This window comes from Dyadobacter subterraneus (genome assembly GCF_015221875.1).
In the GTDB taxonomy this organism is placed as follows: Bacteria; Bacteroidota; Bacteroidia; order Cytophagales; family Spirosomataceae; genus Dyadobacter; species Dyadobacter subterraneus.
The window spans coordinates 5,581,413-5,639,083 of sequence record NZ_JACYGY010000001.1 but is presented as its reverse complement, the minus strand read 5'-3'; the positions used below and the strand labels follow the sequence as shown (position 1 = coordinate 5,639,083).

Genomic DNA, 57,671 nt, shown 5'->3' with positions numbered 1-57,671 from the left:
ACGCTGAATGAGCATGAAAACTTTCAGGTGAGAATCACGACGGACGAAGGCGTTATTGAAACGGAAGCATTAGTTGTAATTATTGCCAATGCAAAAAAATATGGCACTGGAATTAGTATCAATCCTTTTGGTGATATGTCGGATGGAAAGTTTGAACTGGTCATCGCCAAGAAAATCGACTTCATTGAAACTGCCAAATTCCTGACGGGAAATACTGAATTTAATCATGACGTGATGGAATTTCTTTCCGTTGAAAAAGCAAAAATTGAATGTATCGACCGGGAAGTTTATTTTCAGGTTGACGGGGAATATAAAGGTGAAGTGCGCGAATTAATTGCTGAAATTTTGAAAGGATTTGTCAGAATCGCGGTTCCGTGACAGCTGTCGGCAATCAGCTTTTGGCTTTCAATTGTAAATAAAAAAACCTGTTTATCACGTTTATATTTTTTATCGAGGAGTTCTTCCTTAAAAAATCTGATAGCCGATTGCCGAAAGCTCAAAATTCATTTCTGACTTTTATAAGTAGTCCAAACTGGTTGTTTTCTTTTCTGGTAATTACATAACTGGTAATTCCTGAAAATGAAAACCTTAACATCGATCTTATTTTCTACGGCAATTTCTTTGTCGATAAATTCCTTTGCACAAAAAGCAGAACTATGCCAGGGAGCATATTTTACAGAAGCAGAGGGTAAAGCGTTTCTGGATAGTCATGTTCCCGCTTCAAAACTGGCATGGGAAACCCGGGCGCAAAAAATTAAGGCACAAATACGTGCAGGAATGGAGCTGGAAACAATTCCTGCCAAGCCAAAATCTATCCCGATTATCCACAGCAAACGTACTATGGATGGATATACCATCGAAAATGTTGCTTTTGAAAGTCTGCCTGGTGTTTATGTGACTGGGAATTTATATCGACCCATAAAAAAACAAAAATCATATGCCGGAATTCTTTGTCCGCATGGGCATGGAGAAAATCCGCACGGACGTTTCCGTGAACAAACCCAAAAACGCTGTGCAACTTTGGCGCGCATGGGTGCTGTTGTTTTTGTGGTGGATATGGTTGGACAAGGTGATGCGAAACAAACGGAGCATAAATTTTCAAAAGCTTTAAAACTTAATACAATCGACAACATTCGCGCGCTGGATTTTCTTATATCTCAGCCAGGCGTTGATGCTGAACGTATCGGGGTAACCGGCGAGTCGGGTGGGGGTACGCAGACTTTTTTACTCGCTGCACTTGATCAGCGCGTAAAAGTTTCCGCACCGACGGTGATGGTTTCAGCCCATTTCTTCGGCGGATGCGTTTGTGAAAGCGGAATGTCTATTCATAAAAAAGGAGATTTTCAGACAAATAATGTAGAAATCGCAGCTTTAACGGCACCAAGACCAATGTTGCTAACTTCTGATGGTGGCGACTGGACAAAAAATACTCCGGAAGTTGAATTTCCCTTTATTCAAAATATTTATTCGCTTTACGGGAAAAAAAGTGAAGTTGAAAATGTTCATTTGGCTGATGAAAAACATGATTACGGTCCAAGCAAGCGTAAGGCAATGTATGTTTTTATGGCCAAACATTTGAATCTTGATCTTAAATCTGTTTTGGACGCGCAAGGAAATATTGATGAAAATCCATCAAAAGTATTAGATCAGAAAGATCTGGAAGTTTTCAATACCGCACATCCACGACCAGCCAGTGCGATAATGGGCGATGAAGCTGTGTTAAAACTTTTATAATAATCGGAAATTTCCGAAATCTGCCGAACCGAAAGTATGATCATAATTATCGTTTTGCTTGCCATTGTTTTTATAGTTTTAAGTTCGACGGTTTTAAAAATGCATCCACTGGCAGGATTACTCCTGGCGGCATTAGGCGTGGGGATTTTTGCAGGATTACCGATTGACAAACTTGCCGAAACTATTGGAAAAGGTTTTGGAGAACTGATGTCAAAAATCGGTTTGATGGTAATTCTTGGTTGCGTGATTGGTGCAATTCTGGATCAATCCGGGGCGGCAATTAAAGTGGCAGATGTAATTTTAAAATTATTTGGGGAGAAACGTCCGGCATTTGCCATGTCAGTAATCGGAGCTATTGTGGGAATTCCGGTTTTTTGTGATTCGGGTTATATCATTTTACATAAACTAAATCAGATCGTAGCCAAAAGAACGAATAAGCCATTAGCCGTAATTTCATTGTCTCTTTCCGGTGGACTTTTCGCAACGCATACCTTAGTCCCGCCAACGCCAGGACCACTTTCGGCAGCCGGAAATCTGGGAATTGCCGATTCGGTAGGGTTGGTTATTCTGATTGGTTTGATCGTTTCTATTCCCAGTCTTTTCCTGTCAACCTGGTTTGCCGCGAAGTATGCTAAGGATGTAAAAATCATTGAAGAAATAAACCCAAAAATAACTGAAATGGAAGACAGGAAATTACCGGCAGCCTGGAAAGCTTTCATGCCGATTTTGCTTCCCATTCTTTTGATTACACTGGCTTCTTTTGCCAAAATTTTACACTTTCCGGAAAATGTAATGCGCTGGACGAGCTTTTTTGGAAGTCCCTTGGTTTCTTTTCTATTGGCAATATTTTTCAGTTATTCTCTTTTTCCGGAAAAAGCAGCCGAGAAAATGATTTCCTGTTTTAAAAGTGGTATCGAACATTGCGGAACGACACTTGTTTTGGTAGGAGCGGGCGGTGCTTTTGGTGCAGTTTTAAAAGAAACGCCGTTGAAAGAAATGGTTAGTGAGTGGTTGACAAGGAATGAAATGTCGGGTGTTTTCCTGTTAATCATCAGCTTTTTTATCGCAGCCTTTTTCAAAACTGCACAAGGTTCAACTACCTCTGCCATGGTTTTGACAACGAGTATTATTGCACCGCTATTAGCCACACTTGGCTTCGTAACTCCGCTTCAAATTACCTTGCTTGTGATGGCAATAGGAAGCGGGGCGATGATCGTGTCACATACTAATGACGCCTGGTTCTGGGTTGTATCTCAATTTACAGGGATTTCGGCAAAAGATACTTACCGGACTCATACCATTTTGACGGGATTGCAGGGTGTCGTCAGTTTTTTAATGACGGTTGTTTTGTATTTGGTATTGGTTTGATGAATAGATTGGGGAAGAAATATTGCGGTGCTCTGCACCTTTGGCCTTTGGGATTTTTAGCTTGGATTCTACAAATATTTCAGTGCTTTGCACCTTTATCTTTGGAATTTTCAAGCTTTGTTTCGACAAATATTGCGGTGCTCTGCACCTTTGGTCTTTGGGATTTTCTAACTTCGTTTCTACAAGTATTGCGGTGCTCTGCACCTTTGGCCTTTGGGATTTTCTAGCTTCGTTTCTACAAGTAATGCGGTGCTCTGCACCTTTAACCTTTGGGATATTCTAGCTTCTTTTTCTACAAATATTGCGGTGCTCTGCACCTTTGGTCTGTGGAATGTCCTAGTTCATTTCAACAAGTATTTTCGGTCCTCTGCACCTTTGACCTTTGGGATTTTCTAACTTGGTTTCGACAAATATTGCGGTGCTCTGCACCTTTGGCCTTTGGAATGTCCTGGTTCATTTCTATAAGTATTTTGGGTGCTCTGCACCTTTAGCCTTGGGATATTCTAGCTTCTTTTTCTACAAATATTGCGGTGCTCTGCACCTTCAAACTTTAGAATTTTCAAGCTTTGTTTCTACAAATATTCAGTGCTCTGCACCTTTAAACTTTGGGGTTCCTAGCTTCTTTTTTACAAAGATTGCGGTGGTCTGCACCTTTGGTCTTTGGAATGTCCTGGTTCATTTTTACAAGTATTCGGGTGCTCTGCACCTTCAATTTTTGGGATTTTCCAGCCTCGTTTTCTACAAATATTGAGATGCTCTGCACCTTTAAACACATACACTTCAATCGGAAAGGTGCGGAGCACCAAAATATTTGTAGAAGCCACGTTGACTAAATATCCGCAAGGTGCAGCGCACCGAAATAATATATGACATTTAATAAGACCTGAAACAAAAAAGGACGACCTCGCGATCGCCCTTTTTCATCAATACTATTCGAAAGAATTACACTCCTAAACTTGCAAGTGTTTCTGAAACTTTCGCAGCAGCTTCTTTAAATTCAATCGCGGACTGAACTTTCAAACCTGATTCGTTAATGATACGTGCTCCTTCTTCAGCATTTGTTCCTTGCAGACGAACGATAATTGGAACAGGAATTTCGCCAATCGCTTTGTAAGCTTCAACAACACCTGCCGCAACGCGGTCGCAACGAACAATACCACCAAAGATATTGATAAGGATAGCCTTAACATTAGGATCTTTAAGAATAATACGGAAACCTGCTTCTACGGTCCGTGCGTTCGCTCCACCCCCAACATCGAGGAAGTTAGCCGGCTCGCCGCCTGAAAGCTTGATAAGGTCCATAGTAGCCATCGCAAGTCCGGCTCCATTTACCATACAACCTACGTTTCCGTCCAGTTTCACATAGTTCAGGTTGTTTGCACCTGCTTCTACTTCCAATGGATCTTCTTCGTTGGTATCACGCATTTCAGCAAGTTCCGGGTGACGGTACAAAGCGTTGTCGTCCAGATCCACTTTTGCATCAACTGCAAGAATTTTATTATCAGATGTTTTTAAAACCGGGTTGATTTCAAACATCGCTGAATCACTCTCAATATACGCTTTGTAAAGAGAAGTGATAAATTTAACCATTTCTTTGAAAGCATCGCCTTCCAAACCAAGAGCAAAAGCAACTTTACGCGCCTGGAAAGGTTGTAATCCAACTTTTGGATCAATCCATTCTTTCATGATTTTTTCAGGAGAATGCTCTGCAACCTCCTCAATATCCATACCACCTTCTGTACTTGCCATGATGACATTACAGTTTCTGCCTCTGTCAAGCAGAATGGACAGATAGTACTCTTTCGGTTCACTGATACCCGGATAGTAAACATCCTCAGCAATCAAAACCTTGTTCACTCGCTTACCTTCAGGGCCGGTCTGGTGCGTAACAAGTACTTTTCCCAGAATGTTATTAGCTATTGTACGCACATCTTCAACAGATTTTGCCAAAGCAACACCGCGTTGTTCGCTGCCAACAATTCTGCCTTTACCACGCCCACCCGCGTGAATCTGTGATTTAACCACATACCATTTGGTACCTGTCTGCTGGCTAATCTCACGGGCGACTTCCACCGCCTTGTCGGGGGTGTCGGCAACAAGTCCTTCCTGAATACGTACGCCGTATTTTTTAAGGACACTTTTGCCTTGATATTCGTGAATATTCATGAGTATAAAAGTAAATTGGTATTTTCACGGCAAATTAAGGAATTAATCAAAACGGGGGTAGCTTTTTACCTAATTATCTTTTCATAATATGAATTTACTTCGGGCAAAAGGAATAAAGCGCACATATGGCGCCTTGCAGGTTCTAAAAGGAATAGATATTGAGGTCAATAGTGGTGAAGTTGTTGCGATCGTTGGCGCATCAGGTGCCGGCAAGAGTACACTGCTCCATATACTGGGAACGCTTGACAGACCGGACGAAGGACAGGTATTTATCGGCGATACCAATGTTTCAACTTTGGTAGAAAAAGATCTGGCCAGATTCAGAAATGAAAAGATCGGTTTTATTTTTCAGTTTCATAATCTTCTGGCGGAATTCACGGCGCTGGAAAATGCATGTATGCCGGGGTATATCAATGCGGGATTGAGTGAAAAAGAGATAAAGAAAAGAGGAGAGGAGTTATTGGGATTATTAGGTTTATCCGACCGGATCAATCATTTACCATCTCAACTTTCAGGTGGAGAACAGCAAAGAGTAGCCGTTGCCCGTGCTTTATTGAACAAACCTGCCATTGTTTTGGCAGATGAACCAAGCGGGAATCTGGATTCACAAAATGCTTTAGAGCTTCATCAGTTATTTTTTAAGTTAAGAGACGAACTGGGCCATACATTCATCATAGTCACTCATAATGAGGATTTAGCAGAGATGGCAGACCGGCGAATTGTGATGCAGGATGGAAAAATGTTGCAATAAAATACAGATAAGTAAACAAATTGTTAAATTTTTTTGTTTTAACTGTGACTTCCCCGATATGACCACGTCATAATGGAGAAGTTTTTCATAACGTTGAGTAAAGTAAATAGCCGTTCGGATTTTCCGGACGGCCATTTTTTTTGTATCGAAAAAATAATTTGAAATATTTTTAAATCCTGTGTGACCTGTCGATTTTCCGTCCGTCTTAATATCAAATTTCCTAAGGGTTGGAGATTTTCATAACGTTGAGTAAAGCAAACAGCCGTCCGGAATTTCCGGACGGCTGTTTTTTTGCCTAATTTATATGACTTGGGGATGATTACATCATTCCACCCATTCCACCGCCGTGACCGCCACCCATTGGTGCAGCAGCTTCTTCCGGATCGTCAGCAATTACACATTCTGTTGTTAACAACAAACCTGCGATTGACGCTGCGTTTTCCAAAGCAAGACGTGAAACTTTCTTAGGATCGATGATACCAGCTTCTAACAAGTCTGTGTAAACATTGTCCTTAGCATTGTAACCATAAGCACCAGCTCCTTCTTTCACTTTTGCAACAACAACAGATGGTTCCTGACCTGAGTTAGAAACGATTGTTCTCAATGGAGCTTCAAGCGCGATACGGATAATGTTGATACCTGTATTTTCGTCGTCGTTGTTTCCAACAAGTCCTTCAAGAGCAGAAGTTGCACGGATATAAGCAACACCACCACCTGCTACGATACCTTCTTCAACAGCAGCACGAGTTGCGTGCAATGCATCGTCAACACGGTCTTTTTTCTCTTTCATTTCAACTTCTGTCACTGCACCAATGTACAAGATGGCAACACCACCTGACAATTTAGCAAGACGTTCCTGAAGTTTTTCACGATCGTAATCAGAAGTTGTGTTTTCGATCTGCGCTTTGATTTGGTTAACACGGCTCTGGATGTCTTCAGAGTTACCTGAACCATTAACCAAAGTTGTGTTGTCCTTGTCGATAATCGCTTTTTCGCAAGTACCAAGGTAATCCAAAGTAACGCTTTCCAATTTGAAACCACGTTCTTCTGAAATTACAGTACCGCCAGTGATAATCGCGATGTCTTCAAGCATAGCTTTACGACGGTCACCAAAACCAGGAGCTTTAACAGCAGCTACTTTCAAAGCACCACGGATTTTGTTCACTACCAATGTAGCCAAAGCTTCTCCATCTACATCTTCTGCCAAAATAAGCAAAGGACGGCCAGTTTGAGCAACTGCTTCAAGAACCGGAAGAAGTTCTTTCATTGAAGAAACTTTCTTCTCAGAGATTAAGATAAATGGACGCTCAAGATCAGCTTCCATTTTCTCAGTGTTTGTAACGAAATATGGAGAAAGGTATCCACGGTCAAACTGCATACCTTCAACAGTTTTAACTTCTGTTTCAGTACCACGCGCTTCTTCAACAGTAATAACACCTTCTTTACCTACTTTTTCCATCGCTTCGGCAATCATATTACCGATTTCTTCGTCATGGTTAGCTGAAATAGTAGCAACCTGAGCGATTTCTTTTGAAGTAGAAATATCTTTTTTCTGTGTTTCAAGATTTTTAACAACAGCAGCAACGGCTTTTTCGATACCGCGTTTCAAATCCATTGGGTTAGCACCAGCAGCTACGTTTTTTACTCCGATAGAGTAGATAGCCTGAGCCAAAACTGTTGCAGTTGTAGTACCATCACCAGCTGAATCAGCAGTTTTAGAAGCTACTTCTTTAACCAATTGAGCACCCATGTTTTCGAAAGGATCTTTCAAATCGATTTCTTTCGCAACCGATACACCATCTTTTGTAATGCTAGGTGAACCGAATTTTTTATCAATAACTACATTACGACCACGAGGTCCCAAAGTTACCTTTACGGCGTCAGCCAAAGTGTCAACACCCTTTTTTATTTTATCGCGGGCTTCAATGTCAAAAAATATTTTCTTAGCCATTTCAATTTTTGATTTTAATTTTTTAAGATTTTAATTACCGAGGTTGTCAGATGACTAGCCAATGATAGCGTAGATATCTGATTCACGCATAATAAGGATATCTTTCCCTTCGTATGCCAGTTCAGTACCTGAATATTTTCCGTATAATACGGTGTCTCCTACTTTAACCGTCAAAGGCTCATCTTTTTTGCCTGGGCCAACTGCTACTACTGTACCGCGTTGTGGTTTTTCTTTTGCAGTATCAGGAATAATGATACCAAATGCTGTTTTTTCTTCGGCTGGGGCTGGTTCTACAAGAACACGATCAGCCAGAGGTTGTACGCTCACTTGTATTTCTGCTAAAGTTGACATAGATATTAAACGTTTATTTTTAAGTTGTCAGTATTGATATGACTTGCAAACATAAAGCACAATCTATGCCAGCACTTTTCGTCTGACATTTTTTCAGGAGCTGTCTGACAATTTTGTATGTAAACCTGCTTCGATATGAATTTTATAATAATGTATATGTCAGAGAAGTACATTCGTTTGGTATATCGTCAGAAATGACTAAATTTTAGCAGGCATCAAAACGGGCGAATACAATGACGAAGCTTAATAATGATTGGTTGACGGAAGGTATTTTTGATTTTGAATACAAAAAGTATGTGCTGATGGCATATCTTCAGCATATCGACGGTGAATTTAATTCAAATCGTCTTTATCCTTATTTACAGGAACTTAAACTGCACCTGGATTCCTGCCAGAATTTGCAGGCAAATAAAAATGCGATTCAGGGTTCTTTTCCTAAAAAGTTGAAAGGAATGGATCTGTCCGCCGCAAAACTTGTTTATGAAGATACGCTTCACGATGACGCTTATCTTTCTCAATTAAACTATATCCTTGATTTTGCTATTCCCAGATTCTCAAAATCCGTAGAAGAGGGCTCCGAAAAGTTTTCTGAGGTCGGAGAAAATATTAAAATTTCTCCTGTTGGTATTGTTCCGCTTCGCGTTGAGGAAGGTTATCTTTTTTTTCTGAATAATTACGAAAGAATGATTACCATTTTCAGATATGAGCTGGCACTTTATAACCAAATGCGGGAAAGAAGTTTGAAGACGGTTTTTGTGGATTCTGTGCGGATAAGTATCGGAACTACACTGGAACAAATAAAAATTGACCTGACACGAAGATTTCAGGCCTGGCCGAATCCAGCGACCTATATGATCCAGTCGAAATACGATTATCCGTTGAAAGAAACTTTGCTTCCGGTAGTTCAAAGGCTTATGGTGAAGCAAATGAATGTGGCATAAAAAAGATCGCCGTCGGCTTTCGGCTGGCGGCAATCAAACTTTATCTTCGAAAATATTATTATCAGGAAGTTGTTTTACTAATCCATTTACCAACTTCCGGTGCTACATATTCACTCATTTTGTTCAACAGTTCCTCAATATTATCACTTACCAAAAGCATTTCCTGATTTACAGGTTTAAGAAAACCTTTGTCGACCATTACCTGCGTTAAAGCTTTCAGCGAATCGTAAAAACCGTCAATATTTAATATAGCAATCGGTTTTTTATGAAGACCAAGCTGCGCCCAGGTCAGCATTTCGAAAAATTCTTCCATTGTTCCGAAACCACCCGGAAGTGCAATAACGCCGTCGCACAATTCATTCATTTTGGTTTTTCTTTCATGCATGGTCTCTACCAAAATTAATTCTGTTAAACCTGCATGCGCAATTTCTTTGGATTGAAGAAAATGCGGCAAAACGCCGATCACTTTTCCGCCTTCATTTAATACACCGTCAGCTACGGCGCCCATTAATCCGACATTGGCTCCGCCGTAAACCAGTTCTATATTTCTTTGTGCCAAAGCATGACCAAGTGACGTTGCCTGTTCCTGGTAAATGGAATCATTTCCAAAACTTGATCCGCAGAATACTGTAATCCTTTTCATGACTTATTTTTCTAACTGATAGTATTAAAAAAAATGCAGCTAATAAAGACAAATCGATCTGTCGATATTAGCTGCACGTAAAAACGTTACGTTTTTATTATTTTGTTGTATCAGCAGGAGCCGCTGGCGTGGTTGCTGCCGGGGCCGTTGAAGCAGGAGCTGATGGCAATTTCGCGCCAGGAACTACTGTGTTTTGTGCTTTTTCAATGTTTACACTGTTGATTCCACCAGCATCCGTAGCGCCACCGCTCGCAACGATGTAGGAAACAAGTGAAATTACGATAATACCCGTTGCCAATCCCCAGGTGATTTGTTCAAGCAAATCAGTGGTTTTTTTAACACCGAACATTTGTGCAGTACCCGCGCCACTAAATTCGCTGGAAAGACCTCCTCCTTTTGAATTTTGAACCAATACCACCAGAATCAATAATACTGCGACGATCGCAACCAGAATAATCAAACCCAAATACATGCCTTGTATATAATATAGAATGAATGAATACGCAATTAAAAAGTAAGTAGTAATTAAGATCGGCTGTGAATCAGTTCACTTAATTTTTTCGCAAAGTAATCCTTTTTTTCTGGTTTTTTCAAAATCAATTTTTGATAGATGTCAATTGCCTTGTCTGTTTTGCCCTGACGAACCAGAATTTTGGCAAATGCTTCTGTCTCAATTCCTCCCCCGAAAGAATCCGAAGAATTGGATTGTGCAACTCTTCCGGTAAGATCCAAAGCTAAAGGTTCTGCATTCATATCCTGTTTTATCGCGCCCATACGTGGGTTGTTTTTGATAAAACCTTCAATAATCTGCTGTTGTTTTTTCTGTAATTCTGAAATGCTGGATACAGGATTTACCTTTATTTCCCTGGATTCCAGTACTTCAAGAATATCTTCGCTTACCGTTGCAGGTAGTTCTTCCGTCAACACATCAACATTATTTGATGAAATTCCGGAATCATTTGCTTTGAATTTTCCTTCAACCAGCTGTTGAAGCGCAATCCTGCTCAGTGCATAAGCAGCCGCACGTGGGGTTGCATCATTTAAGTGGTCTGTATCCGTTTGAACTGATGCCTTGGCAAGCAAAGAATAAGAGATCTGACAATACGGAAAAGCCTTGATCGTCGCTTCAAGCTTTGGAATTACCGACACGTCGAGGTCGTTAGGGTATTTTACCAGACGACTAAACGTTTCCTTATCAACGATGGCCATTAAACCGTAATGTTTTGATTTTGAAAAAATAATAAGTGAATTTAAAACAAACAGGTTTCTCTTACCAGTCCGCAGCAGATTTGTTGAAGATTTGCTGAACAAGGTTTTCCTGAATTATGGGTAACAATCTCGATTCGTTCTGGTTAAGTGTTTGATCCTGAGGGAAGTCAGCGTAATATGTAAATGACTGATCAAAGTTTTTTGTTTCGTCTTTTGCATTCGTAAACCTTACCTGAACAGTTACATTCAAACGGTTAAGTCCTGCCTGGTCATTCGCTGTCGGAGCCGCCGCCAAAACATCATATCCGGTAATTGTTCCTTCCAAAAGAAGATCTCCTCCATTTTGCTGCAAAGTCAAATTGGTGTTTTTCTGGAAATATTCTTTAACCTGTTCTGTTAATTTTTGTGGCAGATCTGACGGTCCACCGGCAGTTGCCATATTAAAGTTAATAATCGTAAAAGTCTTGATATCAGGAGATAGACTCGTTCCCGTAAAAGAATAAACACCACAGCTCGAAATCAGAAAAGAAAGATTTACAATGAAAAACAACGTCAATATCCTTTTGGCAGCCAAAGAGGGCAGGTTTATTTTTCTCAATATTTTTCCTGAAAAATTCATTTTTGACATTTCAATTTTCATAACAAACTTTTACTCCTCGATATCGTATTGCTTGATTTTCCGATATAACGTACGTTCCGAAATTCCCAATGCACTGGCTGCGTATTTTCGTTTGTTATTATTTTTGCGCAGCGCCTTAATAATCATTTCCTTTTCCTTGTCTTCCAAAGAAAGGGATTCTTCCTCTGCCGCTACGTGCAGAACATCCTCAATTTCTCCACGCTCATCAGAATATCTGTCAAGATCAACGACTCTGGATTGCTGCGGCGGTGTAAGTAATCTTGTTGGCTCACTGGTTGGCGTTGAAATAACAGGTTCCGGATTATTAATAGAACTGAACAATTCCTGATGATCTTTCAAAATATCACCGCCATATTTTTCATTTTCCAATACGTTACGCACCAGCTTTTTAAGCTCGGTCATATCGCGGCGCATATCAAATAAAACTTTGTATAACAATTCTCTTTCAGAAAATGAGGTTGACGAATCTTCCCCCTGTCTAAGCGGAACAAGTGCTTTCCGGCTCGAAGGCTGCAACGGGTTCAGGTAATTATTTAACGTTGTTGCGTTGATCGGCAAATCCTTATCAGTTTCAAGAATCGTAATCTGTTCAGCAATGTTTTTAAGCTGGCGAATATTTCCCGGAAACTCATAACGCATCAACAATTCACGTGCGTCAGCATCCAGTCTGACTGCTTTTGTACGATATCTTTCAGAAAAATCATTGGTAAATTTTCTGAAAAGCAAAAGTACATCCTCACCACGTTCGCGCAAAGGCGGCACGTAAATCGGGACAGTATTTAAGCGGTAATATAAATCTTCACGAAATCTTCCATTGTTCACTGCTTCCAAAAGATTCACATTGGTGGCAGCCACTACGCGCACATTTGTTTTCAAAACTTTGGAGGAACCAACGCGGATATATTCACCGTTTTCCAGCACCCGAAGTAATCTGGACTGCGTACCCAAAGGCATTTCTCCAACTTCATCGAGAAAAATTGTTCCTCCGTTTGTTGTTTCAAAATAACCTTTTCTTGAATCAAGAGCACCGGTAAAAGCACCTTTTTCATGACCGAAAAGTTCGGAATCGATCGTTCCTTCCGGAATTGCGCCACAGTTGATGGCTATAAAAGGACCATGTTTCCTGGCACTGATACTATGTATAATTTTCGAAAACGACTCCTTTCCGCTTCCGCTTTCTCCTGTTATCAAAACGGTCAGATCTGTTGCCGCCACCTGAACCGCCACATTAATAGCATGATTCAACGCCGGCGACGTCCCTATAATCCCGAACCGGTTTTTTATTGCTTGTATCTCTGTTGGATTCATTAATAGCGATTGGCTGTTAGCTTATAGCAATTAGCCTTTTGTTGGTTAATGCAACGGACTATTCTTAATTATGCTAACTGTATTATTTCTTCCTCAACTACTGCTTTTCCTCGCAACGTGGCAGAGGTAGTATCTGTAATTAACACATTAACATAATCACCTTTTTTGAAATTTTCCCTTGGGAAAATAACCACTTTATTTTGATCACTTCTGCCCGAAAAATCCTGATCTGAGCGTTTTGAAGTGCCTTCAACCAAAACTTTTTGTATCGTTCCGATCAATTTCTGATTGCGTTCAGTAGAAATCCGCTGCTGTACTTCGATAATTTCTGCAAGACGTCTTTGTTTTACATCCGCAGGAATATCATCCTTGAATTTCTTCGCGGCAGGCGTTCCCGGACGTTCAGAATAAGAGAACATATAGCCAAAATCGAAACGTACGTATTCCAGTAACGAAAGCGAGTCCTGGTGTTCTTCTTCGGTTTCAGTACAGAATCCAGCGATCATGTCGTGTGAAATTCCACATTCATCACCAAGAATTCTCCGGATACTGTCGATTCTTTCCAGATACCATTCGCGGGTATAAGTACGGTTCATGATTTCCAGCACACGGCTATTTCCGCTTTGTGCCGGTAAGTGAATATACTTGCAAATGTTATCGTATTTTTTGATCGTATAAAGCACTTCATCCGTAATATCTTTTGGATGCGAAGTACTGAAACGAACACGAAGTTCAGGACTGATCAGCGCTACGCTTTCCAATAATCTGGCGAAAGAAACGATCTCGTTTTTGTTATTAGGATTTGCATATTTGTAGCTATCCACATTTTGTCCAAGTAAGGTTACTTCTTTATAACCATTGTCAAACAAATCCTGCGCTTCTTTTAAAATCGATTCCGGATCACGGCTGCGTTCGCGTCCTCTTGTGTAAGGTACCACGCAAAAACTGCACATATTATCACAGCCACGCATGATTGAAATTAACGCCGTGATTCCATTTGAATTCAATCTTACCGGAGAAATATCTGCGTAAGTTTCTTCTCTGGAAAGAAAAACGTTGACACCTTTTTGTCCTGTTTCGGCTTCTTCAACCAATCTTGGAAGATCGCGGTAAGCATCGGGACCAGTAACGATATCCACCATTTTCTCTTCTTCGAGAAGTTTGGCTTTCAATCTTTCTGCCATACAACCCAATACGCCGATGAGCATACCCGGTCTTTTTTTCTTATATACATTAAGCTGTTTCAGACGGGTTCTCACACGCTGTTCAGCATTATCTCTGATTGCACAGGTATTCAGGAATACAAGATCTGCGTTTTCTGCATCAGATGTTGTTGCAAAACCTGCTTCCCGCATTACAGAGGCCACAATTTCGCTGTCTGCGAAATTCATCTGACAGCCGTAACTTTCTATGAATAAACGTTTTTTACTGGTTATAGGCTCATTTTCCGAAACACGCACGGTCTCACATGCTTCTTTGTCCGTTTCGGTTAATATTTTTAATGTCTGCGCAATTCTGTTCTCCATTTGTCCGTGAAATTGAACGATGTGTATCTCTATGTTCGGAAGTCTTCTTATAATGATTTGTAATCACGATTTGTTCCGGGGACGAACTGCAAAGCTACAAATAAAACGGCATAAACTGACAAACTGGCAGAGAAGTTGGGTGTTAAGATTCGTTAAATTAGTTGAAAGCGGAGAATTGAAAGTTGAAAGTGTGGGGTAGGGAGGGTGGACGCTGTAATATAATTTGTATGATTAAAAGGGGTAGCCAACGCCCAGGTTTACGTTCAGGAAGTTTTCTTGTCTTCTGTTGAAAAGTTTGCTGAATTCAAGTTTGTCGAGGACGAATTTGCTTGTATACGGATCGTAAACTTTTGTTCCGAAATCGAATCTTAATATAAAAAACGAAAGGTCATAACGGATACCAAAACCGGTTCCGACTGCGATTTCTTTTACAAAGGTATCTGCTTTCAGTTTCTGGGCCTCGGGAGCAGATTTATTCAGGCTCCAGACGTTTCCGGCATCAATGAAAAGGGCATAATTGATATCTCCGAAAAATTTCGCGAGATGCCCGCGCCATTCCAGATTTCCTTCCAGCAGGAAATCTCCTGGTGCTTCAATGGATAAATTATTAGAGGTAATACGCGGAGCGGCCGAACCCGGACCAAGTCTGCGTGGCAGCCATGCTCTCAAACTATTGGATCCACCCGCAAAAAAGTATTTTTCGTAAGGCGGTACTTTGCTGTTTCCATAACTGTAAATGGCACCGGTATTTACCCTGGCAATAAACGAAGATCGTCTTCCGGTTGGCCAGTAACGGCGATAATCAATCGTTGCTCTCAGATATTTGTAAAATTGCAAAGTGTCTCCAAAAACATTTCTGATCCATTTTTCCTGGCCAGGTAAAACATTCAGACTTGTTCCACCAGATTCCATCGACGCCCGAAAGTAATGCGCATTTTTTTGGGGACCTATAATGGAATTTGTATTGTGAACGAAAGTCAGGTTAACGTCCGAAACAAAAGATTTGTTAAAACTGTATTTGAGGTTATTTCCCTGTTCGAACAATTCATTAAGCAGGTTCTGAAAAGCTGGCTGTATTTTCGTTGTGTTCAAAATGTTAAGATCAATAAAGGACAATGTCCATAAAGTCTTAACAGTTGGCTGCCAGGAATAGCTCATGGCAACTTTTACGTTTGTACGGGTATATTCCGGCCGTTCAACATAATTGTATCCCAAACCGATTTGCGTTCGTGGATTGTATTTAGCTGAGGTATTACGAAAAGAACGGAATGGAATTAATAGACGAGGAAAAGTCAACGAGGTATTCAATCCAATTTCCTGACTTTTATAAATTCCGCCATTTTCTACAAAACCGGGTACCAGCTCAATACCGGCACGTAAATTTGCTTCAAAGTTTTCCAAACCGTGAAATACATTCCGGATTTTATAAGAAAGGTTTGCAAAAGGTCCGGGAGCGCCCTGGAGCTGAATAACGTTCAGACCAACATCCGCCGAAACCTGATATTTTTCCAAAGGAATGGCCTGATAATGCACTTTCAGATTGTGTCCTGTTGAATCAAAACTATAATTTACAAACCGGAACTGATCGGTCAAGGAAAGCTGACGCTGCGTATCTCTTTCGTTTTTCTGACTGTAAAGCTGGCCGGGACGAACGACTATTTTGGTATCCAGAATCCTGGGCGCAAACTTTTTGTCGGCAAAAATATACTGGATTCCTTGTGAATAAACAGTGTCTTTTCTAAAAAGAGAATCCGGTAATCCAGCCGGAGGCAATACCTCAAAACGGACAGATTCAATGGAATAGGGAACCGGATTTTTTTCTTTTGCCGGCAAACTTACTTTTACATTTACATCAACTGTCCTGAAAAGACTATCGGTTTTTGGTTTGGTAATGGTATCATTAATCAGGAAAGTAACATTCTGACGGGAAAAACCGAAATAGCCCTGGTTGCGGAGCAAAGTTTCAATTCTTACTCTTTCTTCTTCAAAAGCATCACCATCGTATCTTTTTTTGCTGATCAGCATCGCATCTTTGGATGAGGATTTTAACAAACTGTCAATCATCTGGTTTCTTACCTGATAATTAATGTTGTCCAGAATCGTAGGACGGTTTTCATTAATCAGATATTTTACCTGAATCCGTTTAAAAGTGGTGTCGTTTTTATATGTGACCGTATTTTGAAAAAATCCATTATTATAAAGATACTTTTGCATCTTTTCAGCATTTTTTACTACTTCGCTCTGGATATAATAAACTGGTGCTTCTCCCAAAACACGCATCCAGAAATTGCCTTCATCGACCCTTTTTTGAGCACGGGCCAGTTTTTTGGCATATCTTCTCTGAATCTTTTCTAATTGTCTGATATTATTTTCGTGTAAACGCGATTCTTTCTGATAATTTTGCGTCACTTCGATAACCTTGCGCTGCTTTTCTTCTTTTTTGTAAAACAGCTCTCCAAACTGGTAAATTCCAACTTTTGGAAAAATGGGCAAACTGAGGAAACGGCTGTTGGGTCTCTGCGGAATAAGCGCATCAAGATCAGAATCACTGATGACTTTGTTACCTTTAAAAGTAGAAGTACCCAGAAAGTACTGGCCTGTCGAAGTGCTTGTTTTCCGGGCGCAACCTGTCACTCCCAGGAAGAAAAGGAAGAGATATCCGAAATATGTAACCCTACAACTAATATTCAATGTTGTCTAAAAATCGTGTAAAATATATTAATTCTCTGAAAATCAAGAAGTACCGCCAGCTTCACGAGGCTTTCATCGTTGAAGGTGCTAAAAGTGTGCTTGAATTGTTGGCTTCAGAGTTTGAAGTTGAATTTGTATTATCTACTCCGGATTTTCAACAAAAATACTCAAGTATTTTATCTGACCATAAAACTCTTGTGGAAACTGTCACGCCAAAAGAACTTGAAGGTCTGGGATTATTTCAAACCAATGATTCTTGTCTGGCTGTGGCAAAGACGAAAGATAACGTTTTTTTAAGCGCAGATATGCAGGAATATGCATTGATTTTAGATGATATTCGTGATCCGGGAAATTTGGGAACGATCATCCGCATTGCAGACTGGTATGGTGTGAAGAAAATAATCTGCTCGCCGGACACAACTGATTTTTACAATCCGAAGGTAATTGCTGCCAGCAAAGGATCTTTTACCAGAGTTAAAACTTACTATACTTATCTTCCTGAATTTCTTTCTGAAAACGGAAAAGATCGTACTATTATTGGCGCATTTTTGGATGGAGATTCAATTTATGATCACAAATTTTCTGCGGAAGGCGGTTATGTGGTGATGGGAAATGAATCCAATGGCGTAGGCCCGGAAGTTGAATCTTTTATTACGCATAGAATTACAATTCCGAGAGTAGGAGAGGCGGAATCTTTGAATGTCGGGATTGCTACGGCGGTGATGCTGGATAATATGAGGCGGATTGTTGGGTGAAGATTGTACTTTATAAGTAAGAAACTTATTTTCTTATTCGGAGTTTCCATACCTGTCGACGGCGGAAAAAGCCGTCCGAGGCGTATGGAAACTTCCCAATTTCCCAAAAAATAAATATCAAACAGGGAAAATAATTTTTTAAACCTACAAAACCTCCCCATCATGCGCAGCATGATGCGCGAGCTCCTCCGCATATTCCTTTCCCAAATACCCGTCAATAAAATAATGAGCGATGTACAGGATTGGCGTCAGCAAAATCGCAACAGAACCTTTGTATAAATAATTGATACTACCCACCGAAAGAATCTGTTTCATATCCCAGTTTCCAAAAACATAAAATGCAATTGTTAAAACCACGAAACTGTCGACAAGCTGGGAAAACATCGTAGAACCAGTTGCACGAAGCCAGATATGTTTGCTGCCTGTTCTTTTTCTCAACCAGGAAAAAACAAAAACATCCAGAATCTGACCCAAAAGAAATGCCACGATGGAACCGATCATAATCCCTAGTCCCTGATTGAAAATTTTGTTAAAGGCGTCGTTAATATTGAAATGATTGCCATGGCTGTCCGTGCTGTTCACATCCAGCCAGAATTGTGCAGGAGGTAATTGCGTGGCGAAATATATAGTTATGAAAGTATAAACAATGAAAATAGCTGTCAGATAGGAAATTCTTCTGACGCCTTTCGTGCCAAAATATTCATTAATAATATCAGAAGTAATAAAAACGACTGGCCAGTTTACAACCCCGGCTGTCATATTGAAATCCAGTTTGGTGCCTCCAATGGGTATTTGGGCAGGATTTACACCTAAGAGTGATTCAACTGAAAATATTTTTGTGCCGATGATTTCAGCGATAAGCGCGTTGGTCAGGAAAATTCCGCAAAGCACCAGAAAAAGACGTTGTCTTTTCTGCTCTGCTACTGATTGTTGAATCATGGAATGAGGAAGTGGGTTAGGTAGAAGGTTATGAAAAAAGCCAGGCGGAAATAAAAAAGCTTTCGGCAGTCAGCTATCGGCATTCAGATTTAAGCGACTAAATATTTTTCGCCCAAATCTGACGGCCGGTAGCCGACTGCCGAAAGCCTAATTCCCTATTACTTCTTCAACTGTACGGGTTGATAATACCCGTCTTGTTTCAAGAAAATATTCCAGTTTGTCCATCGCCTGGTTTAATTCGTCCAGTGTTGGAAGAAAAACAATCCGGAAATGGTCATCAGAAATATAATTGAAACCGGTACCAGCAACAACAAGTACTCTTTGTTCACTTAGTAAATCGTAAACAAATTTTTCATCATTTTCCAGACCAAATTTCTTCAAATCAATTTTTGGAAAAACATATAATGAACCTTTTGGTTTTACGCAGGTAATGCCCGGAATGGAAACCAACCTATCGTAGATCAGATTCATTTGTTTGTGTAATCTTCCGGTTGGAACTACGAGTTCCTTTATACTTTGATATCCGCCCAGGGCAGTTTGAATCGCATATTGAGTAGGAACATTGGCGCAGAGACGCATGCTGGCCAAAAGCAACAAACCTTCAACATAAGATTTTGCTTTCTGTTTAGCGCCGCTCAAAATCATCCAGCCGCCACGAAAACCTGCCGAACGGTAGTTTTTGGAAAGTCCGCCGTAAGACACACAAAGCGTATCGTGAACCATGGTACCCATTGGGTAATGAACCGCTCCGTCATATAATATTTTGTCATAGATCTCATCAGAAAAAATAATGAGCTTATGTTCTTCTGCCATTTTAGCGATGCGCATCAGCACATCTTTTTCATATACGGCGCCGGTAGGATTATTGGGATTGATCATTACAATTCCTTTTGTACGGGAAGTGATTTTACTTTCCATATCTTCCAGATCCGGATTCCAGTCGGCTTCTTCATCACATACATAATGTACGGGCGTGCCTCCGCTCAAAGCAATGGCGGCAGTCCATAAGGGATAATCCGGAGAAGGCACAAGAATTTCATCGCCAGGATTTATCAATGCCTGCATGGATAGCAGAATTAATTCACTGACACCGTTTCCAATAAAAATATCATTGATTTCAACATCCTGGATTCCGATGGTTTGGGTATAATGCATGACCGCCTTCCGGGCAGAAAACAATCCGCGTGAATCAGAATAACCTTGTGCATTACGGATATTCATGATGATATCATGCACAATTTCATCAGGAGAATCGAAACCGAATGGCGCGGGATTCCCAATGTTCAGATTATGAATTTTGAAGCCAAGGCTTTCCAGCTCTAATGCTTTTTCATAAGTAGCCCCGCGAATTTCATATTTGAGATTGTTAAGGCGCTGACTTTTTAAGAATTCCATGCGTTTTATTAGTAATGTACAGGGTTCAAATATATAAAAAAACGGGCAAAATTAAATTTTGCCCGTTTCAATTATTGTAAGAATAACTTTCGATTAGAACTTATCCCACCACAATTTAGTAGAAGCTAAATCTCCACCGATGGCAGTTGCCGCCGCTTTCAGGTTAGCACCGTTCAACGTTTGTTCGTTGATTGGATAAATGATACGAACCGGGATCTGAAGACCTGCCGGAGCACTTCCGCCTGTTGGAGGAAGCAACTTAGGGTAATCCAGTCTTCTCCATTCCACCCACGATTCCCATCCTCTGTTGTATAGCGCAAGCCATTTCTGGAAACCGATTTTTTGTTTGTAATCACCTGTGGCAGTAGCATAAGCAACTTTTGGCTGTGCAAGGTAAGTAGATGCATCAGCAGCTGTACCTCCCCAATATGTGATAGAAGCTGTTATTGCTTTGTTGTAATGATCTGCTGCATCACCTGTGATGAAACCTCTTTCAATGGCTTCGGCTAATCCAAATTCAACTTCTGAATAGTCCATGAATAGTCCTTCAAGCGTAGGGTCTACGATTTTGGTACCCACTTTCGAGAAATCTGCGTAAGTATTGGCAAAACCGTAGTTTCCTCCTTTATATACGCCTCCAACTGTTGTGAAGTAACTTGATCTTCTTGGGTCATTCAGTTCATTCATCGGATCAACAAAAACACTTGTAACAACATAATCCTGACGTGTTGTGTACAAAGAGTTAAGGTTTGCTGCTACTGGATTGTAATTAGGGGGCGTGCCAACATATGGAAAAGCCGCTTTATCAGTATTCGCTTTGAATACATTTGGTGCTGCTGCTGCGATAAGTGTTTTTGCTTTTGCAGCATCGCTGTCAGCAATGACAAGTGCAAGTCTTAGTTTCAAAGAATTACCAAATGCTCTCCATTTTGAAATGTCTCCTTTGTAAATCAAGTCTCCTGCGGCAAAAGCTGTTCCTGTTGTGTTAAGCTGGGCCAATGCAGCATCAAGACGATCTAAAAGAGAATAATAAACAGTTTTAGCGTCGTCAAATTTAGGTAGCGGATTCAATGGGTTCATTGCCTCAGTATAAGGAATGTCTCCAAAAGTATTCACGAGAATTGACCATGAAAGTACTTCAATAATCTCAATCTGAGCTAACTGGTTTGCTTTCGATTCAGCAGTAATTAATGGATCAGCATTGATCAGTCTTCTTGACTCAGTCAAATCAGAAATAACATCACGGTAAATGCTCTGCCATAGTGCCTGAGGAATTGCACGAGCAGTAAGGTTGTAACGCTGTTCATCAAGATACGTCGTTTCTGCCCATTGCTGAACGTACAAACGAAAGTTGTTATTACTTACGTTTGGTGTTGTAATCGCATCAATTAAACCTTTAAGTGAATTTGAAAACAATGTAACCGCAGGAACAACCGTAGCCTTCTTGGTGTCGACATTGTAATCGTCCAGACTGTCTACGCAACTGGTGAGCAGTATGAAGGAGAATAAAATGACTAGTGACTTTTTCATATTATTATTTCTAGAAACGGAATTTAACATTGAAACCATAACTTCTTACTGTTGGGTATGATCCACTTTGGTAACCACCTGCGCCGTTTGATGTACCTGAGCTCAAACCATCTTCGGGATCTGAATACTTCATGTTTTTGTGAATGATCCAAAGGTTACGGCCGATCACGGAAACACTGATTTCTTTGAAGGCTTTAAGTTTACCAACTACGGACTGAGGAAGATTGTATGAGATAGAAGCTTCTCTCAATTTTACATAACTCGCATCATAAACATACATGGCACGAGGAGCATTGGAGGTATAACCATACGCTGACAAGCTGTTACCATCAATGTTTTCAGCTCTTACAGTATTAGGTTGCCCGTCTGCCTGAACACCTGGGAATAAAACTCCGCCTGGGTTTGCAGCCTGAATTTTCTTGCCAGCAGCATCTAAAAGATATTTACCGGCAGCGTCTCTTTGATACACGTCGTCTCTTTTTGGATTTCCCAATTCGTTATTTCCGGCAGTGATCGGATAAAGACCTGAACCTTCACCATACCATTGGTCAAGTGAGAAAATGCTGCCGCCATGACGAACGTCAACAAGGAAGCTCAAAGCAAGTGATTTGTATTTAACTGTGTTGGTAACACCACCCAACCAATCCGGGTTTGGATTGCCAATGATTTCGCCTGAGCTTGCAGTTGGTTTGTAAATACCGTTTGTTCCGACAACTTTTTCTCCGTTCAAGTAAGTGAAGTTTGTTCCTCTGATTACACCGAAAGGTAGGCCGCCGATTACTTTTCCTGTTACCGGATCAAGTTTCAAACCTGCGTTCAATGTTACACCACCTTGCAAAGAAGCAATTTGAACGTTCGTTACATCACCATAAAGGCTTACAACTTTATTTCTGTTACGGGTAAAATTCACGTTCATCGTCCATGAAAAATCTTCCGTTTTGATTGGGGTTACATAAGCAGAAATCTCGATACCCTTGTTCTGCATTTCCCCTGAGTTTACATAACGAGCTGTGTACCCCGTTGCAGAAGTCACTGTTACTGGCAAAATCTGATCTTGTGTACTTGTTTTGTAAGCAGTAAAGTCAAAACCTACGCGATCATTAAGGAATGCGGCTTCAATACCAGCTTCATAACTTTTTGTTCTTTCAGATTTAAGCTGACCGTTGTTTTTTGTATTTGGCAAAGAGAAATAAGGAATTGTACCAATACCAGTTGGTTTATCATATGTGTCATAAACAGCTCCCCAAGGTGCATCATTACCTACTTCTGCATAGTTAGCTCTTAATTTACCATGTGTTAACCATGTTTGGCTTTTTAAAGCGGCCAGTTCAGAGAAGTTAAAGTTAGCTCCAACTGATGGATAGAAATACGTGTTTGAGCCAGTTGGTAATGTCGTAGATTTATCTTGTCTTGCAGCAAGTTCAAGGTTGATAAGACCTTTGTAGTCAAAAGAAGCATTTGCAAAAACTCCGTCAACACCAATTTGTCTAACAATTTCCGTAGGTGCTTCAATCGCACTAACCGAGTTTGATAAAGAATAAAGATTAGGTACTACCAAACCTCCGTTTGTTGTAGCTCTGATTGATGATTCTTTGGATCTGCGCATGTTGCTTCCCAACAAACCAGTGAAACTAAGATCTTTCGTAATGCTTTTACGGAAATTGATCAAAAGGTCAAGGTTTGTTTCGTGGAAATTACGGTCAAATCTTGCATAAGAAGGAACAGCGGCACTACCAACAGAGATACGCTCTTCCTGTGTATCATTAGTTCCGTCGTAAGAGAATCTACCTGTGAAGCTCACCCAGTCAGCAAGTTTGTAATTCACAGCAGTACTTCCCTGATAGTGATCCCGTGTATCATTTGAATAGTTTTTGTAACGGCTGTAATAAGGGTTATCAGCAAAAATCGGGTTTGTTCCCTGGATGTTTGCCCAGTTCCAAGTTACGTTTTGTTGATTTCTGAAATATGCTTCTTTCTGTTGCTGAATATCAACACTTACCGGCCACCATTGTCTAAAGCCCTGGTTAGGGTTTTTACCATTGTAACCTGTGTTGTTTCTGCCCATTCCTTTTACATTAGAAAAGTTAACAGATGCAGAAACCGATAATTTTTTAGTTAGGTCATAAGATCCACCAAAGTTGAACAAATTCTTTTTCAAAGAACTGTTTGGCAAAACACCTGTTTCATCACTTCTTGTAAATCCAACTTTAAAAGTAGAAGCGTCACCACCACCACTGATGTTGATACTTTGATTAGAAGTTACAGCAGTTTTATAAAAAGTATCAGGACCATTTTTCGCTGCTAACCAAGGAGTTTGTTTTTTATAGTTAGGAGAGAACTTATCAATAGCATCCCACTGATAAACAGGCTGTCCTTCAAATTTAGGACCGAAAGACGCATCCACATCAAAAGGAGCAACAGCACCAACACCAGCGCCAAGGTCTGCTGTTTTGAAAGTACTTACATAACCTTCACCGTATTCTTTCTGATAAGTTGGGAAAGTAGTTTTGTCAATTTTTCCCCACGTCACACCACTGTTTACTGTAACATCGAAGCTGTTTTTCTTGCCTTTTTTGGTTGTAACCATGATCACACCATTTGAAGCGCGAGATCCATAAAGAGCAGTTGCTGCTGCACCTTTAAGTACGTTGATAGAAGCAATGTTATCAGGGTTGATATCAGAAGCTGCATTACCGTAATCGACACCTGCTCCACCGGTCTGTTGTGTAGCTGTGTTGTTATTTGCGTTTGATACTGGCACCCCGTCAATTACCCAAAGAGCCTGGTTATTTCCTGTAATGGATTTGAAACCACGGATAACTACGTTTGTAGAACCACCCATCGTGTTACTTACTTTAATATCCACACCAGAAAGTTTTCCTGATAATGCGCTCATTAAGTTAGGGTTACGTGTTTGCGTGATTTGATCAGCTGTAACTTGTTGTGCAGCATAAACCAGTTCATTACGTTTTCTTTCAATACCCTGAGCTGTTACAACAACTTCCTGAAGCTGGCTAACGTCATTTTTTAAAGTAACATTTAGTACGGATTGAGAACCAACAAGAACTTCCTGGCTTTGAAATCCGATAAAACTGAAAACAAGGGTTGCACCTTGTGAAACTGAAAGTGAATATTCTCCTTTTGCGTCTGTTGTCGATCCACGGTTAGTACCTTTAACCGAAATGTTAACACCGGGTAGAGTCGAGCCGTCTTCTGCAACGACCTTTCCAGTCAGAGTGCGATCTTGGGCGTGCGCTTGAAGGCCTAAAAGCAACAAGCATCCCAATAAAGATAATAGAATCTTCCTCATACTTAGAATAATTATGTTAGGTTTTATTAAGAAAATTTAATGTTGCAAAAGTAATTATTGTTTCAACCATTACAAGGTATTTTTGCAAATTATCAAAATTTACTTTGGTACTATACCTAATTTCATAAAATAATATTATAAATCTTAGTAATTATCCAGTATTAAATGTGAAAATTGCAATTGTGTTTTCAGTCATTCAGATCCCTGATAAAATAGGATTATTAATATATTGTTAAATTAAAATGACGTCATATCCTGAACGGTAAGCAGGATACGTAAATCAATAATTGTCAGTCCTTATTGCGAATCATCCAAAAAATGGCTTCAAACATTGCCAATTTTTAATTTTATTTTAACAAAATCATTAAACTTCTATAATCTACGTTTAATGGTACAATTTGTTCTTCTAAGTTTGGTTACAAGTCGGTAAAAAAGCGCACTTGAAGCCATTTTTCAGAATTATATTTGGAGCGTAATATTTTTTTAAGAATAAAAGTAATCTCTGTAATTTTAATTTTATAAAGTTTACTTATTACAAATAAAGGTTACAAATAAGAGCGGGGGAAGAGACACATGACTCGTGTCTCTTCCCCCGCTCTTATTTAATCCTGCTTTTGTTATTTGTAGAAAGTGTCTGATATATTTCTATAAGCAGTACCGTTAAATACAACATAGTTTAAAACAAACTTGGTGTTGTTTTCACTTACAGTAATTGTAGGTGCGGTAATAATAGTAACTGTATTTGCGGCAAAAATATCGGCTACGTCATCAGGATCAATTACCGCAGAGAAGTCGGATAGTATGCCATCTGTATTTGTAAATGATATTAGATAATGTACTGCCAAATAACCTGATTCAGCTTTTACGGTAGTTGGATTTACAGGAGAGAAAATAGTCGCGTCCTGAAAGCCACTGTATGCACCTGATTTATCTTGGCTGTTGTACCGGTCATAATTCCAGGAATAAGCTCCACCAATTGGATTTCCAATAGCATGGAAATAGATATGGCCAAAGTTTGAGCTTATGTCAATATTTCCGTCATTGGTCGCAGTAACCGGCAAAGCGTAATTTTCAGTTGCATTAATTTTGGACGGGTAGAAAATTACCTTAAACTCCGCAGAACGTTGCCCAGCCTTGATCACAGCTGTTTTGCTGATCAAGGTAAACAGACTATCAGGCATTATTTTGTAGTCAATAGAATCACTGGCAAAATTATCATTCGCAGCATTTGCATCCACAACCAGATTTATAGTCAGGTCTTTACTTAATTCCTTTGATCCTTGAAGTGACACTACAAAAGTAGCAGTATCAGCCTCATCCGTTGCCGGATAGGTTAATGCGGCGTCAGCATAGTAGGTCAATCCTGAATTAATGGTAGTTCCTCCTGGTGGTACATACAAAAGTTCAAGAATTGATTGTGAAGAATCAGCTGGAATATTCTGGTCATCACCGTCCAGACATGATGTCAGACTGAATGCCGCTGCCAGAAAAAATATAGATTTTATTATGGATCGTTTCATAAGTTTCTTTTTTATTTTGCCCAGAAAATAAGTGTTGTGAAAGGACTGATTCCTTGCGGTAAATTAGCTGCATTGAATGAAGCTTCTGAAGCCGGATACAATATTCTGGTAGGCAGTCTGTCCGGGCGAGGGCTTTGAGAAACTGTTGATGCAAAAGTTCCGCGTGCACTTGTACCACTCACAGCAGGGTAGCCAGTCCGGCGATATTCATTCCAGCCTTCATTACTGTTTACAAAATTCAGCGCTATATATTTCTGGGTAATGATCGCTTCGATTTTACGGGCGTCTGTTGTTGCCAGCGTAAAGTTTGCAAGATAAGTTGACTGATTATCGGCGATGTATTTTGCTGCATCACCAGCTGCATCACCTGAAAGCGTGCCATCCGGTAATTGGTAGATATAATCAAAAGAAGCTTTTATTCCACTTTCAAAAAGCGTTTTTGCATCTCCGGTTTTCAATATTCCTCTTACAACTGCTTCCGCCTGAAGAAAATCACTTTCAGCAACTGTGATCACAGGATAACCTGCATCCGGACCTTTTAAAGTACCTGGCACGTCACCCGCGGTAGTTCCTGTGCGGTCCGTTCCTGAATACCAGAATCCACCGGTTGGGCTTGATGGTACAGAGTTATTTTCAACACCAAGCTGGTTTACGCCTGTCGCCGGAAATTTGTAGTAAATAGCACTTCCTCTTCCTTCATCTTTCAACTTACTTCCATCGTAAAAACTCAAAATGAAGTTGGTCGGGATCCAGGATTTTGTAGCAGCTGATCCGGTGTAAGTATATGCCCACTGATTCCATTGCGGATTTTGTCTGTTGGCATCTCTTGTATATCCAGGGTTGATCAATGCATCTTCTTTTAAGAAACCTGCTACATCAAAAGCGGTATTTGCAAAAGTAGTTTTACCCGTCGCACGTACAATAAGTCTTAACTTGATTGTATTTGCCAGCTGCAACCATTTTGTCATGTCACCTTTAAAAAGAACATCCGCCGCACCAAGATTGATCATGGTTGTACCTGCTTCTTTTGCTGCGTTTCCTTTATTAATTGTAGCAATGGCAATGTCAAGCTGTGCTGCAAGATCTGTGTAAATTGCCGCCGCTTCATCATATTTAGGAGTCAAAAGATTTGCTCCTTTTAAAGCGTCAGTGTAGGGAACGTTGCCATAAGTATCAACAAGTAACTGAAAACCATGTGCTTTCATGATTTTTGCTGCTGCGTTGTAAAAACCGTAGCTATCTTTTCCTTCGGTATTATCAATGATATATTGAAAATCCTGAAGATTGTCATAGGTATTTGGCCAAAGATCAGAGAAGTTGTTAGAGTTGTAGTTGTAAGTAACCAATTCATTAAAACCTCCATATCCACCCGCATTGGCTCCATAGCCGCCGGTTTCCATTCCATAGGTATTGTATCGGTTCAAAACCTGAGCTGTTGCTGCAATTGCCTGTGGAAGTACAAGTTCAGGTGAAACCGTTGTAGCCTGGTTTGTATTGGTGTTAACATCCAGATAGTCATTACATGACGTACCAAGCACTGATAAAATCAGAAAAGTAGCTATATGTATTTTTTTCATTTTTTTCAATTTATTAAATCGAGATCTGAATTGGATCGTTAAAATTTAAACGCCACCGTACCACCAAAATAGCGTGAAGGAGGTGTCTGGTTTAAGCTGTTAAGACCTGTACCGTTATTACCTGCACCTGCGCTGCTGTATTCAGGATCTGTATACAAGTTGTCTTTTGCCATCCAAAGAAATAAATTCCGTCCCTGAGCACTGATGGTAACATCTTTGATAAAATGCGATTTGCTCAGCAATGAAGAAGGCAGAGAATAAGAAAGAGAAATCTCTCTTAGTTTGATGAAATTACCGGATGTAACGTAGTTTGAAGTAACATTACGGTTGATACCGTCAGACCAGAATCCATTATTTCCGTTTCCGTTAGCAATGGTAATTGTTTTGTTTTCTACGTAAGTTCCGTCCGCAGCCTGGTACACAGAATTTGGGAATACAAAACTTTCGCGGTTATAAACAGCAGTTCTGTAACCCGTTCCTGACCAGTCCATTTCTGTACCGATACCGTTGAATACTTTGTATCCGCCACGGTATTCAAACAAAACTGAAAGACGAAGTGATTTGTAGCTGATGTTTGCATCCATACCTACACGGTTTTTCGCAGTAGCATTTCCAAGAACCTGAAGGTTTTCCGTTTGTGTTGGCAACCCAGTTGAAGAGTTAACGATCACGCGTCCTTGTGGATCTCTTTCATAATCATAACCCATAATTACCGGGAAAGACATACCCGCAACGGCAGAAGAAATAGCGTTACCAGAAGTTGACAGCGTCAGAGTTGGCAAATCTGCGGAAATATAATTAACTGTATTTTTCAGGTAAGTGTAATTTCCACCAAGCGTTACATTCCAGTGTTCAGTTCTTACCGGAGTTACGTGCAGGCTTAATTCAAGTCCTTTGCTTTGTGTTTGTCCGACATTGGTAAGCAAATTGCTGAAACCTGTACTGTTGGACAAAGACGTTGTCACAGTTTGATTATCGGTTTTTGTATCGAACCAGGTAACGTTGGTTGTAATGCGGTCGTCAAGAAGATTTAAGTCAAAACCTACTTCATAACCTTTTGTAATTTCAGGTTTCAAGTTGTTTGATACCAGCGTGTTACTTAGGGAATAACCGGCCAGGCTTCCGTAAGGAAAACCATTCGCTGTACCATAACTTGTGTTACTGCTGAATGTTGGCAGAAGCTGGTAAGCACCGAAATTGTTAGGATCTGAACCATTTCCAAGGTTTACCTGACCAACTTTTGACAACCCGCCGCGAATTTTCAAATAGTTGATGATTTTGCTTTGGTGAATCAAAGGAATTGCTTCACTTGCTACAAACGAAAGATCAACCGATGGATAGAAAAACGAACGGTTGTTTGCTGCCAATCTTGAATCCCAGTCATTACGGCCAGTTGCATTCAGGAAAAGGAAGTCTTTAAAACCAACAGTCAATTTTCCGTAAGCACCCACCTGACGTGTTCTGAAATCAGCTTCTGCATAAGAAGGTGAACCAGTACCGTTGCTCAGGTTATACAAATCTTTTACAACAAGACCACTGATTCCGGTGGTCAAATATTTTGCATCATTTTGAGTTAACTGACCGCCTGCAATAAGGTTGAAGTTGAACACGCCGACCGTTTTGTTGAACTGCGCCAGCACGTCAGTCAAAAGCTGCATAGTGTTATTGCTTGTTTCTGTTACTGATGCAGGAATATCCGATTTCGAGCTTGACTCGGTATTTTTTGCATAGTCAGTATAAGTGAAGCCTTCATTTGTGTATTTATTTGTAAAATATCTGCTTGAAATACCCTGACGTGCAATCAGATCCAATCCTTTGATTGGAGTAATTTTAATTTCAAGGTTACCAGTCAGATAATCATTTTTATCGATTTCACGATTGGTTTCAGCTACAAAATACGGGTTCAGATACCATGGATTGTAAAATCCGTTCGGGTTGGCAAACTTGTCAGTACGCCAGTTTTTATATTTTGTTATATCCACGTTCGACGGCATATTCAACATACTTGAATAAATCGTTCCTGTTTGGGAAGTGATATCGTAACGGTTTGGAGCAAAAGAAGTACTGTATGTAACATTCACGATTTTACCAATTTTGCGTGAACCATTCACACGTAAATTGGCACGGTTGAATTTGTCACCCGGGGTTGTTCCTTGGGTTTTTACAAACTGGCCGGATACATACAAACTTGATTTATCATCACCGCTGGTAAGGGAAAAATCAGTCTGGCTAGTAAGGCCGACATTCCAGAATTTGTCATGTCCGTTTTTATAGGAGTAAGCAGTAGAATCCTGGCTTCCATCTTCTAATGGAGAACCGATTGGTCTTACAACACCGTCAAATGCGGGCCCATACGACTGGTTTTCCAAATAGCTATACGTAGGAGAACCCACGCCGTTGATTCCATAAGCGCTACCACCCGCACCAAATTTTTTCTGGATTTTTGGTAAAAATGCAACTTGCTGAGCCTGTACTGTTTGAGATAAGCTAATTTCAGTTCTACCGTTTTTACCTCTTTTGGTGGTAATCAAAACAGCACCATTTGACGCCTGCGAACCATAAAGTGCAGCAGCTCCGGAACCATTCAAAATTACGACCTGATCAACGTCATTTGGGTTCAAATTGCTCAATACATTGGAAGGAACAATCACATTATCCAAAACCACAAGTGCCTGGTTGTTACCGGTAAGTGAACGCTGTCCACGTAAAACAAGACGATATTCCGGATTCACCCCACTGCTTGTCCCACTAATCTGAAAACCGGCTACTTTACCTTGCAAACCACTTGCAATATTCACTGCTTTTCCGGCGGTAAGAACCTGGGAGGTAACCACCGCCGCGGCTGTACCTAATTCTTTGGTTTTAGTTTGAAAACCACCTGCTGTGGTAATAACAACTTCTCCCAACTGCTGAAAATCGGGAACCAAACCTACGTCAACCACCGATTTATTACCCAAAACAACATCCTGCGTTTTAAAACCGATAAAGGAAAAAGTAAGACTTCCTCCGTTCGGTACACTGATTTTGTAGCTTCCTTTTGTATCCGTTGTAGTTCCTACACTTGTACCTTTTAAGACAACGTTTACACCGGGCAAATATGACCCGTCTTCCCCAGACGTTACAGTACCTGTAACCTGTCTGTCCTGAGCCCATAGCAAAGATGAGCAGGAGCATATCCAGAGGATGCTCCACAGTAAAACTTTCTTCATTTATAATTATAAGTTAGGTTGGTAATACAAATTATGGGTAATCGCAAACTTTAAATACAGGATGTTAAATTCGGTTACATGAAAAACAGGACATAATGGAATAAGACAATTCGAAAAGTTATTTTCGAATTGCAGGTCTACTAAACTAAAACGGTTTAGTAATTCTCTTTAAAAATTTGTTTCTAGGGGGATGATTTAAGGTTTGAGAAATCTCTGAATTTTATTCTGAAAGATGATACTCAAAAGAAACCGAGTGCCTGATGCTTCTCGAAATTTGGAATATACTTGTGCATCCATGCACAAACTTCCTTCTGGTGAAAGTATAATTTTTGACATTATGAGTATAGGTAGTTAGGTTTGTTTTGGAACTTCAACGATATAAAAGTAAGTATTGTTTCAAGTGAAACAAGGTTTTTTTTCGATAAGATCAAAATTTACTTTGGCTATATATGATTTTCACTGCAATATTTTCATTTAAAGGGGATGTTTTACAATATAATTTTGATTCTATGATTTCATTAAAAATATAACGAAACCATTTTTAAATGACATTATTAAATTATGTGTTTGAACGTATTTGTAATGAAGCACAAAGGGAAAGCGGAAGCTAAAATTGCGAATCGTAATGAAATACGATCTTATTATTGCCAATTTCATTCTAATAGAAGAAAATACTTCAAATTAATATAATATACGTTTAATGATCGTCTATAAGGAGCAAAAGGTAACTTTTTATGTTAAAGAAGTTACCTTTTGGAAGTGATTTCAGAATTTAATTTGGGAATCATCACATGTCACCAAATTTTACACGAACCATCAAATTCTTTAATAAATATTTTCATAACCCATAAAAAAGAAGAGTTGCCCAAAAATCTTGAGCAACTCTTCTATGAAGTTAAAAACTTTGAAATATCCTATTTGTCCCACCAAACCGGCGTGTAAATATCATCTACAACAGTGGCATTCGGATTGTTCACGCGCTCATCTTGGGATGTCGGCAGGCGTACAGGAATTTGCTGTTTCGATGAATTTGGATTTGCTGTAAGTTTTGGGAAACCAGTTCTTCTGAAATCATTGTATGGCTCGATCTGTGTAAAGAGCGCAACGTATTTTTGCATAATCAGTTTTTCCAATGTCAAAGTTGCGGCAGTTTCTGAGGCGGTGCTGGTTTTAAAAGCTGCGGAAATTGCATTTCCCGTTACACGTTCCACAGATGCTTCCACTGCTTCATTGAATGCGGTTGCTGCATCTGCCGTTTTGCCCAATCTCAACTGAGCTTCGGCTTCAATAAACTTGGCTTCTGCATAAGTTGCCAGTCCGATTGGAGAATCTGCCGAGGCAATTCCCGGTCCCGGATCTGAGGTTGTAGTTTGATCCTGGTCATCCGCAGGCGTTCCGGAGTAGTTTCCATCCTCATCTTTTGTGGCAAAAAACGGAAGGCGCGGATCTGCTGTCGTTACCAGATAATCTACAAAAAACTTGCCCATTTTCAGATAATTCGTACGGTTGTTGTAATAGTCATACCATTGATTGTATGTATTACCCGTATTGAAAAAGACCGCATTCATATCAGGAAGGGTAGGGTCTACTTTGGCAAGATATTCCAAAGCTTTGGTAGCACTTCCGGAAGGATCGCTTTGACTTAAACGGTTGGCATAACGCGCTTTGATAATATAAGCCGCATTAATCCAGTTTTTGGTATCACCTCCAAAAATTAAATCATCTGATCCGGGAATGAATTTATTGGCCGTCGGCGCTGAACTAAGCGCGGTAATTGCTTCATCAAGTAATGTCTGGATACTTTTGATTACGTCTTCCTGTTTGTCATATTTTGGATTGAAATTTCCGGAGAGTGCTTTAATGGCTTCGGTATACGGAACATCACCCCAGAGATCAGTAGCTACGCCAAGATTCAGTGCAGTAATAATTTTTGCCATCCCGGCGTAATAAGGATTCTCCGCACCATAATCATTAATCAGCGTCAGACTGTTATTTAATGAACCGTTATACAAATTGGCCCATTCATTGACAACGTCAGCTTCTGTGATTGTGTAATTTGCAAAGGCTTGTGTTTGAGATCCTTCCGAAGTTCCGGCGGTCTGCTGCACCAGCATACTCGTAACGCGTCCGAGCTGCCCGCCATAGGCTGCAAATGTTGAAACTTCTGCACCTGTAAGCAGCGAAGCCGCGGTAACAGTTTCCGGATCGTTGGGGTTAACCCCATATTCGTCAAATTTATCCTTGCACGACGTTGCGACAGCGGTCAGGGCGAGAAATGTGAATAATATCTTTTTCATAATAATTGAAATGCTTTATGGAAATTAGAATCCGATGTTAACGCCGAAAATGTATGACTTGCTGCCCGGGTTGTTGAAGTAGTCAAAGCCCTGAAGGTTTGATCCTGCACCGGTAAGGCTCGTTTCCGGATCCACACCTTTATAATTGGTATTCAGGTACAGATTGCGGCTTGTGAAAGAAACATCCACATAATTGGCATATTTCTTAAACTTGAAGCGGTAGCTCAAACCAACTTCACGCAAGCGGAACCAGTTAACATTTTCTACGAATTGTTCCGCCGCGGCACCACCGTCGCCAACATAACTGCTGAAATAACTTAGAGCTGTGATTTCTTTTGTGTTAGGTTCTCCGCTGGCAGTAACACCCGGAATCACATAAGTTCTTTCACGATCAGCAGATTCTTTGGTCACACCAATACGGTTCAGACGCGCATAGGTTCCGTTCCAGATTGATCCGCCATGTCTTACATCAATAAGTGCGGTTAATGTTATTCCTTTATATGTGAAACTGTTGCGTAAGTTGCTGAGCCATTTTGGATAAGGATTTCCAATATTTCCCTGTGCAGTTTCCTGTAATGGAATTCCATTTGAACCAATAATAAGATCGCCTTTATCATTACGCTGCCATTTTGATCCGTAAAGAACACCAAGCGGTTCTCCCACAATCGCATAACCGCCAATTCCGGTAAAGGCACTTTCAAGACTTAATTCCTGTACGCCTTCTGCCAGTTTCAAAACCTTGCTTACGTTTTTCGACCAGTTTAAACTAATATCCCAGCTGAAATTCGGTGTTTTTATTGCGTTTGCAGAAATCATTACTTCAACACCGCGGTTACGAAGCTGGCCCGAGTTTGTGTATTCTGCTGTAAAACCTGAGGCAGGAGCGGTTGGTCTGTTTAGTAAAATATCCTCGGTTTTCTGGTTATAAACGGTAAGATCAAGATCGAAACGTTGTTTCAAAAATTTCAGGTTCAATCCGATTTCGTTACCAATAACCCGCTCCGGTTTAAGGTTGGTATTCCCAACGATTTGGTTATAATATGAATAACCGTTTACTCCGTTGTAAGGGAAACTCAAACCATTTGTAAATCCGTCTGTAAAAGATGGTTTTCCAAAATAGGTTTGATTTCTGTACGCTGATGGGGAAATACCGGCCTCAGAATATGCATAGCGCAGTTTTCCAAAACTTACGATATCCGAACTAAACAATTCACTAAAAACCCAGGAAACGTTTGCCGATGGGTAAAAGAAATTATTTTTGCTTTTACCAAAAGTTGAAGACCACTCATTTCTTCCGGTCAGGGAAACATAGATCTGGCTCGCATAATCAAAATCCAGCTGTCCGAAAACGGCTGTGGTAAACTTCCGCTGCGTATCATTAGAAGCATAAAGTTCAGAGGCATTTCCAAGATTATAAAAATTCTGCACCGTCAGGTTTCGTCCTCTCTGGAAGTTATCATAGAAATTGGCTGAGGTAACGTTATGTCCAACGGTATAATTAATTCCGAATTTATCAGACGGTTTTACTTCTCCGCGGAAAATCAAATCCCCGTAAATGTCGCGGCTGTTAACGTTATCAAAATTAACCTGACCATAACCTACCGAGTTGTCATCACCATTAGAACTAATCGCATAAATCTGCTGGCGACGATCAGAATAGGAATCAACCCCAAGTTTATAAGTCACATCAAAATATTTGTTGAGGTGATAATTCAGATAAATGTTTCCCAAAACACGGTTGATTTCATCTCTGAACGGGTTTTCATATGCTGAATACAAAGGATTGTCATAAGCTGAGAAATACGTTCGGTTGTAACCGTTATCATATTTATATTGTCTTAGATCAAAAGAAGCCGGTGTCCGCAAAAGACTAAGCATAGTTCCTGCCACGTTACTACCGTTCTGAGATTTGATACCTCCGGAATTGATATAATTCACAGTTCCACCCACTTTGAAATTATCGGTCAGATAACTATCAGCCGTCAAACGAACCGAATTTCTCTTATAATCCGTGTTTGGAATAATACCGTTCTGAGTAAGATTTCCCAAGGACAAACGAAAAGATGATTTATCATTTCCTCCGGAAAGTGTTACGTTGGTGTTATGGGAAACCGCAGTTTTGAAGAAATTCCCCGGATTGTCGTAAGATTTTAACGAAGGATCAGAGGAAATTTTTGGTCCCCAGCTGCTGGCTGTTCCGGCAGAAATATCATCATCTGTACCATGTCTTAAATCCGGACCCGGATCAGCTGTTATATAATTTCCAGATGTTCCCTGTGCATATTCTCTCTGCAAGTCAGGCAGTTTGTTGACTTCCGAAAGTTCAAGACGGTAATTAACAGTAACCCCGATTCCTTTCTGTTTTTTTCCTCTTTTGGTAGTATAAAGGATTGCACCATTTCCAGCACGGGCTCCATACAATGCAGAGGCAGCCGGGCCTTTTAAAATAGTTACCGATTCAATGTCATCCGGATTAATGTCAAGTGCACGGTTTGAGTTATTTACACCGCTCAAATTAGCATTAAAAGGATAATCACCAGCCGAAGATGTAACGGTCTCATTGTTGATGGGAACTCCGTCGACAACGATAAGTGGCTGTTGTTCACCTGTAAAAGTGGCCGGACCACGCAAAACAATTTTACTGGAAGCACCTGGCAAACCAGATGAACCGGTTACGATAACCCCCGCAGTTTTACCTGCAAGACTTTGGACGATATTGGCTTCACCCGATTTTGCAAGCTGGTCACCATTTAAATCTGAAACGGCATATCCCAGCGATCGTTTTTCACGAACTGAACCCAGGGCGGTTACAACAACTTCGCTCAACTGGTTGGGGCCGGCAGCAAGTGTTACGTTAATAACTGACTGGTTTCCAACAACAATCTCTTTAGACGCAAATCCGATAAAGCTGAATATAAGCGTAGCGCCCTGATTTACTTGCAAGCTATAATTACCCTGAACATCGGTTGTCGTACCATTTGTTGATGATTTTACAGCAATATTGACTCCCGGCAGAGTGGAGCCGTCGTCTGCTGTAACCTTTCCGGTTACATTGACTTGCTGGGCATAAAGCTGATTGCTGAGCAGCAGTGTAATACCCAATAGTGATAATAAAAACTTCCTCATACTTTGACGATTAGGACATGTGTTTGGTTGAATATAACTTTTATTACAAAAATAATATTTAGTTTATTTATTGCAACTTATAAGAATGTTTTCTACAAAATAAGATTTGGCTCGTAGATACTAAAAGTAGAATGTGGTTTGGTGTTTCCGAATTCTATTCTGTCTGTGGAAATTGGTAGTGAACGGAATATTTATATTGCTATCTAAAATTCAGTAAAATAAGATCAATTGTTATTAGGAAGCTGCGCGGGCAATGGTTTTTTAGAATCAGATCAGAATGAAAAAATCATAATTTCTGATTACTTTGGTTGAATAAAGAATTATTTCTACCTAATTAATAAACGTCACTCTTATTATGCGCAGGCTTTTACTATTAACCAGCTTAACGGTTGCTGGATTTTCTTCTTTTGCCCAATCTCCGCTTAGTACAAAAATTGATCAGAAAGCAAAAGCGCTTGAACCAAAAGTTATCGAATGGCGTCGTGATTTTCACCAGAATCCTGAATTGGGAAACCGTGAATTCAAAACGGCTGAGAAAATCGCAGCGCATTTGAAAAGTCTGGGAATCGAAGTGCAGACGGGTGTTGGACATACGGGTGTTGTAGGTCTGCTGAAAGGTGGAAAACCTGGTCCGGTTGTTGCCTTACGGGCGGATATGGACGGATTGCCGGTCACAGAAAGAGTAGATGTACCTTTTAAATCCACTGTCACAGCAGATTACAATGGTCAAAAAGTTGGCGTTATGCACGCTTGTGGCCATGATACGCACATTTCCATTTTGATGGGAGTTGCCGAGGTTTTGGCTTCCATGAAAGGTGATTTGAAAGGAACAGTTAAGTTTATTTTCCAGCCAGCCGAAGAAGGTGCACCAGAAGGTGAAGAAGGCGGTGCAAAATTGATGATTAAAGAAGGCGTGCTTGAAAATCCAAAGGTGGACGCGATTTTTGGTCTTCACATTAACTCACAGACAGAAGTTGGTAAAATTGGTTACAAGCCAGGTGCCACAATGGCTGCTGTCGATTTTTTCAGTATTGATGTAAAAGGAAAACAAACGCACGGTGCCTATCCATGGTCGGGTGTGGATCCGATTGTAACTTCTTCACAAATTGTAATGGGTTTACAGACTATCGTAAGTCGCAACCTCGATCTCACCAAAGCGCCGGCGGTTGTAACAATTGGAGCAATCAATGGTGGAATTCGCCAGAATATTATCCCGGAACAAGTAAAAATGATCGGTACGATCAGGACTTTTGACGAAGATATGCACGTGAAAGTTCACAAACGTATTACAGAAATTGCTACAAATATTGCCGAAAGTGCGGGAGCAAAAGCGGATGTTAATATCGGAATTCTTTATCCTGTTACATATAATGATATTCCATTGACAGAAGAAATGGTTGGTACTTTAAAGGATGTAGCAGGCAAGGATAATGTAAAACTGGTTCCGGCTGCTTCGGGAGCAGAAGATTTCTCCTTCTTTCAACAAAAAGTACCTGGATTTTTCTTCTTTTTAGGCGGAATGCCGGTTGGAAAAGATCCGTTGACCGCATCAGCGCATCACACGCCTGATTTCTTTATTGATGATAGTGGCATGTTATTGGGTGTTAGATCTTTGAGTCGCTTGACAGTAGATTACATGGAGAAAAAAGCGAAGAAATAAGTTAATGTCAGACCGAGTTAATATCTTGATTTTGTCCGAAATTCACCGACATGGCTTCCCGATTCCAAAAATTTCGTTTTAGTCTGGAAACTTCTCTAAGTATTCTGGCTGTTGTTTCAAGCTTTTGCGCCATAGGTATTACCTTTTATCAGGTTTATCTGCAAAGAATAGAACATTATGCGGCTGCATTACCTTATCTGATGGTTTCGATTACTAATTTTTCCGAAGATAAAACACCGGAATATACCCTGGAAGTAAGTAATAAAGGTGTCGGACTAGCAAAAATTGAAAAACTGGAAATCTGGTATAAGAAGAAAAAAGTAGAAAATGAAAATGCCCTGATCAGGACATTAATTGCAAAAGATACGACGACTTCACGCGTTTTTTCCAGTTTATGGAAAGGACGCGTGATATCTCCCGGTGAACAATTTAACTGGATCAAGCTTTCCGGCCCCGGAGCCCAATCACTACGGGATGAAATTGATAAAGGAAATGTTGAATTCAGAATATTATTCTCATCTATCTATGACGAGAAATGGTATTTCAATTCCATGGTGGGCAAATCGTTGATAGAAGTAGCCGAGGAATAAATGTTGTCTGGCTTCTATTTGTTTGCATTTTTGAGGCGTCTAAATATTTTTTCTTTACCATTTCTTCTTCCTGATGATTTGGACGTTATTAATTTGTCGTCAAATAATTCCTTCAAACTTCGTTGTGAAAAAAGTTTTTGAAGAAAAAGTCAATTTTTTTCTGATTGTTTACCATTGACTATCACTCAGGAATATTTTTGCGCACTTGGTCAAACAGTAAATTCGGAAGGAATCTTTTTACATAAATCGCCGCAACCTCCTTCAAACCACCAATATAAATTTCTTTCTTATCCTTTTTTACAGCATTCAAAATCTGTCTCGCACATTCTTCCGGGGCAATTCCTTTTTCCTGATTGGCATCCATTTTGCCGAATTTTCCGCCCTTTTCATTGATCGCATTGACGGAAATATTTGTACGGATATAACCAGGGCAAATCGTTGTCACTTTAATATTGTCATTATAAGATTCGGCACGCAAAGAATCGTAAAAACCCTGCAAAGCATGTTTTGAAGCATTATATCCAGATCTCATAATTGTTCCGATTTTTCCGGCCACGCTGCTGATCACGATAAAATGGCCGCTTTGCTGTTTGATCATATATGGCAAAACTGCTTTTGTGATCGCTACCGTGCTGTAAAAATTGACATCCATCAATTTTTTGTAAACATCCAGATCGGTATCTTTTATATAGGAACGCTGGCTGATTCCGGCATTATGAACCATAATATCAATTTTTTGAAATTTGGCAATAATTTCAGCCGCGGCTCCTTCTGCTTTGTCAAATTCTGTAACATCAAAAGGAAGAATCAAAACGGACAAATCTGGTAAACCGGTTGCTATTTTTACGCGTTCAAGTTCTTCTTTTCTTCTTGCCGTTAAAACCAGTTTTGCACCTTCTTTTGCAAATGCCATCGCCAGGGCTTCTCCGATTCCGGCAGATGCACCGGTAATCCAGACAACTTTATTTTGAAATGTATCCATGCTAAAAATTCAGCTTTATATAATGGTAGGAGCGGAGGATAAAAAGTGGAGTTCCACACCTTCTTTGTTAACATCAAGATAAGCATTCATACCAACACCAATGGCACGGTTGTCAGCCACATGCCCGACCGGGAAATTGAACGTTAATGGATAATCGTACTCTGCAACATGTTCATGAATAATCTCATAAGCCGTTTTTCCATAAGGCGGATTCGAATTATCCTTCATATCTGTAAATTGTCCAACGATCAATCCTGCCAGATGACTAAGTTTTCCGGCACGTTTCATCTGGATCATCATCCGGTCCAGATTGTATAAATATTCGTTTAGATCTTCAATAAACAGTATTTTTCCTTCTGTATCAATTTGCGTATTTGAACCGATCAGATGTGCCAGCAAACAAAGATTTCCACCCACAATTTCTGCAACTGCACTGCCATTTCTGTTCAATGGATTTGGCTCAACAGAATAACCGGGAAGTTCACCGAATAGTATGGATCTCAAAGATTCGGCAGCTTTTTCTGCACCTTCCAGAGTGATGGATTTTGCCATGGGCGCGTGAACGCTGGCATAACCTAATTGATATAATTGTGAAAGGATTGCAGTCAGATCGCTAAATCCAACGATCCATTTTGGAGATTTTATAAAATCTGTAAAATCAAGTCTGTCAATGATTCTGGAACAGCCATAACCACCACGAGCCGCGATAATCGCTTTGATGGAGGGATCATCAAGCATGGATTGTAAATCTGCAAGCCTGTTTTCATCAGTTGCAGAATATTGATTATAGGAAGATTTTAAGGTTTTTCCTTCAACAACTTTTAATTTCCATTCGTCCCGAAACAAGTTGATTCCCGGAAGTAAATCTTCGTAGCGAACCGCGCTGGCGGGCGCAACAATACCTATTTTATCGCCTGGTTGTAAAAAAGGGGGAATTTGTATGGTGGGCATATAAATGAGTGCGCAGTTCTGGAATGCAGTTGGTGGTTGATTTTTTCGGAATTGGTATTGAACAGATCAATTTTGATTAGATAAAAATGACATCTTCCACGAGGTTGGATTTCATTTCACGATTGATCAGTTCGATAATTTTAGATTTTGCACGAATAAGTTCGCTTCTCAACGGAGCAGATTCGATTTGAAGAAATAGGATACGGTCTTTGATATAAATACTTTTGGTCCGGGAAGCAATGGCTGATCCCATGATTTTATCCCAATGCGCAACCACATACGACTGATCAAACCGGCTTCTAAGCTTATAACGGTCAATCATCATATCAATCGCCTCTTTAAGCGGAGTAATCCCAGGTTTGCGGGAAGATTTTTCTTTGTCGAAACGATAATGCATTGCCATAAAACTGTACTTTATACAAATATAGAACAAAGCGGGGAAGGCTGGAAGGAGAAAATAAAAGAATGATAAAAAAGAGTAAAAACCCGGTACAAGAGTAAACGTAAGCATACGGTTCATACTAAAATTTGACGGGTATATTTGCTTTTCCCGGCTTCCGGGCTTATTATTGCACCATCAAGTCAATTTGCTTCACTTTTTAGCGATTGATTTATAAAGAAGAGGCGAGAGAATAGGCTCTACGAACCTCTGGCAACCTACTCCTGCGTCGGAGAAAGGTGCTAATTCCTACCTAAGCTGTTTTAGGAGATATAAAATCAAACGCGCATGAACTTAGTAACTATTTCCGCAAGCCGGAGGGCTTTGTCCTCGTATCTGGTTTTGATTAGCAAAAGCTTTTCAACACTATTTTCGTATGCTGTTTTACCACCGGAACGCTGTCGATTTACACTGAATTTTGTATTTCCTAAATATTTGCCGCACAAATAAACCGTACAAACAGTTATGTCAAACACAGCTTATCAATTTGAAACACTTCAGTTACATGCAGGTCAGGAGCCGGATCCGGTAACCAATGCCCGTGCTGTACCGATTTATCAGACAACTTCCTACACTTTCAATAACTCCGAACATGGAGCAAATCTGTTCGCATTGAAAGAATTTGGAAACATCTACACCCGGATCATGAATCCGACCACGGATGTTTTTGAAAAAAGATTGGCTGCACTGGAAGGAGGAGTGGCTGCTTTGGGTGTTGCTTCGGGGCATGCTGCGCAGTTTCTGGCTATTAATAACATTACCACAGTTGGCGATAATTTCGTTTCTACGTCTTTTTTATATGGCGGAAGTTTTAACCAGTTTAAAAATTCCTTCAAGAATATTGGCGTTGAAGCGCGTTTTGCGGATGGAGACGATATTTCAAGTTTTGAAAAATTGATTGACGGTAAAACAAAAGCGATTTATCTGGAAACCATTGGTAACCCAAGTTACAGCATTCCGGATTTTGAAGCTTTTTCTGCCTTGGCAGCAAAATATGATTTGCCAATTATTGTCGATAATACTTTTGGTGCCGCTGGTGCTATTTGTCAGCCGATCAAATGGGGCGCACATATTGTTGTTGAATCCGCCACGAAATGGATTGGCGGTCATGGTACTACGATGGGCGGAGTAATTGTTGATGCCGGTACTTTTGATTGGGGGAATGGAAAATATCCACAATTTACGGAGCCATCGCCAAGTTATCACGGATTGGTACTGAATGATGTTTTTGGTAAAAATGGACCGTTCGGAAATATTCAATTTATCATTCGTGCAAGGGTAGAAGGTCTTCGTGACTGGGGCCCATCACAAAGTCCGTTTAATTCCTTTTTATTATTACAAGGTTTAGAAACGCTGACACTTCGCGTGGAACGTGCGAGTGAAAACGCCTTGGCTCTGGCAACCTGGCTGGAAGCGCATCCAGATGTAGAATTTGTAAATTATCCTGGCTTGGCTAGCAATAAATACAAAGCCTTGGCTGAGAAATATCTTAGCCGTGGAGCAGGATCTGTGCTTTCTTTCAAACTGAAAGCAGGAAAAGAAGCAGCGGATACTTTTGTGAATTCAGTAAAACTGACAAGCCATTTGGCTAACGTTGGTGATTCCAAAACGCTGATCATTCACCCGGCAAGTACAACGCACTCACAACTTTCAGAAACGGAACAGGAGCAGGCGGGTGTTGCACCGGGATTGTTGCGGTTATCGGTTGGGATTGAACATATTAATGATATAAAAGCAGATCTTCAGCAGGCTTTTGAAGCTGCGAAGTAATAACACTTGGTCAGGAAGTTGGATTCAACTTTCTGACTTTTAATAGTTTTAGTAATTAAACTTAGTGCTTTGGCACGTATGCAAGCGGAACACAAGATTTTTAGATATCCCTACGCCTATCCTTTGGAATTGGGACGTGAACTACCAGGTTTTGAATTATCGTACTCGACTTACGGTACCAGAAATCCGGAGGATGATAATATTGTCTGGATTTGTCATGCTTTAACCGGCAATTCTGATGCCGCCGAATGGTGGGATGGTTTGGTGGGTGACGGCAAATACATCAATTCAGAAAAGGATTTTATCATTTGTGTCAATGTTCTCGGCTCTGCTTATGGTTCAACCGGACCGTTGTCGATCAATCCAAAAACACAGAAACCGTATTTTCGGGATTTCCCGACGATTACGGTTAAGGATGTAGTAGGGACACTGGAAATCCTTCGTCAGGAGCTTAACATACAAAAAATTAAACTCTGTATCGGAGGGTCATTAGGCGGACAGCAGGCGTTGGAATGGTCTGTTGAAGCTCCGGATCTTTTTGAAGAGTTGATATTAATTGCGTCAAATGCCTTGCATTCGCCCTGGGGGGTGGCTTTCAATGAATCGCAGAGAATGGCGATTGAAGCAGACCAGAGTTGGAAGGAAGATCACGAAGATTCCGGAAAAATGGGCATGCGTGCAGCACGTTCGATGGCTTTGCTTTCTTACCGGAATTACGATACATACAATTTTACCCAGGCCCGCGATAATCCTGATCAGATCGATGATTTCCGCGCATCATCTTATCAGCAATATCAGGGAGACAAGTTTGTGAAAAGGTTTAATGCCTATTCTTACTGGACGCTTTCAAAAATTATGGACTCCCATAATGTGGGAAGAAACCGTGGAGGAATTGTGCATGCACTTGGTTTGGTTAAAGCGAAAACACTTGTTTTAGGTATAAAATCAGATTTACTTTTTCCAATTTCCGAACAGCAGTTTCTGGCCCGTCATATTCCTGACGCAGTATTCCAGGAAATTGATTCCCTGTACGGTCACGATGGATTTTTGATCGAATACAAACAATTAACGCAGGTAATCCGCGCGTGGCGTGAAACCAACGGGCAATTACAAACTGCAAAAATTGGTTAATTTTTCCGCTACATGTATTCAAAATCCTGTGTACAAACACAGGATTTTTGATTTTTTCCACATCAAATTGCCGTAGGTAAGACCGACATTGTAGCCGTAGATTTCAATCCACGGGAAATGAATCGATTTTATCCAAATCTGATTTTGAATCAATCAATCAATCAAATTTTTAAAGTTAACCAGGATGACAATCAGTCGAAACCAGAAAGTCACACTAGGGTTTGTCCTGATTATCGTAATCTTCCTTTTTTCGTTTTTCCATTTATTTAGAAAAACACAGATAAATCCGATAACCGGAAAAAAGCAGCGTATCAGTATGACGATTCAGCAAGAAATTGAATTAGGTCTGCAATGTGCACCGGATATCGCAGCGAAATATGGCGGACTTCATCCTGATACTGAAATTCAAAACAGAATAAAAAATATCGGTCAAAAGCTTGTTGCAGTTCAGCAGATAAGCAAATCTCCTTATCAGTTTGACTTTCATGTTTTGGCTGATTCTCAAACAAGTAATACCATTTCTTTTCCTGGCGGACAGATTTTTATCACAAATGGATTGCTCAAATTACTCCAAACAGATGATAAAATCGCCGTTGTATTAAGTCATGAAATCGGGCACGTAATCAACAGGCATACCACTGAAAAGTTATCCGGATTTGATATTTTGGAATCATTTAAAGATTCGTCCAGTGTCACCTTGGAATATACTCCCTCGGAAATCTCCAACTACATTTCAGATATTTTGAAACTGACTTTTGACGCGACAGAAGAGGAAGAGGCTGATGATCTCAGTATTAAATATCTGGTTAATGCCGGATACAATCCAAATTCATTATCCAAAGTTTTAATGGTATTGAAAGAAAAGTCTGATGAAACGGATTTCTTAAACAGACATCCCATATCCGAAAGCAGGATTGATCATGTGAAAATAACCGTTCGGAAATACAGCAAATCGAATCAAGTATCCGACCAATAATTCCAAAGTTTCAAACTTCTTTTTTATTACAGATTTGAATTTCGTAATTTTGAGTCATGCCAGAACTTACGAATTTACAGGATTTTTATAAAGAAGCATCTTTACTGATTCCGGAACGGATACAGAAAGAAATTGGCCATTTCAACGTGTTCAGGACCGAAGAGATTTTTGGTGCGAAGCAGACAAAAATGCCTTACAACCGGAGAGCTTATTACAAGATAAGTTTGATTATTGGAAGAAATCGTGCAGAATATGCGGATAAAGTAATTGAAATTGAAAAGAATGCACTGCTCTTTGCTACACCTCAAATACCATACAACTACCATTCATTAGACGATAACCAGACTGGAATTTTCTGTATTTTTTCAGAAGATTTTTTTGTTCAGAGTAATACAGGGATTGTAATTCCGGATATGCCGGTTTTCCAGCCGGGAGGAAATCCAATCTTTTTCCTTACGGATGAACAGCTTGATGAAGTGAAATTGATTTTCAATAAGATGCTGCGAGAATTGGAATCGGATTATGCTTATAAGTACGATTTGATCCGGAATTACGTAATGGAATTAATTCATACCGGACAAAAATTACAACCCGTTTCAGCCCTCAATACAGAAACAAATGCGGTTCGCCGCGTTTCTTCTTTATTTATGGAATTACTGGAAAGGCAGTTTCCTGTTGAGCCGCCAAATCAGAAATTGAGACTAAGATCAGCAAAAGATTATGCAGATCAATTATCAATTCACGTGAATTATCTGAATAAAGTTTTAAAAGAAATGACCGGCAAAACGACTACCGGGCTCATTTTGGAAAGAATTATTCAGGAAGCGAAAATTCTGCTTAAACATACCGACTGGAATATTTCTGAAATTGCGTACAGTCTGGGATTTGAGGAGCCTGCACATTTTAATAATCTGTTTAAAAAACATACCAGTCTTACGCCAAAATCTTTCAGAGCCTAGATTTGAATTTTGTAATTCCTGATTTGAAATCTGCAAGGTAGGACAGGTTGAGGTATAATACCTTTGTTCTATCAAAATATAAAAATCATAAAGATGGAATCGACAAATAAAATTGCTCTTGTAACAGGCGGAAGCCGTGGATTAGGAAAAAATATGGCGCTAAGTCTGGCGCAAAAAGGTAGCGACGTGATTATCGTTTACCGCACCAATGAAATTGAAGCAAACGAAGTAGTTTCTGAAATTGAAAAATTAGGAAGAGCTGCGGCAGCAGTTCAGCTGGATGTGGCAGATACAAAAGCTTTTAAAGGATTTTTTGAAACGGTGTCATCGATACTAAAAGAAAAATGGGGACGTGAAACTTTCGATTTTCTTATCAATAATGCGGGAATTGACCGGTCGTCTGCCTTTGCCGACACAACGGAAGAAGATTTCGACGAGTTGATCAATGTTCATTTCAAAGGTGTTTATTTCCTTACACAAAAAGCATTGCCATTACTAGCTGACGGTGGTAGAATAGTAAATTTATCAAGCGGCTTGGCAAGATTTGCTACACCAGGTTACGCTGCTTATGGTTCAATCAAAGGTGCCATTGAAGTTTTTACCCGTTATCTGGCAAAGGAATTGGGTCATCGTGGCATTACTGCGAACGTAGTTGCACCGGGTATTATTCGTACGGATTTCACAAAACGTGCTTTTTCTCACGAAGGACTGGAAGCATATATGAATTCTCTTACCGCACTTGGAAGGGTTGGTGAGCCGGAAGATATCGGCGGTGTTGTAGCATTCCTTTGCTCGAAAGAAGCAGGTTGGATTAATGCACAACGTATCGAAGCGTCAGGTGGAATGAATTTGTAATTTATTTCAACCCGAATATAAAAAGAGCAGCGACACCAATTGGTAGCGCTGCTCTCTTTTTAATATTTATCTTTTATTTCAGCAATTCAAATAATTGCTCAGGTTCATTTGTGGTAATGAAATCAACTTTTTTGTCAATAAACCACTGCATTGTAGATTTATCATTAACTGTCCAGGCGTTGGTTGTTAACTTTTCCTTGTGCATTTCGTCAATATAATTCTCGTTCTTTTTGTAAACCGAATAGTGGTAATCAATTCCTGAAAGTCCGGCTGCCAAAATTTCTGCTGGTGTTTTATCTCCGTTCAGATATTCCACATGTGCCTTTGGAGCCAGTTGTTTCACTTTCAAACAAACATCAAAATCGAAAGCGATGTAATCTGTAATTTTTTCAACTTTCAACTTTTTCACCATTTCAACACATTTCGTAGCCAAAGCCAACGAACGTTCTTTGTTGATAGAAGAGGTTTTTATTTCCAGAATTAACCGCGTGTTTTTCTGTTTTCCTCCTGTTTTCAGATAAGCTTCAAGCGTTGGCAATGTTTCGCCATTGGCCAATTTTATTTTTGACAATTCCTCAGAAGTTGCCTTTTCAATGTCCATTCCCTGAATGGTATGATCATGGTTAACAAAAAGTACAGAGTCCGTCGACATATGCACATCAAATTCACTTCCATAGCAACCCAACTTAATTGCGTGTTCCAAAGCGGCAATTGAATTTTCTGTTGCACCTGTATTTTTCCAGGCCCCACGATGGGCAATTACTTTTATTTTATTTTGAGACATACCTTCAATCGAGATCAGGCAAAATAGCGAAACGGCAAATGCCAGAATATTTTTTTTCATTTTAATAGATTTTAACTTTTAATACAAGACTTCCTGCTGCGATTTCTACCAATGTAGCTCTGGTAAGCAGCCGCGAAAGTAATGGATTTTAAGAATGGGTGTGTTAGGTATGTGTTAAGAAATGGCTTTTTGAGTATGGGGGAATGCAATGGCTAAAGCCCAGGGGCACCTGTCGGACTGCGATACCCAAGGTTTCAACCTTGGGTTAGTTTTCTACGCCGGAAAAGGAATGGCTAAAGCCCAAGGTAACTTGGCGAACTCCGGTACCCAAGGTTGAAATCTTGGGTTAGTTTTTGGGCCGTGAGAATACTAACCCAAGGCTTCAGCCTTGGGTGGAACAGGCGACAGTATTTCCGGCTTTAGCCATGAGCTACTGACAGTTCAGATATCTTTTCTTCGTGCTTTTTTACTTTTAAAATCACCTGCTTAGAAGTAGGCGTATTACTTTTATCCGCCACACTACTCACCGGAACCAGCACATTGGTTTCAGGGAAATAAGTAGCCGAACAACCTTCCGGAATCGGATATTTGACAACAATGAATTTATTAGCAACCCGTTCTATCCCATCATGATTATTGACCAGATCGACAACATCGCCATCTTTCAATCCACGATTAATGATATCACTTTCATTCATCAAAATAACCCGGCGTTCATTGTAAATTCCCCGATAACGGTCATTTAATCCGTAAATGGTCGTGTTAAATTGGTCATGACTTCGGATCGTCATCATCATCAGATCATCTTTTTCCATCGGAAGGGTAGTTACCGGAGCGATATTGAAATGTGCTTTTTTAGTAGGAGTATCAAACGTGCCTTCACGATTACAGTTTGGTAAATAAAAACCTCCCGGAATTCTAACGCGCTCATTATATTTTTCAAATCCCGGAATTGTTTTTTCAATTGCATCCCGGACCGTATCATAATGTTTTTCAAATTCATCCCAGTTCACCGTACTGGTATTACCAAACATTGCTTTCGCAAGCCGGCAAACAATTACAGGCTCACTCAGCAAATCATCAGAAATAGGTTTTAAAATTCCTTTTGAAGACTGAATTACGCCCATCGAATTCTCACAAGAAACAAATTGTTTTTCGCCGTTAACCGTATCAATATCACTTCGTCCCAAACATGGCAAAATGATCGCCTCTTCGCCATGAACCAAATGACTGCGGTTCAACTTTGTCGAAACATGAACGGTTAAACTGCATTTTCTTAGCGCCTCTGCGGTAAAAGTCGTATCTGGCGTGGCGGAAATAAAGTTTCCACCCATGCCAAAAAATATTTTGGCTTTACCAGCGTGCATGGCTTTGATACTGTTCACCACATCGAGACCATATTCTTTCGGAGGTACAAATCCGAAATTTTCCTCTATTTTTTTTAATAATGCGTCGGTAGGTTTTTCGAAAATCCCCATCGTCCGGTCGCCCTGCACATTGCTGTGCCCGCGTACGGGACACGTTCCTGCACCGGGTTTTCCAATGCTGCCTTTAAGCAAAAGCAAGTTGACAACTTCTTTAATCGTATCAACAGCATTTTTATGCTGCGTCAACCCCATTGCCCAGCAGACAATTATCTTCGATTTATGTTTTAAAATTTCAACCGTTTCCTTAATCTGAGCAAGAGAAATTCCGCATGTTTTAATTAACTCATCAAGATTTTGTTCTTTGATATGCTGTTTAAAATCCTCAACGCCTATTGTATTTTTTTCAATAAAATCGAGATCCAAAACTGAGCCTGGATTTTTTTCGTCTTCTTCAATCAACAACATCTGAATTGCTTTCAGCAAAGCCATATCTCCGTTGATCTTAATATGCAGAAATAAGTCGGTCAGTTTGGTGTCGATGTCCAAAACACCCTTAACCGTTTGTGGATTGCTAAAACCCATCAATCCTGTTTCCGGTAATGGATTAGCAGAAATTATTTTTGCTCCATTCTGCTTTCCTTTCTGTAAAGCAGACAGCATCCTCGGATGATTTGTGCCCGGATTTTGACCGAGAATAATGATTACTTCCGCTTCATATAAATCAGACAATTTCACTGATCCTTTTCCGATCCCCAACGATTCTCCCAAGGCAACACCACTGCTTTCATGGCACATATTACTGCAATCGGGCAGGTTGTTTGTGCCAAATTCCCTTACAAAAAGTTGGTATAAAAAAGCAGCCTCGTTGCTTGTACGGCCGGAGGTATAGAATATTGCTTCATTCGGAGTGTCCAGATTTTTCAAAGATCTGGCAATTTTACCAAAAGCATCATCCCAGGTTATGGGCTGATAATATGTGGCACCTTTTGGCAAAAACATAGGCTGCGCAACCCTCCCTTTACTTCCAATTTCATAATCAGATAATTTTGCCAAGTCTGGAACCGAATTTTCTGCAAAGAAAGAAGGGGTTAACTTTTTGGCTGTCGCTTCTTCTGCTACGGCTCTTGCACCGTTTTCGCAATACTCTGCAATCGGTGAGCGCTCATCGTCAGGATCTGGCCAGGCACAGCTTGGACAATCGAAACCGCCTTTTTTATTAAGACTCCAGAGTGCCTTCATTCCTCTGCTTAAACCAGCTTCGCCAACCACTTTTTCCATACTGGAAACGACCGCCGGAATGCCGGCAGCGATGGTTTTGATCTTGCCGCGTTTCAATCCCGTAAATTCTTCCGGATTTTCTGCGTCTGGTATTAACGAATTATCTGAGTCCATGGTTAGCAGGTTTTATTAGGATTTTCAAAGTTGTCCGATTGATCTTCGGTCACATTATCCAGACATTTGAAGTCCTTTTCAAGCAAAAGATATAAGCTTTCATTTTCGCCGATCGGCATATTCGCATCAAAGCCGACTACATTATTTTCCGGCCAGTCAGCTAACAAATTCTCAGGTACAAACATCGTTATATTGTCATCATTATAGGAAGCAGTAAGTTCTGAGATTCCTGTCTTCTTCTGTAAACAATAACCAAAAGCATTTTTTCCGAACGATGTTTTTTCTTCAATATAACCAACGGTACACAACTTATCAACTTCTGATTTTGATAGCCGTATCCGTATTGAATTTCCCTGAATTCTTATTTTCATAATTTTATTTTCTTTGAATCAGAACGTTATCCTCTGACTTCCTGAATAAATATTAAACCGTTCTTTACCCAGAAAACCAATCAGCGTAATACCAAAATCTTCTGCCAGCTGCAATGCCAGACTTGATGGAGCGCCAATCGCAGCCACGATTTTGATTCCTGCCATACTGGCTTTTTGAATAAGCTCGAAACTTGCCCTTCCGCTAAGCAGTAAAATCGTATTGGATAACGGTAATTGATCAGATAAAAAAGAGGCGCCGATCACTTTATCCAGCGCATTATGTCTGCCGACATCTTCACGTAACAATTGGAAATTTCCCTGCAAATCAAAAAGCGCCGAAGCATGTAAACCGCCGGTATTTTGAAACACTTCCTGTTCTTTTCTTAAAGCTTGTTGCAGCGTGTAAAACAAATTTGCAGGAACCAGAATATTATCTTCTTTTTGTTGAAAATGAGAAACCGTTTTAATCGCGTCAATACTTGATTTTCCACAAACGCCGCAGCTGGATGTAGTATAGAAATTCCGTTCAGATGTCTGGAGTTTTGGCGTCACATTTTCAGCCAAAGTCACGCTTACTTTATTTTCATCAAACAAATCGGTTTTTGCATTTTCAACCTGATTTGTGTTGTTGATAATACCTTCCGTAAATAAAAAACCAACTGCGAGTTCCTCATCATTTCCCGGCGTACGCATCGTCACAGAAATGCTTTTTTTAGTTTGACTGCCATCCAGATTATACTTTACCTGAATTTCCAAAGGCTCTTCCACCGCGAGCTGATCATCGGCTTCGGTCATCCCGTTGACAGCAACTTTTATGATTTTGATATGTTTGACCGAATCTCTTAACATGAATTGTATAACTCAAAAGTGGCTTTTACGGATAATCGTTTCTTTCGCAATCTGACAATCTTCGGGCGTATCAACACTCACCAGATTTTTCGGTCGCATTGTCTGGTATTTTCCAGCTTCATTTTCTCTTAAAAAACGCTGCAATGAAAATTCCTCATTTCCATACATACGTTGAATTTCGTTTTTGGATTTATGCGAATACCAGGCCAGCAAAGGTTCATATACATTCTCTTCGTGGTTATAAAAAGCAGAGGCAATTTCTTCCGGTTTGACCGACTTCGCAAATTCCTTTAAATCCTTGGTTGTCAGATAAGGATAATCACAACCCACAACCAGGAAATTATGGTCCGGGTAATAATTAAAGGCTGTCAGCAAAGCAGCCATCGGCCCTATTTTTTCGTATTGAGGCAAATCCGGAAGCGTTTTATAAGGTTCTGTAATACTTTCCTTTTGACTGCTGTTACAGGAAATGAAAACTTTGTCGCAGATCCATTCGAGCATTTCGTATACATAATATCGCTGCGGTTTCCCGTGGTAGTCGATCAAACTTTTGTCAGTCCCCATGCGCGTGCTTTGTCCGCCGCAAATGACAAGTCCATACAATTCCTTTTTCATCAAAGATTCTGAATTAAAGCAGGAGTGAATCAATTGTTGTAAAATGCACTTTTTTTAAGTCAATATAACGTTACAATCTGGCTTATGTGATTTGGGTTGAACCTTATCTTTCAATTTAAAACTTAACTTTATATTTTAACAGATAATCGCACAGATAAGATTCTGATTTCTAGCAGTTTTTACCAGAATTAAATTTTTATTAAATATACCTATGGAGAATGCGGATGTAAAAATTTCAAAGAAAAAGCCAATTTATCCGGTGAGTGTCGAGTTAAGAAAATATCTACGTTCTTACCAGCGTGAGGCCCGGCTTCCTGTTGGCTACAACGACTTGCTGAATTTTTACGAATCTTTTCCTGTGATTGATAAAAATGGCAAAGATACACTTTGGCAAAGTCCGCTTTATCCGCCGCATGATATTGAGCGTTTGCATAATGGTTTAAAAAGAGCCTATGCCATGTTAAAAGCTTCCGGAAATCTGCGCATTGTTGAACATAAGTATATTGATAAAATCGAATACTGCACTTTCGGAAATTCGAATCCTTTCCGGATCAAGATTGTGAACCGGCTTAACGATATCTACGATTATTTTTATGTAAAAAAGGCAGATGCATCCCGGATTTACGGTCTAGAACTGGAAGAAATTTTTTCTCCAAACCAGGTTAATTATCTGGTCGACGGAAATTCTCTGATTGAAGAACATATCGCAGGAATTCCGGGTGATGTTTTTTTGAAAACGCGTTTGGAACATACGGATTACAACCCAAAAAGGATAGCCAAAGAATTCGTTAAGTTTAACGAGCGTTGCATGATTACGCTTTTGGGCGATATGCGCGCCTATAATTTCGTCATGCAGATCACACCGGATTTTGACGATTACCAGTTCCGTCTTCGCGCCATCGATTTTGATCAGCAGTTTTATGAGGGGAATTTGAAAGTTTACATGCCGCAGTATTTTAAGGAAAATCTGCCTTATGTAAAGCTGGCGATGGAGCATTTGACAGATAAAACCGTTTTACAATATCAGCAGGAGGAACAATCGTCAATTGTGCATCAGGTCAGAAGTGAACGTCACAGACTCGCGGCATTACGAGATGTTTCCAAAAAAGACAATATTTCAACGTCCGAAAAAATACTGGAATTAAGAGCCGGCCTGGCTCAATTCCATAACAATCCAGACTATTATCGTTGTTTAACAATGACAGATATTATTGAGTTGAATGTGAAAAATGTAATCAGACAAGTACGACTTTAATGGTTAATAATGGCTTATTCGAAGTTGTGGCACAAAATATCTTCCAGGTTTCACCCTTTGACAGAGCGCAAGTTCTGGCTTAAAATCAATCCAAAGCAGACGCATTAACAACTAATCATTGACAATTAAGCTTCGGGCCATGCCAAAGCAAACGGCATTAACCCCTAACAATTAATCATTAACCATTAAAATACCTATCTTTGCGGAACCAATAAGATAATGTTCTCTGTTGGCATTTTTCAAACTAATCAAAATCGGAAGGCGTTCAACCTTCGCAGATTCCCGCAATGAGTAAACACGGACGAATTTTAGTCGCCATGAGCGGCGGCATTGACAGCTCCTTGGCAGCAGTCATGTTACATGAACAAGGTTACGAGGTCATCGGTATGACCATGAAAACCTGGGACTACGCAAGCAGCGGAGGTACCAAAAAAGAGACCGGTTGCTGCTCTCTGGATTCTATCAATGACGCAAGAAGTATCGCCGTCGAACTAGGATTTCCACATTATATATTAGATATCCGCGCTGAATTCGGGGATTATGTAATCGACCATTTCACAGGAGAATATCTGGAAGGGCGCACCCCAAATCCATGTGTTTTGTGCAATACGCATATTAAATGGGACGCACTTTTAAAACGTGCGGATCGTCTGGATTGTGAATTTATCGCAACCGGACATTATGCAAATATGCAGTTTAATGATGGCCGCCATTATGTTTCCAAAGGAATCGATAGCTGGAAAGATCAGAGTTATGTGCTTTGGGGCGTTTCTCAGGAAAGTCTGAGTCGTACAAAATTGCCGCTTGGATATTTGCACAAAAGCGAAATCCGTGAAATGGCTCGTGAAAGAGGTTTTATTGATCTGGTCAATAAGGCTGAAAGTTATGAAATCTGTTTCGTGCCGGATAACGATTATCGTGGATTTTTGAAACGCAGAATTCCGGGTTTGGAAGCGGAAGTAGCAGGAGGAAATTTTGTGTATGAAGACGGAACAGTTGTTGGAAAACATGAAGGTTATCCATTTTATACGGTTGGTCAACGCAAAGGATTAGGAATTGCCTTAGGCAGACCTGTTTTTGTGACCGAAGTGAGAAAAGATACAAATGAAGTTGTACTGGGCGATTTACCTGATTTGTTCCGTGATGGAATGTATGTCAGTAAATTAAATTGGCAAAAATATGATGGCATTACCAAACCATTGGAAACTGTAACAAAAGTTCGTTACAAACATGATGGAACGCCTGCATTGTTAATTCCTGATGAACCGGGAAAAATTAAAGTACATTTCCATGATGGCGTCAATGGTATCGCGCCAGGACAAGCTGCCGTTTTTTATGAAGGAGATGACGTAGTAGGAGGTGGCTGGATCATGAAGAATTTCCGCCAGGATAAGGAATTGTTTTAGAAATATTAACCAGTTGGTTTTAAAATGAAAGAAGTCAAGTTTCAAAACTTGACTTCTTTTTTGTATCAATCCAAAAATCTTAAAATCAAGATTAAGAAACTTTCGCTACAACTCTTTGTCTAACAGCTTCGTACAAAACAACCGAGCTTGCAACAGAAACGTTAAGCGATTCAACTTGTCCGTTCAATGGAATTCTTGCTCCGCTGTCTGCCAGTTGGATAAATTCTTTTGAAATTCCATCTTCCTCTGATCCCATAATGATGACCGTAGGAATTGAGAAATCGATATCGTAAAGTGATTTTTCTGTTTTTTCCGTACACGCAACGATTTGCAACCCGCTGTTACGCAGATACAATAACGTCTCATACAAATTAGGCTCACGACACACCGGCAGGAAATTTAAAGCTCCTGACGATGTTTTCATCGCATCTGCATTGATTTGTGCACCGCCTTTTGTTGGTACGATCAATGCCTGTACACCTGCACATTCTGCCGTACGGGCAATTGCACCGAAGTTACGAACGTCCGTAACGCGGTCTAAAAGCAATAATAAAGGCGTTTTTCCATCTTCATATACCTGCGTCAGTACATTATGCAAAGGCATATACTGAATAGGCGATACAAAAGCGATAACACCCTGGTGGTTTTTTCTTGTAACCCGGTTAAGTTTTTCTATCGGAACGCGCTGATAAGGAATTCCAAGCTCCTTGGCTGTCTTTTCAATTTCATTAAGACCTAGCTCTCTCTGAATAAATAAACGTTCGATCTCTTTGCCGGAACGAAGTGTTTCAAGTACAGATTGTGTACCAAAAACCATGTCGGCTTGTGACGGACGAGGGGCGGGCTTTCTTAGCGTATAGTTCCGTTTCTCCATGCTTCTACTATAGGGTACCAGATCGGCTGATATTCGGCGTAGCGAACGAGCTCGTAATGGTCATCTACAAATTGATTTGTTCTGCGATTAAAAGTAAAATTAACATTTTGTGCGTTGGCACGCTGATCATACGTCCATACTTCCCGGTCTTTGCTTCTTTGCACTTTATCCGGTGGGCCAAGGACAATAAAGATCATTCCTTTATCTGTTTTCCAGCCTTCTTTGTAGCTGGTAAACAATTGATTAGCTTCTTCGACTCTGCTGTAAAAAGAACGGATTGATTGTTGTGCCAGCGGTGCATTTCCATTCATCAGTGTCAGCCAGTATTTGTCTAGGGCCTTTTTAAATTCTTCTGCTTTTTTGATTTCTGCAATTTCCGTATTCGTGCTCATGTAAACCAAAGGTTCGAGCAGCAATTCAGGTTTGGTCAGTTTTGGAAATCTTTCATTCACAACCAACAGACCTAAACCCTCTGATTGTGTGGTATCAGCAAAAATATTATACAATCCTTCTTTTTCGAAATGGATTGTTTCGTTCGTGTTGATCGTAAAAGTACTATCAATGGTCAGAGATTTGGATACACTCTTAGCCGTCGTGTTCATAGGCGAACCTGCCGGTTCAAAGCTATGAGCATAATAAAATACGTGAAGTTTTCCCGGTTCCTGCGTAAGTCTTTTTACTGTAAAAGGATTCCCGGCGTTGATATAATGACGCTGTAAAGGTTCAACACTTGCAGGTGTATAAATTCCGTATAATTCACTTGCTGATTGTTTTTTGAAATGAAGCGTCAGATCATTCAGTACTTTTTTCAAAGTGCCGGTCTGGCTGATTTCACTCAACAAAACACCATTTTCCTTATTCGGACTTTTAATATCGAAGGCAACAACAATTTTATCCCCTACTTTGGTAACATTACTTGAATCCAGCTTTACGTTTCCATAACCCAGTCTGTCACGCGTTCCGTAATCAGAGTAAATAACGTAATTCAGATTATACAAACGAACGAAATCAGCCGTTTGCATCGGCACTTTTCCTTTCAACGCATCAACATAAAGGAACACACGAAGTTGTGTTGTATCCTTCAACAAATATTTGCTTTGAATAGCAATAAGAGACAATTCTTCAGGTGCAGAAATTGTTTCCGGATTTGACATACGTACCTGGGCCTCAGGAATTTTTTTCAACGTTTTTTCGGAGGATGCACATCCTGCAAAAAATAATGCTGACAGTAGAAAAAGGCCGATTCTAAAAGTTGTTTTCATATACCAGATATCTTCATTTGTCAAATAACGAACGAAGCAGCAAATTTACCCAATAAAAACGGAAGAAAATTATTATTCTGATTTCTTGCTGTTCCGATTGGCATTTTTTATTTGATCTTCAATGGCATCCCATTGGTCTTCACTGACTTCTTTCAGGAAATTGAACTGTCCGGCAGACAAAACTTCACCGCCATCCAGCGTGATCACTTCACCAGTAATATAGGCAGAAAAATCGGAAACCAGGTA

The 57,671-nt window shown here is 40.1% G+C and carries 45 protein-coding genes and 1 riboswitch (2 of these 46 cut by a window edge); of the genes, 15 read left to right on the top strand and 30 right to left on the bottom strand.

The genetic code is table 11. From position 1 onward, the window contains the following. From IEE83_RS23585 to IEE83_RS23575, 3 genes are all read left to right on the top strand, one after another. Positions 1-378, top strand: partial view of a diacylglycerol/lipid kinase family protein gene (locus IEE83_RS23585; RefSeq protein ID WP_194122927.1) — the 3' portion only. The gene continues 498 nt to the left of window position 1, outside the view; the window shows 378 of its 876 coding nt (coding positions 499-876); its start codon lies beyond the left edge, outside the window; it ends in the stop codon at positions 376-378. Between the two features lie 201 nt (positions 379-579). Further along, positions 580-1,734: an alpha/beta hydrolase family protein gene (locus IEE83_RS23580; RefSeq protein ID WP_194122926.1), complete on the top strand. Its 1,155-nt coding sequence runs from the start codon at positions 580-582 to the stop codon at positions 1,732-1,734. 36 nt (positions 1,735-1,770) lie between these two features. After that, entirely contained in the window at positions 1,771-3,102 is a 1,332-nt protein-coding gene (locus tag IEE83_RS23575; RefSeq protein WP_194122925.1) for a GntP family permease, read from the top strand. Positions 3,103-4,044: 942 nt separating this feature from the next. On the opposite strand, the gene sucC is transcribed toward IEE83_RS23575, so the two are convergent. After that, positions 4,045-5,268 (bottom strand): ADP-forming succinate--CoA ligase subunit beta, encoded by a 1,224-nt coding sequence (gene sucC, locus IEE83_RS23570; protein ID WP_194122924.1) that lies wholly within the window; start codon positions 5,266-5,268, stop codon positions 4,045-4,047. An 88-nt stretch (positions 5,269-5,356) separates the two neighbouring features. Between sucC and IEE83_RS23565 the strand changes: the two genes are divergently transcribed. Beyond that, on the top strand, positions 5,357-6,019 hold the full coding sequence (locus IEE83_RS23565) for an ABC transporter ATP-binding protein (RefSeq protein ID WP_194122923.1): 663 nt from the start codon (positions 5,357-5,359) through the stop codon (positions 6,017-6,019). Between the two features lie 319 nt (positions 6,020-6,338). Here IEE83_RS23565 and groL read toward each other — a convergent pair whose 3' ends face one another. Continuing rightward, entirely contained in the window at positions 6,339-7,970 is a 1,632-nt protein-coding gene (gene groL, locus IEE83_RS23560) for a chaperonin GroEL (RefSeq protein ID WP_194122922.1), read from the bottom strand. A 54-nt stretch (positions 7,971-8,024) separates the two neighbouring features. Further along, positions 8,025-8,321 (bottom strand): co-chaperone GroES, encoded by a 297-nt coding sequence (locus IEE83_RS23555; protein WP_194122921.1) that lies wholly within the window; start codon positions 8,319-8,321, stop codon positions 8,025-8,027. Between the two features lie 233 nt (positions 8,322-8,554). On the opposite strand from IEE83_RS23555, the gene IEE83_RS23550 reads away from it, so the two are divergent. Then, on the top strand, positions 8,555-9,262 hold the full coding sequence (locus IEE83_RS23550) for a hypothetical protein (RefSeq protein ID WP_194122920.1): 708 nt from the start codon (positions 8,555-8,557) through the stop codon (positions 9,260-9,262). 61 nt (positions 9,263-9,323) lie between these two features. Here the strand turns inward: IEE83_RS23550 and IEE83_RS23545 are convergent, their stop codons facing one another. From IEE83_RS23545 to tamL, 7 genes are all read right to left on the bottom strand, one after another. Continuing rightward, positions 9,324-9,905 (bottom strand): LOG family protein, encoded by a 582-nt coding sequence (locus IEE83_RS23545; protein WP_194122919.1) that lies wholly within the window; start codon positions 9,903-9,905, stop codon positions 9,324-9,326. Positions 9,906-10,002: 97 nt separating this feature from the next. After that, positions 10,003-10,377, bottom strand: a complete 375-nt coding sequence (gene secG, locus IEE83_RS23540; RefSeq protein ID WP_194122918.1) for a preprotein translocase subunit SecG — start codon at positions 10,375-10,377, stop codon at positions 10,003-10,005. A 53-nt stretch (positions 10,378-10,430) separates the two neighbouring features. Beyond that, positions 10,431-11,114, bottom strand: coding sequence for a DUF8458 domain-containing protein (locus IEE83_RS23535; RefSeq protein ID WP_194122917.1), 684 nt, complete (start codon positions 11,112-11,114; stop codon positions 10,431-10,433). A gap of 61 nt (positions 11,115-11,175) precedes the next feature. Continuing rightward, complete coding sequence (locus tag IEE83_RS23530) at positions 11,176-11,754, bottom strand: LptE family protein (protein WP_228101947.1); 579 nt, start codon at positions 11,752-11,754, stop codon at positions 11,176-11,178. 9 nt (positions 11,755-11,763) lie between these two features. Then, positions 11,764-13,062 (bottom strand): sigma-54 interaction domain-containing protein, encoded by a 1,299-nt coding sequence (locus IEE83_RS23525; RefSeq protein ID WP_194122916.1) that lies wholly within the window; start codon positions 13,060-13,062, stop codon positions 11,764-11,766. A 68-nt stretch (positions 13,063-13,130) separates the two neighbouring features. After that, positions 13,131-14,588 carry a tRNA (N6-isopentenyl adenosine(37)-C2)-methylthiotransferase MiaB gene (gene miaB, locus IEE83_RS23520; RefSeq protein ID WP_194122915.1) on the bottom strand — a complete coding sequence of 486 codons (1,458 nt, stop codon included), beginning with the start codon at positions 14,586-14,588 and terminating at the stop codon, positions 13,131-13,133. A gap of 231 nt (positions 14,589-14,819) precedes the next feature. Continuing rightward, complete coding sequence (gene tamL / locus IEE83_RS23515; RefSeq protein ID WP_228101946.1) at positions 14,820-17,279, bottom strand: translocation and assembly module lipoprotein TamL; 2,460 nt, start codon at positions 17,277-17,279, stop codon at positions 14,820-14,822. Here tamL and IEE83_RS23510 point away from each other — a divergent pair. Then, the gene (locus IEE83_RS23510; protein ID WP_194122914.1) at positions 17,279-18,034 is read left to right on the top strand and encodes a TrmH family RNA methyltransferase; all 756 of its coding nucleotides are present in this window, start codon (positions 17,279-17,281) and stop codon (positions 18,032-18,034) included. The genes tamL and IEE83_RS23510 overlap by 1 nt on opposite strands. A gap of 144 nt (positions 18,035-18,178) precedes the next feature. Here IEE83_RS23510 and IEE83_RS23505 read toward each other — a convergent pair whose 3' ends face one another. The 9 genes from IEE83_RS23505 to IEE83_RS23465 all read right to left on the bottom strand — a co-directional run bounded on the left by IEE83_RS23505 (position 18,179) and on the right by IEE83_RS23465 (position 36,937). Next, a complete protein-coding gene (locus IEE83_RS23505) occupies positions 18,179-18,973 on the bottom strand; it encodes a queuosine precursor transporter (protein WP_194122913.1) in 795 nt (264 codons plus the stop codon). 147 nt (positions 18,974-19,120) lie between these two features. Further along, on the bottom strand, positions 19,121-20,368 hold the full coding sequence (locus IEE83_RS23500; RefSeq protein ID WP_194122912.1) for a pyridoxal phosphate-dependent aminotransferase: 1,248 nt from the start codon (positions 20,366-20,368) through the stop codon (positions 19,121-19,123). A 93-nt stretch (positions 20,369-20,461) separates the two neighbouring features. Continuing rightward, entirely contained in the window at positions 20,462-21,898 is a 1,437-nt protein-coding gene (locus tag IEE83_RS23495; protein WP_194122911.1) for a SusD/RagB family nutrient-binding outer membrane lipoprotein, read from the bottom strand. 10 nt (positions 21,899-21,908) lie between these two features. Beyond that, complete coding sequence (locus IEE83_RS23490) at positions 21,909-25,208, bottom strand: SusC/RagA family TonB-linked outer membrane protein (RefSeq protein WP_194122910.1); 3,300 nt, start codon at positions 25,206-25,208, stop codon at positions 21,909-21,911. 617 nt (positions 25,209-25,825) lie between these two features. Further along, entirely contained in the window at positions 25,826-26,728 is a 903-nt protein-coding gene (locus tag IEE83_RS23485) for a DUF1735 domain-containing protein (protein WP_194122909.1), read from the bottom strand. Positions 26,729-26,739: 11 nt separating this feature from the next. Next, a complete protein-coding gene (locus IEE83_RS23480; protein WP_194122908.1) occupies positions 26,740-28,305 on the bottom strand; it encodes a SusD/RagB family nutrient-binding outer membrane lipoprotein in 1,566 nt (521 codons plus the stop codon). 38 nt (positions 28,306-28,343) lie between these two features. Then, a complete protein-coding gene (locus IEE83_RS23475) occupies positions 28,344-31,514 on the bottom strand; it encodes a SusC/RagA family TonB-linked outer membrane protein (RefSeq protein ID WP_194122907.1) in 3,171 nt (1,056 codons plus the stop codon). A gap of 914 nt (positions 31,515-32,428) precedes the next feature. Beyond that, positions 32,429-33,811 (bottom strand): SusD/RagB family nutrient-binding outer membrane lipoprotein, encoded by a 1,383-nt coding sequence (locus IEE83_RS23470; protein WP_194122906.1) that lies wholly within the window; start codon positions 33,809-33,811, stop codon positions 32,429-32,431. A gap of 24 nt (positions 33,812-33,835) precedes the next feature. Next, positions 33,836-36,937: a SusC/RagA family TonB-linked outer membrane protein gene (locus tag IEE83_RS23465; RefSeq protein ID WP_194122905.1), complete on the bottom strand. Its 3,102-nt coding sequence runs from the start codon at positions 36,935-36,937 to the stop codon at positions 33,836-33,838. A gap of 355 nt (positions 36,938-37,292) precedes the next feature. Here IEE83_RS23465 and IEE83_RS23460 point away from each other — a divergent pair, with 355 nt between their 5' ends. After that, positions 37,293-38,597 (top strand): amidohydrolase, encoded by a 1,305-nt coding sequence (locus IEE83_RS23460; RefSeq protein WP_194122904.1) that lies wholly within the window; start codon positions 37,293-37,295, stop codon positions 38,595-38,597. A gap of 50 nt (positions 38,598-38,647) precedes the next feature. Continuing rightward, on the top strand, positions 38,648-39,187 hold the full coding sequence (locus IEE83_RS23455; RefSeq protein ID WP_194122903.1) for a hypothetical protein: 540 nt from the start codon (positions 38,648-38,650) through the stop codon (positions 39,185-39,187). Positions 39,188-39,368: 181 nt separating this feature from the next. On the opposite strand, the gene IEE83_RS23450 is transcribed toward IEE83_RS23455, so the two are convergent. From IEE83_RS23450 to IEE83_RS23440, 3 genes are all read right to left on the bottom strand, one after another. After that, positions 39,369-40,169 (bottom strand): SDR family oxidoreductase, encoded by an 801-nt coding sequence (locus IEE83_RS23450; protein WP_194122902.1) that lies wholly within the window; start codon positions 40,167-40,169, stop codon positions 39,369-39,371. 15 nt (positions 40,170-40,184) lie between these two features. Beyond that, complete coding sequence (locus tag IEE83_RS23445) at positions 40,185-41,120, bottom strand: S66 peptidase family protein (protein WP_194122901.1); 936 nt, start codon at positions 41,118-41,120, stop codon at positions 40,185-40,187. Between the two features lie 76 nt (positions 41,121-41,196). Next, complete coding sequence (locus IEE83_RS23440; protein ID WP_228101945.1) at positions 41,197-41,523, bottom strand: DciA family protein; 327 nt, start codon at positions 41,521-41,523, stop codon at positions 41,197-41,199. Between the two features lie 205 nt (positions 41,524-41,728). Next, positions 41,729-41,838, top strand: a riboswitch (SAM riboswitch). Positions 41,839-42,024: 186 nt separating this feature from the next. On the opposite strand from IEE83_RS23440, the gene IEE83_RS23435 reads away from it, so the two are divergent. The 5 genes from IEE83_RS23435 to IEE83_RS23415 all read left to right on the top strand — a co-directional run bounded on the left by IEE83_RS23435 (position 42,025) and on the right by IEE83_RS23415 (position 47,250). After that, positions 42,025-43,329, top strand: coding sequence for an O-acetylhomoserine aminocarboxypropyltransferase/cysteine synthase family protein (locus IEE83_RS23435; protein WP_194122900.1), 1,305 nt, complete (start codon positions 42,025-42,027; stop codon positions 43,327-43,329). A gap of 78 nt (positions 43,330-43,407) precedes the next feature. Then, positions 43,408-44,460 carry a homoserine O-acetyltransferase family protein gene (locus IEE83_RS23430; protein ID WP_194123529.1) on the top strand — a complete coding sequence of 351 codons (1,053 nt, stop codon included), beginning with the start codon at positions 43,408-43,410 and terminating at the stop codon, positions 44,458-44,460. Between the two features lie 184 nt (positions 44,461-44,644). Further along, positions 44,645-45,436: a M48 family metalloprotease gene (locus tag IEE83_RS23425; RefSeq protein WP_194122899.1), complete on the top strand. Its 792-nt coding sequence runs from the start codon at positions 44,645-44,647 to the stop codon at positions 45,434-45,436. Between the two features lie 56 nt (positions 45,437-45,492). After that, positions 45,493-46,395, top strand: a complete 903-nt coding sequence (locus IEE83_RS23420) for a helix-turn-helix domain-containing protein (protein ID WP_194122898.1) — start codon at positions 45,493-45,495, stop codon at positions 46,393-46,395. Positions 46,396-46,488: 93 nt separating this feature from the next. Further along, positions 46,489-47,250 carry an SDR family NAD(P)-dependent oxidoreductase gene (locus IEE83_RS23415; RefSeq protein ID WP_194122897.1) on the top strand — a complete coding sequence of 254 codons (762 nt, stop codon included), beginning with the start codon at positions 46,489-46,491 and terminating at the stop codon, positions 47,248-47,250. 73 nt (positions 47,251-47,323) lie between these two features. Here IEE83_RS23415 and IEE83_RS23410 read toward each other — a convergent pair whose 3' ends face one another. The 5 genes from IEE83_RS23410 to mobA form a co-directional block, all read right to left on the bottom strand. Beyond that, positions 47,324-48,094 (bottom strand): glycerophosphodiester phosphodiesterase, encoded by a 771-nt coding sequence (locus IEE83_RS23410; RefSeq protein WP_194122896.1) that lies wholly within the window; start codon positions 48,092-48,094, stop codon positions 47,324-47,326. Positions 48,095-48,453: 359 nt separating this feature from the next. Continuing rightward, on the bottom strand, positions 48,454-50,793 hold the full coding sequence (locus tag IEE83_RS23405; protein ID WP_194122895.1) for an FdhF/YdeP family oxidoreductase: 2,340 nt from the start codon (positions 50,791-50,793) through the stop codon (positions 48,454-48,456). A gap of 2 nt (positions 50,794-50,795) precedes the next feature. Further along, positions 50,796-51,164 carry a DUF7009 family protein gene (locus IEE83_RS23400; protein ID WP_194122894.1) on the bottom strand — a complete coding sequence of 123 codons (369 nt, stop codon included), beginning with the start codon at positions 51,162-51,164 and terminating at the stop codon, positions 50,796-50,798. Positions 51,165-51,182: 18 nt separating this feature from the next. After that, a complete protein-coding gene (gene fdhD, locus IEE83_RS23395) occupies positions 51,183-52,013 on the bottom strand; it encodes a formate dehydrogenase accessory sulfurtransferase FdhD (protein WP_194122893.1) in 831 nt (276 codons plus the stop codon). A gap of 12 nt (positions 52,014-52,025) precedes the next feature. Next, positions 52,026-52,628: a molybdenum cofactor guanylyltransferase gene (gene mobA / locus IEE83_RS23390; RefSeq protein ID WP_194122892.1), complete on the bottom strand. Its 603-nt coding sequence runs from the start codon at positions 52,626-52,628 to the stop codon at positions 52,026-52,028. Between the two features lie 211 nt (positions 52,629-52,839). On the opposite strand from mobA, the gene IEE83_RS23385 reads away from it, so the two are divergent. Together IEE83_RS23385 and mnmA are read left to right on the top strand one after the other, a co-directional pair. Then, on the top strand, positions 52,840-53,883 hold the full coding sequence (locus IEE83_RS23385) for a hypothetical protein (RefSeq protein WP_194122891.1): 1,044 nt from the start codon (positions 52,840-52,842) through the stop codon (positions 53,881-53,883). Between the two features lie 287 nt (positions 53,884-54,170). Then, complete coding sequence (gene mnmA / locus IEE83_RS23380) at positions 54,171-55,289, top strand: tRNA 2-thiouridine(34) synthase MnmA (RefSeq protein WP_194122890.1); 1,119 nt, start codon at positions 54,171-54,173, stop codon at positions 55,287-55,289. Positions 55,290-55,380: 91 nt separating this feature from the next. Here mnmA and rlmB read toward each other — a convergent pair whose 3' ends face one another. The 3 genes from rlmB to IEE83_RS23365 all read right to left on the bottom strand — a co-directional run. Beyond that, the gene (gene rlmB, locus IEE83_RS23375) at positions 55,381-56,163 is read right to left on the bottom strand and encodes a 23S rRNA (guanosine(2251)-2'-O)-methyltransferase RlmB (RefSeq protein ID WP_194122889.1); all 783 of its coding nucleotides are present in this window, start codon (positions 56,161-56,163) and stop codon (positions 55,381-55,383) included. Further along, on the bottom strand, positions 56,139-57,425 hold the full coding sequence (locus IEE83_RS23370) for a GWxTD domain-containing protein (protein ID WP_228101944.1): 1,287 nt from the start codon (positions 57,423-57,425) through the stop codon (positions 56,139-56,141). The genes rlmB and IEE83_RS23370 overlap by 25 nt, the downstream gene beginning before the upstream one ends. A gap of 72 nt (positions 57,426-57,497) precedes the next feature. Beyond that, positions 57,498-57,671: the end of an SDR family oxidoreductase gene (locus IEE83_RS23365; RefSeq protein WP_194122888.1), read on the bottom strand. 717 nt of this gene lie beyond the right edge of the window; 174 of the gene's 891 nt are visible here — the last part of the coding sequence; its start codon lies beyond the right edge, outside the window — the gene reads right to left on this strand; it ends in the stop codon at positions 57,498-57,500.

Bases quoted from the DNA above. Each gene is read 5' to 3' on its own strand.
- IEE83_RS23580 (WP_194122926.1), top strand. From the start codon at position 580: ATGAAAACCTTAACATCGATCTTATTTTCTACGGCAATTTCTTTGTCG.
- IEE83_RS23575 (WP_194122925.1), top strand. From the start codon at position 1,771: ATGATCATAATTATCGTTTTGCTTGCCATTGTTTTTATAGTTTTAAGT.
- sucC (WP_194122924.1), bottom strand. From the start codon at position 5,268: ATGAATATTCACGAATATCAAGGCAAAAGTGTCCTTAAAAAATACGGC.
- IEE83_RS23565 (WP_194122923.1), top strand. From the start codon at position 5,357: ATGAATTTACTTCGGGCAAAAGGAATAAAGCGCACATATGGCGCCTTG.
- groL (WP_194122922.1), bottom strand. From the start codon at position 7,970: ATGGCTAAGAAAATATTTTTTGACATTGAAGCCCGCGATAAAATAAAA.
- IEE83_RS23555 (WP_194122921.1), bottom strand. From the start codon at position 8,321: ATGTCAACTTTAGCAGAAATACAAGTGAGCGTACAACCTCTGGCTGAT.
- IEE83_RS23550 (WP_194122920.1), top strand. From the start codon at position 8,555: ATGACGAAGCTTAATAATGATTGGTTGACGGAAGGTATTTTTGATTTT.
- IEE83_RS23545 (WP_194122919.1), bottom strand. From the start codon at position 9,905: ATGAAAAGGATTACAGTATTCTGCGGATCAAGTTTTGGAAATGATTCC.
- secG (WP_194122918.1), bottom strand. From the start codon at position 10,377: ATGTATTTGGGTTTGATTATTCTGGTTGCGATCGTCGCAGTATTATTG.
- IEE83_RS23535 (WP_194122917.1), bottom strand. From the start codon at position 11,114: ATGGCCATCGTTGATAAGGAAACGTTTAGTCGTCTGGTAAAATACCCT.
- IEE83_RS23530 (WP_228101947.1), bottom strand. From the start codon at position 11,754: ATGAAAATTGAAATGTCAAAAATGAATTTTTCAGGAAAAATATTGAGA.
- IEE83_RS23525 (WP_194122916.1), bottom strand. From the start codon at position 13,062: ATGAATCCAACAGAGATACAAGCAATAAAAAACCGGTTCGGGATTATA.
- miaB (WP_194122915.1), bottom strand. From the start codon at position 14,588: ATGGAGAACAGAATTGCGCAGACATTAAAAATATTAACCGAAACGGAC.
- IEE83_RS23510 (WP_194122914.1), top strand. From the start codon at position 17,279: ATGTTGTCTAAAAATCGTGTAAAATATATTAATTCTCTGAAAATCAAG.
- IEE83_RS23505 (WP_194122913.1), bottom strand. From the start codon at position 18,973: ATGATTCAACAATCAGTAGCAGAGCAGAAAAGACAACGTCTTTTTCTG.
- IEE83_RS23500 (WP_194122912.1), bottom strand. From the start codon at position 20,368: ATGGAATTCTTAAAAAGTCAGCGCCTTAACAATCTCAAATATGAAATT.
- IEE83_RS23495 (WP_194122911.1), bottom strand. From the start codon at position 21,898: ATGAAAAAGTCACTAGTCATTTTATTCTCCTTCATACTGCTCACCAGT.
- IEE83_RS23490 (WP_194122910.1), bottom strand. From the start codon at position 25,208: ATGAGGAAGATTCTATTATCTTTATTGGGATGCTTGTTGCTTTTAGGC.
- IEE83_RS23485 (WP_194122909.1), bottom strand. From the start codon at position 26,728: ATGAAACGATCCATAATAAAATCTATATTTTTTCTGGCAGCGGCATTC.
- IEE83_RS23480 (WP_194122908.1), bottom strand. From the start codon at position 28,305: ATGAAAAAAATACATATAGCTACTTTTCTGATTTTATCAGTGCTTGGT.
- IEE83_RS23475 (WP_194122907.1), bottom strand. From the start codon at position 31,514: ATGAAGAAAGTTTTACTGTGGAGCATCCTCTGGATATGCTCCTGCTCA.
- IEE83_RS23470 (WP_194122906.1), bottom strand. From the start codon at position 33,811: ATGAAAAAGATATTATTCACATTTCTCGCCCTGACCGCTGTCGCAACG.
- IEE83_RS23465 (WP_194122905.1), bottom strand. From the start codon at position 36,937: ATGAGGAAGTTTTTATTATCACTATTGGGTATTACACTGCTGCTCAGC.
- IEE83_RS23460 (WP_194122904.1), top strand. From the start codon at position 37,293: ATGCGCAGGCTTTTACTATTAACCAGCTTAACGGTTGCTGGATTTTCT.
- IEE83_RS23455 (WP_194122903.1), top strand. From the start codon at position 38,648: ATGGCTTCCCGATTCCAAAAATTTCGTTTTAGTCTGGAAACTTCTCTA.
- IEE83_RS23450 (WP_194122902.1), bottom strand. From the start codon at position 40,169: ATGGATACATTTCAAAATAAAGTTGTCTGGATTACCGGTGCATCTGCC.
- IEE83_RS23445 (WP_194122901.1), bottom strand. From the start codon at position 41,120: ATGCCCACCATACAAATTCCCCCTTTTTTACAACCAGGCGATAAAATA.
- IEE83_RS23440 (WP_228101945.1), bottom strand. From the start codon at position 41,523: ATGGCAATGCATTATCGTTTCGACAAAGAAAAATCTTCCCGCAAACCT.
- IEE83_RS23435 (WP_194122900.1), top strand. From the start codon at position 42,025: ATGTCAAACACAGCTTATCAATTTGAAACACTTCAGTTACATGCAGGT.
- IEE83_RS23430 (WP_194123529.1), top strand. From the start codon at position 43,408: ATGCAAGCGGAACACAAGATTTTTAGATATCCCTACGCCTATCCTTTG.
- IEE83_RS23425 (WP_194122899.1), top strand. From the start codon at position 44,645: ATGACAATCAGTCGAAACCAGAAAGTCACACTAGGGTTTGTCCTGATT.
- IEE83_RS23420 (WP_194122898.1), top strand. From the start codon at position 45,493: ATGCCAGAACTTACGAATTTACAGGATTTTTATAAAGAAGCATCTTTA.
- IEE83_RS23415 (WP_194122897.1), top strand. From the start codon at position 46,489: ATGGAATCGACAAATAAAATTGCTCTTGTAACAGGCGGAAGCCGTGGA.
- IEE83_RS23410 (WP_194122896.1), bottom strand. From the start codon at position 48,094: ATGAAAAAAAATATTCTGGCATTTGCCGTTTCGCTATTTTGCCTGATC.
- IEE83_RS23405 (WP_194122895.1), bottom strand. From the start codon at position 50,793: ATGGACTCAGATAATTCGTTAATACCAGACGCAGAAAATCCGGAAGAA.
- IEE83_RS23400 (WP_194122894.1), bottom strand. From the start codon at position 51,164: ATGAAAATAAGAATTCAGGGAAATTCAATACGGATACGGCTATCAAAA.
- fdhD (WP_194122893.1), bottom strand. From the start codon at position 52,013: ATGTTAAGAGATTCGGTCAAACATATCAAAATCATAAAAGTTGCTGTC.
- mobA (WP_194122892.1), bottom strand. From the start codon at position 52,628: ATGAAAAAGGAATTGTATGGACTTGTCATTTGCGGCGGACAAAGCACG.
- IEE83_RS23385 (WP_194122891.1), top strand. From the start codon at position 52,840: ATGGAGAATGCGGATGTAAAAATTTCAAAGAAAAAGCCAATTTATCCG.
- mnmA (WP_194122890.1), top strand. From the start codon at position 54,171: ATGAGTAAACACGGACGAATTTTAGTCGCCATGAGCGGCGGCATTGAC.
- rlmB (WP_194122889.1), bottom strand. From the start codon at position 56,163: ATGGAGAAACGGAACTATACGCTAAGAAAGCCCGCCCCTCGTCCGTCA.
- IEE83_RS23370 (WP_228101944.1), bottom strand. From the start codon at position 57,425: ATGAAAACAACTTTTAGAATCGGCCTTTTTCTACTGTCAGCATTATTT.